The organism is Nonomuraea aurantiaca, assembly GCF_020215705.1.
In the GTDB taxonomy this organism is placed as follows: Bacteria; Actinomycetota; Actinomycetes; order Streptosporangiales; family Streptosporangiaceae; genus Nonomuraea; species Nonomuraea aurantiaca.
The window spans coordinates 167712-225382 of sequence record NZ_JAIWNB010000013.1 but is presented as its reverse complement, the minus strand read 5'-3'; the positions used below and the strand labels follow the sequence as shown (position 1 = coordinate 225382).

The 57671-nt window shown below is 70.7% G+C and carries 38 protein-coding genes and 1 pseudogene (2 of these 39 cut by a window edge); 21 read left to right on the top strand and 18 right to left on the bottom strand.

The features are described 5' to 3' along the window. On the top strand, positions 1–14136 hold the 3' portion of the coding sequence (locus LDL49_RS29435; protein WP_225295549.1) for a non-ribosomal peptide synthase/polyketide synthase. It extends 9603 nt beyond the left edge of the window; 14136 of the gene's 23739 nt are visible here — the last part of the coding sequence; the start codon falls outside the window, past its left edge; the stop codon is at positions 14134–14136. Between the two features lie 48 nt (positions 14137–14184). On the opposite strand, the gene LDL49_RS29430 is transcribed toward LDL49_RS29435, so the two are convergent. Further along, positions 14185–15195, bottom strand: coding sequence for an ABC transporter substrate-binding protein (locus LDL49_RS29430; protein ID WP_225295547.1), 1011 nt, complete (start codon positions 15193–15195; stop codon positions 14185–14187). A gap of 130 nt (positions 15196–15325) precedes the next feature. On the opposite strand from LDL49_RS29430, the pseudogene LDL49_RS29425 reads away from it, so the two are divergent. Then, positions 15326–15454 (top strand): annotated as a pseudogene (locus LDL49_RS29425) (aspartate 1-decarboxylase); the annotation flags it as partial. Between the two features lie 4 nt (positions 15455–15458). Here LDL49_RS29425 and LDL49_RS29420 read toward each other — a convergent pair. The 9 genes from LDL49_RS29420 to LDL49_RS29380 all read right to left on the bottom strand — a co-directional run bounded on the left by LDL49_RS29420 (position 15459) and on the right by LDL49_RS29380 (position 25935). Beyond that, on the bottom strand, positions 15459–16568 hold the full coding sequence (locus LDL49_RS29420; protein WP_225295545.1) for an ABC transporter ATP-binding protein: 1110 nt from the start codon (positions 16566–16568) through the stop codon (positions 15459–15461). Between the two features lie 14 nt (positions 16569–16582). Continuing rightward, positions 16583–17596: an NAD(P)-dependent alcohol dehydrogenase gene (locus tag LDL49_RS29415; protein WP_225295543.1), complete on the bottom strand. Its 1014-nt coding sequence runs from the start codon at positions 17594–17596 to the stop codon at positions 16583–16585. Between the two features lie 8 nt (positions 17597–17604). Continuing rightward, entirely contained in the window at positions 17605–18549 is a 945-nt protein-coding gene (locus LDL49_RS29410) for a carbohydrate ABC transporter permease (RefSeq protein WP_225295542.1), read from the bottom strand. Further along, positions 18546–19481 (bottom strand): carbohydrate ABC transporter permease, encoded by a 936-nt coding sequence (locus tag LDL49_RS29405; protein ID WP_225295540.1) that lies wholly within the window; start codon positions 19479–19481, stop codon positions 18546–18548. Before LDL49_RS29405 ends, LDL49_RS29410 begins: the two co-directional genes overlap by 4 nt. Further along, positions 19482–20894 (bottom strand): extracellular solute-binding protein, encoded by a 1413-nt coding sequence (locus tag LDL49_RS29400; protein ID WP_372470456.1) that lies wholly within the window; start codon positions 20892–20894, stop codon positions 19482–19484. It abuts the gene before it with no gap. Between the two features lie 189 nt (positions 20895–21083). Next, a complete protein-coding gene (locus LDL49_RS29395; RefSeq protein WP_225295536.1) occupies positions 21084–22571 on the bottom strand; it encodes a mannitol dehydrogenase family protein in 1488 nt (495 codons plus the stop codon). 405 nt (positions 22572–22976) lie between these two features. Then, on the bottom strand, positions 22977–23207 hold the full coding sequence (locus LDL49_RS29390; protein WP_225295534.1) for a hypothetical protein: 231 nt from the start codon (positions 23205–23207) through the stop codon (positions 22977–22979). Between the two features lie 10 nt (positions 23208–23217). Continuing rightward, positions 23218–24345, bottom strand: coding sequence for an inorganic phosphate transporter (locus LDL49_RS29385; RefSeq protein WP_308016204.1), 1128 nt, complete (start codon positions 24343–24345; stop codon positions 23218–23220). Between the two features lie 120 nt (positions 24346–24465). Then, positions 24466–25935 (bottom strand): alkaline phosphatase PhoX, encoded by a 1470-nt coding sequence (locus LDL49_RS29380; protein WP_225295532.1) that lies wholly within the window; start codon positions 25933–25935, stop codon positions 24466–24468. A gap of 202 nt (positions 25936–26137) precedes the next feature. On the opposite strand from LDL49_RS29380, the gene LDL49_RS29375 reads away from it, so the two are divergent. Further along, the gene (locus LDL49_RS29375; protein WP_225295530.1) at positions 26138–27340 is read left to right on the top strand and encodes an esterase-like activity of phytase family protein; all 1203 of its coding nucleotides are present in this window, start codon (positions 26138–26140) and stop codon (positions 27338–27340) included. Here the strand turns inward: LDL49_RS29375 and LDL49_RS29370 are convergent. From LDL49_RS29370 to LDL49_RS29350, 5 genes are read right to left on the bottom strand one after another with little or no spacing between them, the layout of a single operon-like run. Beyond that, on the bottom strand, positions 27337–29166 hold the full coding sequence (locus tag LDL49_RS29370; RefSeq protein ID WP_225295528.1) for a glycoside hydrolase family 15 protein: 1830 nt from the start codon (positions 29164–29166) through the stop codon (positions 27337–27339). The genes LDL49_RS29375 and LDL49_RS29370 overlap by 4 nt on opposite strands. 54 nt (positions 29167–29220) lie before the next feature. Continuing rightward, the gene (locus tag LDL49_RS29365; RefSeq protein WP_225295526.1) at positions 29221–30447 is read right to left on the bottom strand and encodes a hypothetical protein; all 1227 of its coding nucleotides are present in this window, start codon (positions 30445–30447) and stop codon (positions 29221–29223) included. Positions 30448–30476: 29 nt separating this feature from the next. Next, positions 30477–31739, bottom strand: coding sequence for an ABC transporter substrate-binding protein (locus LDL49_RS29360; RefSeq protein ID WP_225295524.1), 1263 nt, complete (start codon positions 31737–31739; stop codon positions 30477–30479). A gap of 44 nt (positions 31740–31783) precedes the next feature. Beyond that, positions 31784–32608, bottom strand: coding sequence for a carbohydrate ABC transporter permease (locus LDL49_RS29355; RefSeq protein WP_225295522.1), 825 nt, complete (start codon positions 32606–32608; stop codon positions 31784–31786). Beyond that, positions 32608–33561, bottom strand: a complete 954-nt coding sequence (locus tag LDL49_RS29350; protein WP_225295520.1) for a carbohydrate ABC transporter permease — start codon at positions 33559–33561, stop codon at positions 32608–32610. Before LDL49_RS29350 ends, LDL49_RS29355 begins: the two co-directional genes overlap by 1 nt. Positions 33562–33752: 191 nt before the next feature. Here LDL49_RS29350 and LDL49_RS29345 point away from each other — a divergent pair, with 191 nt between their 5' ends. Further along, positions 33753–34844, top strand: a complete 1092-nt coding sequence (locus LDL49_RS29345; RefSeq protein WP_225295519.1) for a LacI family DNA-binding transcriptional regulator — start codon at positions 33753–33755, stop codon at positions 34842–34844. Beyond that, positions 34832–35311, top strand: a complete 480-nt coding sequence (locus tag LDL49_RS29340; RefSeq protein ID WP_225295517.1) for a glycoside hydrolase family 71 protein — start codon at positions 34832–34834, stop codon at positions 35309–35311. The genes LDL49_RS29345 and LDL49_RS29340 overlap by 13 nt, the downstream gene beginning before the upstream one ends. A gap of 82 nt (positions 35312–35393) precedes the next feature. Here LDL49_RS29340 and LDL49_RS29335 read toward each other — a convergent pair whose 3' ends face one another. Continuing rightward, the gene (locus LDL49_RS29335; RefSeq protein ID WP_225295515.1) at positions 35394–37124 is read right to left on the bottom strand and encodes a DUF1996 domain-containing protein; all 1731 of its coding nucleotides are present in this window, start codon (positions 37122–37124) and stop codon (positions 35394–35396) included. A gap of 608 nt (positions 37125–37732) precedes the next feature. On the opposite strand from LDL49_RS29335, the gene LDL49_RS29330 reads away from it, so the two are divergent. From LDL49_RS29330 to LDL49_RS29320, 3 genes are all read left to right on the top strand, one after another. After that, positions 37733–38812 (top strand): NAD(P)H-dependent amine dehydrogenase family protein, encoded by a 1080-nt coding sequence (locus LDL49_RS29330; protein ID WP_225295513.1) that lies wholly within the window; start codon positions 37733–37735, stop codon positions 38810–38812. Then, the gene (locus LDL49_RS29325; protein WP_225295510.1) at positions 38809–39315 is read left to right on the top strand and encodes a carboxymuconolactone decarboxylase family protein; all 507 of its coding nucleotides are present in this window, start codon (positions 38809–38811) and stop codon (positions 39313–39315) included. Before LDL49_RS29330 ends, LDL49_RS29325 begins: the two co-directional genes overlap by 4 nt. 106 nt (positions 39316–39421) lie before the next feature. Continuing rightward, positions 39422–41044 (top strand): GMC oxidoreductase, encoded by a 1623-nt coding sequence (locus LDL49_RS29320; protein WP_225295508.1) that lies wholly within the window; start codon positions 39422–39424, stop codon positions 41042–41044. A 268-nt stretch (positions 41045–41312) separates the two neighbouring features. On the opposite strand, the gene LDL49_RS29315 is transcribed toward LDL49_RS29320, so the two are convergent. Next, on the bottom strand, positions 41313–42377 hold the full coding sequence (locus tag LDL49_RS29315) for a trypsin-like serine peptidase (protein WP_225295506.1): 1065 nt from the start codon (positions 42375–42377) through the stop codon (positions 41313–41315). A 148-nt stretch (positions 42378–42525) separates the two neighbouring features. Between LDL49_RS29315 and LDL49_RS29310 the strand changes: the two genes are divergently transcribed. The 6 genes from LDL49_RS29310 (at position 42526) to LDL49_RS29285 (ending at position 47697) form a co-directional block, all read left to right on the top strand. Next, positions 42526–43725 (top strand): DUF1266 domain-containing protein, encoded by a 1200-nt coding sequence (locus tag LDL49_RS29310; RefSeq protein WP_225295504.1) that lies wholly within the window; start codon positions 42526–42528, stop codon positions 43723–43725. A gap of 155 nt (positions 43726–43880) precedes the next feature. Further along, positions 43881–44387 carry a hypothetical protein gene (locus LDL49_RS29305; protein ID WP_225295502.1) on the top strand — a complete coding sequence of 169 codons (507 nt, stop codon included), beginning with the start codon at positions 43881–43883 and terminating at the stop codon, positions 44385–44387. A gap of 74 nt (positions 44388–44461) precedes the next feature. After that, complete coding sequence (locus LDL49_RS29300) at positions 44462–45367, top strand: DUF4097 family beta strand repeat-containing protein (RefSeq protein ID WP_225295500.1); 906 nt, start codon at positions 44462–44464, stop codon at positions 45365–45367. A 25-nt stretch (positions 45368–45392) separates the two neighbouring features. Then, positions 45393–46361, top strand: a complete 969-nt coding sequence (locus tag LDL49_RS29295; RefSeq protein WP_225295498.1) for an ATP-binding cassette domain-containing protein — start codon at positions 45393–45395, stop codon at positions 46359–46361. Next, positions 46358–47161 carry an ABC transporter permease gene (locus tag LDL49_RS29290; RefSeq protein WP_225295496.1) on the top strand — a complete coding sequence of 268 codons (804 nt, stop codon included), beginning with the start codon at positions 46358–46360 and terminating at the stop codon, positions 47159–47161. The genes LDL49_RS29295 and LDL49_RS29290 overlap by 4 nt, the downstream gene beginning before the upstream one ends. After that, positions 47158–47697 carry a DUF1707 SHOCT-like domain-containing protein gene (locus tag LDL49_RS29285; protein ID WP_225295495.1) on the top strand — a complete coding sequence of 180 codons (540 nt, stop codon included), beginning with the start codon at positions 47158–47160 and terminating at the stop codon, positions 47695–47697. The genes LDL49_RS29290 and LDL49_RS29285 overlap by 4 nt, the downstream gene beginning before the upstream one ends. Here the strand turns inward: LDL49_RS29285 and LDL49_RS29280 are convergent. Then, on the bottom strand, positions 47690–49564 hold the full coding sequence (locus tag LDL49_RS29280) for an AfsR/SARP family transcriptional regulator (RefSeq protein ID WP_225295493.1): 1875 nt from the start codon (positions 49562–49564) through the stop codon (positions 47690–47692). The genes LDL49_RS29285 and LDL49_RS29280 overlap by 8 nt on opposite strands. Before the next feature lie 204 nt (positions 49565–49768). Here LDL49_RS29280 and LDL49_RS29275 point away from each other — a divergent pair, with 204 nt between their 5' ends. The 7 genes in view from LDL49_RS29275 to LDL49_RS29245 are tightly spaced (at most 13 nt apart) and all read left to right on the top strand, a layout consistent with a single transcriptional unit that may run on beyond the window. After that, entirely contained in the window at positions 49769–51343 is a 1575-nt protein-coding gene (locus tag LDL49_RS29275) for an amino acid adenylation domain-containing protein (protein ID WP_225295491.1), read from the top strand. A 13-nt stretch (positions 51344–51356) separates the two neighbouring features. Further along, on the top strand, positions 51357–51593 hold the full coding sequence (locus tag LDL49_RS29270; protein ID WP_225295489.1) for a phosphopantetheine-binding protein: 237 nt from the start codon (positions 51357–51359) through the stop codon (positions 51591–51593). Next, positions 51590–52930: a flavin monoamine oxidase family protein gene (locus LDL49_RS29265; RefSeq protein WP_225295487.1), complete on the top strand. Its 1341-nt coding sequence runs from the start codon at positions 51590–51592 to the stop codon at positions 52928–52930. The genes LDL49_RS29270 and LDL49_RS29265 overlap by 4 nt, the downstream gene beginning before the upstream one ends. Next, the gene (locus tag LDL49_RS29260) at positions 52923–54626 is read left to right on the top strand and encodes a class I adenylate-forming enzyme family protein (protein WP_225295484.1); all 1704 of its coding nucleotides are present in this window, start codon (positions 52923–52925) and stop codon (positions 54624–54626) included. The genes LDL49_RS29265 and LDL49_RS29260 overlap by 8 nt, the downstream gene beginning before the upstream one ends. An 8-nt stretch (positions 54627–54634) precedes the next feature. Then, positions 54635–55993: a KamA family radical SAM protein gene (locus LDL49_RS29255; RefSeq protein ID WP_225295482.1), complete on the top strand. Its 1359-nt coding sequence runs from the start codon at positions 54635–54637 to the stop codon at positions 55991–55993. Then, entirely contained in the window at positions 55990–56982 is a 993-nt protein-coding gene (locus LDL49_RS29250) for an ATP-grasp domain-containing protein (protein WP_225295480.1), read from the top strand. Before LDL49_RS29255 ends, LDL49_RS29250 begins: the two co-directional genes overlap by 4 nt. Next, positions 56979–57671: the 5' portion of an AMP-binding protein gene (locus tag LDL49_RS29245; protein ID WP_225295479.1), read on the top strand. Its footprint extends 537 nt past the window's final position; 693 of the gene's 1230 nt are visible here — the first part of the coding sequence; its start codon is at positions 56979–56981; the stop codon falls past the right edge of the window. Before LDL49_RS29250 ends, LDL49_RS29245 begins: the two co-directional genes overlap by 4 nt.

Genomic DNA, 57671 nt, shown 5'->3' with positions numbered 1-57671 from the left:
ACCCCGCGCGACGTCTTCCGCCGCCGCACCGTGCGGGCGCTCGCCGCGGCCGCGCCCCAGGCCGCTCCGAGCGGGCCACGGGACAACGGCGAAGGTACGGTCGCGCTCACCCCGATGCTCGTCGAGACCATGCGGGCGGGGACGCCGCTGGAGCACTTCTACCAGTCGATGGTCTTCCGCACCCCGTCCGGCATGACCCGCGCGCAGTTGGAACGCGTACTCCAGGCCGTCGGCGAGCGCCACGACCTGCTGCGCGCCCGGCTCGACCGCCACGGCGACGCCGAATGGGTGCTGTCGGTGCCGCCACCGGAGGCGTTCCGCGCGGCGGACGCGCTGCTCACTCAGTCCGCCCTAGGGGATGTGGAGGCGGCCACCCGGCTGGCCGCCGACCAGCTCGATCCGGATCGCGGGATCATGCTGCGGGCGGTCTGGTTCGACTCCGGGTCCGGGCCGGGTCGCCTGCTGCTGGTCATCCACCACCTGGTGATCGACGGCGTCTCCTGGCGGGTGCTCGCCGACGATCTCGCGCGGGTCTGGGCGGAGGTACGGGCGGGCCGCGCGCCCGTGCCCGACGAGGTGCCGACCTCCTTCCGTACCTGGTCGAAGCTGGTCGAGGAGGCGAGCGCGCGAGGCACGTTCCGCGACGAGCTCGACCACTGGCGGGCCGTCCTGGCCACCGAGGACCCCCGGCTCGGTACGCGCCCGCTCGACCCCGCGACCGACACGGCCGCCACCGTGGAGTCGCTGACGGTCTCGCTGCCCGGCGAGGTGAGCGCCGCCCTGCTGTCGGCCGTGCCCGCCGCGATGCACGGCGGCGTCAACGATGTCCTGCTGACCGGCTTCGCCGCCGCACTCGCCCATTGGCGCGGCGAGAGGGCCGGCTCGGCCGTGGTCCTCAGCCTGGAGAGCCACGGCCGCGACGCCCTCGACGGCGTGGACCTGTCCCGTACGGTCGGCTGGTTCACCGCCATCCACCCCGTACGCCTCGACCCAGGACCGCTGCACTGGACGGAGGTCACCGAGGCGGGGCCCGCCCTGGCGGCGGCGGCGAAGCGGATCAAGGAGCAGCTCCGCGCCGTACCCCGGCAGGGCCTGGGCTACGGGGTCCTGCACTACCTGGACGGCGAGGTGGACCTGCGGGGCGAGCCACCGCAGATCCTGTTCAACTACCTGGGACGGTTCGCCGCCGACGAGGGCGCCGACTGGGCGGCGACAGGTGCGCTGCGCGAAGGCGTCCACCCGAGCAATCCCGCGATGGGACTGGAGATCAACGCGCTGGCCCGGGACGGGCGGGCGGGCACCGTGTTCTCGGCCACGCTGTCCTGGCCGTCCGGCGTCATGACGGCCGCTGACGTGGGCGAGCTGGCGGAGCTGTGGATGGCCGCGCTGACCGCCCTGACCCGGTGCGCCGAGCTCGCCGGGCGTACTCCCTCCGACTTCCCGCTGGTCGAGCTGACCCAGGGCGACTTGGACCGGCTCGCGCCGGACGGCGTGCGGGACATCCTCCCGCTGCTGCCGTTGCAGGAGGGCATGTACTTCCACGCGTCCTTCGCCGAGGACCAGACCGACACGTACATCGTGCAGCAGGTGGCCGAGCTGTCCGGCCCGGTCGACCGGACGGCGTTGCGCCACGCCGTGGAGGCGGTGGTCCACCGCCACGACGCCCTGCGCGCCTGCTTCCGGGAGGTGGCCGACGGCCGGGTGGTCCAGGTGATCGCCGGCGCCGTGGACGTGCCGTGGCGGGAGGTGGACCTGACCGGTCTGGACGCGGCGGTGGCGAGCGAGCGGCTGGCCGAGGTCACGGCCGCCGAGCTGGCCGAGCCGTTCGACCTGTCGGCCGCGCCCCTGCTGCGTTACGCGCTGGTCTCGCTCGGTCCCGCCGACCATCGGCTCGTGGAGACCATGCACCACATCCTCGCCGACGGCTGGTCGTACCCGCTGGTGTTCGGCGACCTGCTGGAGTCCTACGAGCGCGGCCGGTCCGGAAGCGGGTACGACCTGCCCGCCCCGGCGGTGACGTTCCGCGACCATGTCGAGGCGGTGACCGCCCTGGACCGTGGACGGGCCCGCGAGGTGTGGGCCCGCGCGCTGTCCGGCATCGACTCCGCCACCCGCCTGGTCGGCGCGCAGGGGGAGAGGGTGTCCCGGCACGAAAGCGTCCACGTGGCGCTGCCCGCCGACCGCACGGGCGCCCTCGTCGAGGCCGCCCGCGAGCAGGGGGTGACCCTCAGTACGTTCGTGCACGGCGCCTGGGGGCTGCTGCTCGGCGGGCTGCTCGGGCGGGAGCAGGTGGTCTTCGGCTCCACGGTGTCGGGGCGGGGCGGAGAGCTGCCCGGCGTCGAGTCGATCGTCGGCCTCCTGATCAACACCGTTCCGGTTCCGATGTCCTGGCGCCCCGGCGACACGCTGCGCGAGGTGCTCGCCCGGCTTCAGGAGCAGCAGACGGACCTGCTGGACGTGCAGCAGGTGGGGCTCGGGGAGCTCGCCGCCCTGGCTGGGGTCCGGGAGTTCTTCGACACGATGGTGGTGGTGGAGAACTTCCCCGCCGTGCGGGGTGGTGCGCGGGACGGGCTGAGCGTGCTGGGCTTCACCGGCACCGACGCACCGCACTATCCGGTCTCTCTGGTGGCCTTTCCGGGGGAGCGGCTGACGCTGGAGATCAAGTACGACGTCGAGCTGGTCGGGGAACGGGCGGCCCGCCGGCTGCTCGACCATGTAGGACGCGTCCTCGACCAGCTGGCCACCGCTCCGGGCACGCCGGTCTCGCGGCTGGACGTGCCGGATGTACTTGACGTGCTTGGGGCGCGGTCCGAGCCGCTGTCCGGGTCGTCTGTTTCCCGGGGCTTTGGGATGGCGGACGGATTGACGCTCGCCGACGCGTACGCCGCCGCACCGGTCCGGCCGGGCTCCATCGCCGTCACCTCGGGCGACACCGCGCTCACGCACGCCGAGCTGGACGCGGCCGCCAATCGGCTGGCCCGCGCGCTGACCGCCGGGGGCGTACGGCCGGAGTCGCGGGTCGCCGTCGCGCTGCCCCGCTCGGCGGACCTCGTCGTCGCCCTGCTCGCGGTCGTGAAGGCGGGCGGCTGCTACGTACCGCTGGACATCGGCGCCCCGGCCGGACGGCTCGGCCACATCCTCGCCGACTCGGCCCCCGTATGCCTGCTGACCGACCGCGCGACGCTGGACTCGCTGCCTCCGGTCACGGTGCCGGTCATGCTGCTGGACGACCCGAACGTCCTCGCCGGCCACTCCACCGCCGCGCCGCCCCGGCTCCCGCTGTCGGCGGACAACGCGGCGTACGTCATCTACACCTCGGGTTCGACGGGGCTGCCCAAGGGGGTGGCGGTGACCCATCGCAACGTGCTGTCGCTGTTCGCGGCGGCCGGGGAGCTGTTCGACTTCGGTCCCTCTGACGTGTGGACGATGTTCCACTCGTACGCGTTCGACTTCTCGGTGTGGGAGCTGTGGGGCGCGCTGCTGCACGGGGGGCGCCTGGTCGTCGTCGGCCGCGACGTGGCCCGCGACCCGCGCCGCTTCCTGGCGCTGCTGGAACGCGAACGCGTGACCGTGCTGAACCAGACCCCGTCCGCGTTCTACCCGCTGATGGAGGCCGAAAGGGAGCGGCCGGTCGAGCTCGCGCTGCGGTACGTGGTCTTCGGCGGCGAGGCGCTGGACCTCGCGCGTCTGGCGCCCTGGTACCAGGGCCATGTGGACGGAGCGCCGCGCCTGGTGAACATGTACGGGATCACCGAGACCTGCGTACACGTATCGTTCCATGCGCTGACCTCGGCCGACGCGGGCGGCGACAGTGTCGTCGGCGGGCCGCTGCCCGGCCTCGGCGTACACCTGCTCGACGGCCGTCTCCAGCCGGTCCCGCCGGGCGTCACCGGCGAGATCTACGTCTCGGGCGATCAGCTGGCCCGCGGCTACCTCGACTGCCCCGGCTTGACCGCCGAGCGGTTCGTGGCGCACGCTGGCGGCGCCCGGCTCTACCGCAGCGGCGACCTCGCGCGGTGGACTCCCGACGGTGACCTGGTCTACGTAGGCCGCTCCGACCAGCAGGTCAAGGTACGGGGGTACCGCGTCGAACCCGGCGAGATCGAGTCCGCGCTGCTGACGCTGGACGGAGTCGTGAACGCCGCCGTCACCGTACGGGAGGACGAGCCGGGGCGGCGGCGGCTGGTGGCGTACCTGGTCGTGCGGGGCGGGGTGCGTCTCGGCGCCGCCGAGGCCCATGCCCACCTGGCCGAGAGGCTGCCCGGTTACCTGATCCCTTCGGCGTTCGTCCTGCTCGACGCGCTGCCCCTCACGGTGAACGGCAAGCTCGACCGCACCGCCCTGCCCGCCCCTTCGCCCGCTCGGGCCGCCGTCGTTGGCGACACCGGGGGGTCGCCCGTGGCTGTGTTGCGGGCGTTGTACGCAGAGGTTCTGCGGCTGGACGGTGTCGGTCCCGACGACGACTTCTTCGTGCTCGGGGGTGACAGCATCATCGCCATTCAGCTGGTCAACCTGGCCCGGCGCCGGTCATTGCGGCTGTCCCCCCGGGACGTGTTCGTCCACCGCACTCCGGCCGCGCTCGCTGAAGCGATCGGCCAGGGTGCGCGGGGTGCGGTTGCCGGGGTGCCCGGTCACGGTGAGCGGGGTGCGGTCGTTGGGGTGCGCGGCGAGGGTGTGCGCGGCGCGCTTGCTGGGGTGCTCGGCCACGGCAGCGCGGATGCCGCGGTCAGCGGCCCGGACATCGGACCCGGTCGGGCACCGGAGGAGGTCGTGTCCGGGTCTGGCCGTGCTCCGGACGGGGCCTCTGGGTCTGGCCGGGCGCCGGAGGAGGTCGTGTCCGACGGGTTGGGCGAGGTCATGCTGATGCCGATCGTGCATCGGCTGGCTGAGCTGGGTGGGCGGATCTCCCGGCTGAACCAGTCCGAGCTGGTGCTCACCCCACCGGGCGCGACCCACGAGCAGATCGTGGCGCTGATCCGCGCGCTCGTCGGGCATCACGACGCGCTCCGGATGCGGCTGCACCGACCGTCTCCGCTGCTGTGGTCCCTGGAGGTCCGCCCGGCCGCCGACATTCCCGGTACCGCCGACATCCCCGGTCCCGGTGCTGTCCCCGCTCCCGGTGGTGTCTCCAGCCCGGCAGGCGTCTCCGGTCCCGGTGGCAGTCCGGCAGGCGTCTCCGGTCTCGCTGGTATCTCCGATCCGGCCGGTGCCTCGGATCTCGTTGGTGTCTCCGATCCCGCGGGTGTCTCCGATCCCGTCGTGATCTCAGTCGACGCGGTGGGGCTCGACGAGGACGCCCTGCGTGCCCTGGTCGCCACCGAGTCCGACGCCGCCGCCGATCGGCTGGACCCCGACGGCGGTCACGTACTGCGGGCGGTGTGGTTCGATCGGGGGCCCGAGCACCAGGGCAGGCTGCTGCTCGTCGCGCACCACCTGGTGGTCGACGGGGTCTCGTGGCGGATCCTGACCGACGATCTGCGGCAGGGCTGGGACGCCGTGAGCACCGGCCGGCGCGTCCGGCTGGAACCGGTCGGCACGTCGTTGCGCGCCTTCGCGCGGTCCATCACCGAGAACGCCACCCAGGCCGCCCGGCTCGCCGAGTTCGAGCACTGGACGACGACCCTGGCGCCGGGCGGCGAACTCGACCCGTCAACTCCGGCCGTTGGTCTGACGGCAGGTCAAACCCGCGACCACGTCGTGCGCCTACCTCCCGAGGTAACCGCACCACTGCTGACCACCGTGTCGTCCGCCCCCGTGACCGACATGACCACACCGCCGTTGACTACCGCGTCGTTCGTCCCCGAGGCCGGGGTGACCGCACCGCTGCTGACCACCGCATCGGCCGCCCCCGTCGCCGATGTGACCGCCGTGCTCGTTGCCGCGCTGCACCTCGCGGTGTCGCGCTGGCGTGCGGCGCGTGGTGGTGATCCTGGGGCGCCGCTGGTGATCGACCTGGAGCGCCACGGGCGCGAGCAGATCGCAGACGGAGACGACCTGTCCAGAACCGTGGGTTGGTTCACCGCCATCGCCCCTGTACGCCTGCCCGCGGTCACCGGTGACCCCCGAGACGTACTCGGCGACGTGGGCCAGGCACTGCGAGCCGCCCCGGACAGAGGGCTGGGGTACGGGCAGCTGCGTTACTGCAACGCACGCACCGCGCCCGCGCTCGCCCGCCTGGGAACACCCCAACTGCTCTTCAACTACCTCGGCCGATTCCCCACCGGAGGATCCGCCGACTGGGACTCCGCGCCCGAGGCGACGGCACTGCGGGCCCACCCGGACCCCGACCTGGGCACCCCGTACCTGCTGGAGATCAACGTCGCCTGCCACGACACGGCGGCGGGGCCGGAGCTGCACGCCGTGTTCACATACGCGGATGGCGGGCTCGGCGAGGCTGACGTGGACGCGCTCGCCGACGGCTGGACGACGGCCGCCCGCGAGCTGGCCGCTGTGTCACCCGGTCTCGTATCACCCAGTCCTGCGTCACCTGGCTCTGCGTCACCTGGCCCTGTGTCACCTGACTCGGTGACTTCCGGGTCTGTGTCTTCCGGCTTGGATGGGCCGGACCGGTCCGCCCAAGCCACCCCGGTCACCCACCCCACCCTCACCCCCGATGAGGTCGACCGGGTGCTCGCCGCGGCTTCGGTCGACGTACAGGACATCTGGCCTCTGTCGCCGCTCCAGGAGGGCCTGTACTTCCAGGCGGGCTACGCGGGTGACGCCGACGTGTACGTGGCGCAGAACGCGTTCGACTTCGCCGGGCGGCTCGACGTCGCGGCCCTCCGCCGCGCCTACGCCGCCGTGCTCGACCGGCACGCGGCCATGCGGCTCGGCTTCACCGCCGAAGGCACGACGCGGCCCGTGGCCCTGGTCGGGACCGCCCTGGACAGTCCGATCGACGTGGTTGACCTGTCTGACGTGGCCGACGACAGCTCAGGCGCGGTCGAAGACGGCTCGGACGCGGTCGACGACGACCGGCTCCAAGTGCTGATGGAGGAGGATCGTCGGCGGCCGTTCGACCTGGCCAGGCCGCCGCTGTGTCGCCTGACCGTGGTCCGGCTGCCCGGCGGGCGCGACCGGCTGCTGCTCACGTACCACCTGCTGCTGTGGGACGGATGGTCGCGGGAGCTGGTGCTGCGCGAGTTGTTCGGCCAGTACGCCCTCGCCCGCGACGACCGCCCAACCCCGGAGACCGTCGAACAGCCGGAGACCGTCGAACAGCCGGCGACGTTCACCGACTACCTCGCCTGGCTGGGGCGGCAGGACACGGACGTGTCCGCGCGGGCGTGGGCGCGGGCGCTTGCCGGGGTCGAGGAGCCGACCATCCTGTTCCCGGCGGCCGTGGGGACCGCGCCGGTGCTGGCCACCAGCCTGTCGTTCCGGCTGAGCCGGGAGCAGACCGGGCGGGTCACCGATCGGGCGCGCCGCGCCGGCGTGACGCTCAACGCGCTGCTCAGCACGGCGCTGGCGATGGTGTTGAGTCATGCCTCGGGCCGCCAGGAGGCCGTGTTCGGGACGACCGTCGCCGGACGGCCGACCGAGCTGGACGGCATCGACTCGGTGATCGGGGTCTTCCTCAACACCGTTCCGGTCCACGTCCGGCTGGCTCCGGGCGAGCCCGCGCTGGAGGTCATGCGGCGGGTGCAGGCCGACCGCGTGGAGATGATGCCGCACGAGTACCTCGGCTTGGGCGACATCCAGCGCGCGGCCGGCCGTGACCAGCTCTTCGACAGCCTGTACGTCCTGCAGAACTTCCTCGACGACGACACCTTCACCGACCTGGAGCAGGAGCACGGCATCGTCGGCGTGCGGAGCGTGGACGCCACGCACTACCCGCTCACCTGGGTGGCCACACCGGGGGCACGGCTGGCGGTGCGGCTGGAGTTCCGCGCCGACGTGGTCGCGCCGGAGCGGGCGCGGGCCCTGCTGTCCCGGCTGGAACAGGTCCTGCTCCACCTCTCCGAGCACCCGGCCACGACCGTGGCCGACGTACCCGTCCTTCTCCCGTACGAGCGCGCGGCGCTGGAGGCCGAATGGGACGCCGTCACCCATCCCATCGGCGCCCAGACCATCGCGGAGCTGATGGGAGCCCAGGCCAGGCGGACACCGGACGCCGCCGCGCTCACCTCAGGCGCGCGGACACTGACCTACGCCGAGTTCGACGCGCGGGTGAACCAGCTCGCGCGCCTGCTGCTCGACCGGGGAGCGGGCCCTGAGCGGATCATCGCGCTGGCCGTGCCCCGGTCCATCGACATGGTGGCCGCGTTGTTCGCCGTCCTCCGTACCGGGGCCGCCTACCTTCCCCTCGAACTGGACCATCCCGACGACCACCTGCTGGCGATGCTGGCCGACGCCGGGCCGGTCCTGCTGCTCAGCACCGAAGCCGTGGCGCCCCGGCTCGCCTCCCACCCCGTGCCGGTGCTGTGCCTGGACGGCGCCGACGGGCGTACCGGATCGGCGGACCCGATCGAAGCCCGGGCGCTGGGCGACTTCGCACCCGGCAGTCCGGGACGGCTCGACCACCCGGCGTACGTCATCTACACCTCCGGCTCCACCGGACGGCCCAAGGGCGTGGTCACGCCGTACCGGGGACTGACGAACATGCAGCTCAACCACCGCGAGGCCATCTTCGCCCCCACGATCGCCGCCGCCGGGAACCGGATCCTCACGATCGCGCACACGGTCTCGTTCTCCTTCGACATGTCGTGGGAGGAACTGCTGTGGCTGGTCGAGGGCCATCACGTGCACATCTGTGACGAAGAGCTGCGCCGCGACGCCCGCGCGCTCGTCGCGTACTGCGACCGGCACCGCGTCGACGTCGTCAACGTGACCCCGACGTACGCCCAGCACCTGCTCGACCAGGGCCTGCTCGACGGCGCACGGTATGGGGGGCCGCCCGGTTCGTACCGTCCGGCCCTGGTGCTGCTCGGCGGCGAAGCGGTGCCGCAGACGTTGTGGACCGCGCTGCGCGAGGCCGAGGGGGTGGCGGGCTACAACCTGTACGGCCCGACCGAGTACACGATCAACACCCTCGGCGCGGGCACCGAGGACAGCGCGAGCACCACGGTCGGCCGGCCCATCTGGAACACCCGCGGCTACGTGCTGGACGCCGCCCTGCGCCCGGTGCCCGTGGGCGTGCCGGGCGAGCTCTACATCAGCGGGGCAGGGCTGGCCCGCGGATACCTCGACCGCGCCGGGCTGACCGCCTCGCGGTTCGTGGCGGATCCGCATCGGCGCGGTGGGCGGATGTACCGTACCGGCGACCTGGTGCGTGTCCGTGCCGACGGGAACCTCGACTTCCTGGGCCGTACAGACGATCAGGTCAAGATCCGCGGCTATCGGGTGGAACCGGCGGAGGTCGAGGCGGCCGTGACGGCACGGCCGGGCGTGCACCAGAGCGCGGTGCTCGCGGTTCCCGGTCCGTCGGGTGGCAAACGGTTGGTTGCCTATGTCGTTCCTGACGAGCCCGGTGACGAGGACTCGCTGCTTGTGGCCGTCCATCGCGAGCTGAAGTCGGTGCTGCCCGGGTACATGGTGCCGTCGGCCTTCGCGGTCGTGGAGGCGCTGCCGCTGACGATCAACGGCAAGTTGGACACCGCCGCGCTGCCTGCGCCGCGTTCGCTGCCGTCGAGTTCGAGGGCACCGGCGGGTGAGCTGGAACGGCGGCTGTGCGAACTGTTCGGCGAGGTCCTCGGTGTCGGGGGCCTTGGCGGGTTCGGCGCTGAGGACGACTTCTTCGACCGGGGTGGGCACTCCCTGCTCGCCATCCAGCTGTTCGGGCTGGTGCGTGCGGCTTTGGGCGTCGAGCTGTCGTTGCGCGACCTGTTCGACACGCGAACGCCCGCGCGCCTGGCCGCCCGTCTCGCCGGCCGAGCCGGGACCACACCCCCCGAGCTCACCTCCCGCCCGCGGCAGGAGCGCCCGCCGCTGTCGGCGGCCCAGGAACGGCTCTGGCTGCTCCAGCAACTGGACCCCACCTCGACGGCGTACAACTACCCGCTGCTCGTCCGTCTCCGCGGATCCGTCGACCACGACGCCCTCCGGGCCGCGCTCGGAGACGTCGTGGCGCGGCACGAGGTGCTGCGGACGCTGGTCACGGTCATAGACGACCAGCCGTTCCAGGACGTACTGGACCCGTTCCCGATCGAAGTCGAGGTCGTGGACTGCCCGGCCGCCGAGACCGGGAGCGTGGTGTCGGCAGCCGTGGCCCGACCCTTCGACCTGGCCGCGGACCCGCCGTTGCGGGTCACCCTGATCCAAGAGCAGGACACCGGGGACAGCGTCCTGGCCCTGATCCTGCACCACATCGCCATGGACGAGTGGTCCGACCGGCCGCTGCTGCGCGACCTCGACACCGCCTACGCCGCACGGCGGTCTGGTCATGCCCCAGACTGGGAGCCGCTGCCGGTGCAGTACGCGGACTACACCCTGTGGCAGCGCGACCTGCTCGGCGACTCCGGGAACCCGGCCAGCAGGCACGCCGCCGAGCGGACCTACTGGCAGGAGCGCCTGCACGGCCTACCGGACGAGATCCCCCTCCCCGCCGACCGCCCCCGGCAGGCACGCGCCGCCCGCCGGGTCGATCAGACCCGCGATCGCCGGGCCGGCCAGGCTCCCGACGCCCGCCCAGCTGATCGGGCTCATGACGCCCGGCGGGCCGGTCAAGTGTCCGTGCCGCTCTCGCCGGGGCTGATCGACCCGCTGCGGGAACTCGGCAGGGCTGAATCGGCGAGCCTGTTCATGGTGCTGCACGCCGCACTCGCCACCTTGCTGCACCGCCTCGGGGCGGGCACCGACGTCCCGATCGGCAGCCCGACCTCGGGCCGCGCCGACGCGGTGCTGAACGATCTGGTCGGCTTCTTCGTCAACACCGTCGTACTGCGCGCCGACCTTTCCGGCTCGCCGTCCTTCACCGAGCTGTTGCGCCGGGTGCGCGAGGCCGACCTGGCCGCGTTCGAGCACGCCAACGTGCCCTTCCAGCAGGTCGTCGAGGTGGTCAATCCGGTACGCGAACAGGGTCGCAACCCGCTCTTCCAGGTGATGATCGGCTTCCTGCACCGGCCGACCGGCCACGACGCAGTCCTCGGCCTGCCCACGGGCGACACGCCCTCGTACCTCTCCGATCCGAAAGTCGACCTGAACTTCACCTTCGTCGACGCCGGCCCGCGACAGCCGGTCGAACTCACTCTGGAGTACGACGCCGCACGCTTCCACGACGGCACCGCGCGGCGCCTGCTCGACCGCCTGCTGGTGCTGCTCGGCGCACTCGCGGCCAGGCCGGACCAGCCGGTCGGCACGGCCCCGATCCTCGCCGCGGCCGACCTCGACGACCTCGCCAGATGGCGATCAGGCGGGCCGGTGGAACCGGATGACCTGCTGGGGTACGCGTCGGTTTCCACGCAGGCTGGACCTGCTGACCTGCCCGACTATGCGCCGGTTTCTAGCCAAGCCGAACTCGCCGAACCGCCCTGGTACATGCGGTTCTCCGCGCGCGCGAAGGCGGTGCCCGACGCGGACGCCTGCGTGTCGGGTGGCCGGACGATGAGCTACGCCGAGCTCGACGCGGCCTCGAACGCGTTCGCCGCCAGGCTCGCCGAGCTCGGCGTCGGCCCGGAGAGCCTGGTCGGGCTGGCCCTGCCGCGCTCGGGCGACCTGCTGGCGGCCGTCTTGGGCGTCGCCAAGGCGGGGGCCGCGTACCTGCCGCTCGACCCCGCGTTCCCCGCCGAGCGGCTGGGATTCATGATCGACGACGCCCGGCCCGCCGTCATCGTCGCCGACGAGCGATCGCGCGAACTGTTCCCAGCCGTACTCGACGGCACGACCCTGATCGATACGGCCCGCATCGACTCCGACGGCACGGCCCTTATCGACACGACCCGCGTCGACTCCCACGGCGCACCCCCGCGCCCCTTCCACCCCGTCCCGCCCGACCCGGACACCGCCGCCTACGTCATCTACACCTCGGGATCCACCGGCAGGCCGAAGGGCGTGGTGGTCACCCATCGGGACCTGGAGACGTTCCTCGCCGCCGTGGCCGCCGCCGCACCGATCGGCGAGTCCGATCGCCTGCTCGCCGTGACCACCCTGTCCTTCGACATCTCCGTACTCGAGCTGATGGCGCCGCTACGCGCCGGCGGATGCGTCGTGATGGCCACGGAGGAGCAGGTACGCGACCCGCAACTGCTCGCCGCGCTGGCCGAGGACGAACGGGTCACGGTCATGCAGGCGACCCCGTCCCTGTGGTCGGCGCTGGCGCTGTCGCCGGGCGTCGACCTCGGCGGCGTGCGGGCGCTGGTCGGCGGCGAGGCGCTCCCGCCCCCGCTGGCCCGCGAGCTGGCGGGCAGAGCCCGGAGCGTGACGAACCTGTACGGGCCCACGGAGGCGACCGTCTGGGCGACGTTCGCCCCCGTGGACACCGGCTGGTGCGACCGTCCCACGATCGGCCGCCCCCTGCCGGGCACCACGGTCCACCTCCTCGACGCGGCCCTGTGCCCGGTGCCTCCCGGCGCCGTCGGTGAGCTGTATCTCGGCGGGGCCCAGGTCAGCAGGGGTTACCTGGGTCGCCCCGGTCTCACCGCGTCCCGGTTCGTCGCCGATCCGTACACGCGCGGCGCCCGCCTCTACCGCACCGGCGACCTCGCCCGCTGGACCCGGGACGGCTCGCTGGAGTTCCTCGGCCGCTCGGACCAGCAGGTCAAGGTCCGTGGCTTCCGCATCGAGCCGGGCGAGATCGAGTCGGTCGCGGCCGAGCATCCCGCCGTCCGGCAGGTCGCGGTGACCGTCCGCCAGGACGCGCAGGGCGAAACCCGCATCCTTGCGTATGTCACCACCGGCGACGGCTCATCGGCACCGCCGCCGCGGGAGTACCCCACCATCAGCGACGCCTCATTGACGCCACCGCTGCGGGAGTATCTCGCCGGGCGCCTGCCGTCGTACATGGTCCCCTCGGTCGTGACGGTACTCGACGAGCTGCCGCTCACCCCGAACGGCAAGGTGGACCGCGCGGCCCTGCCGGACATCGACTTCGCCCGGCTGACCACCCCCGAGGCGCCGCGCTCGCGCACCGAGGCGGCCGTTTGCGCCGTCATCGCGGAGGTGCTGGGACTCGACTCGGTCGGCGTGGACGACGACTTCTTCGTCCTCGGCGGCCACTCCCTGCTGCTGGTACGGCTGGCCACGGCCCTGCGACGGGAACTCGGCCTGGACATCCCGATCGCGGAGCTGTTCACGATGCCCACGGCCGCCACCCTCGCCCAGCGGATCGCCGACGCGCCCCCCGCCCGGACCACCGGTGAGGCCGTGCCGACCGATGGCCCCCTGCCGACCGATGGCCCCGTGCCCACCGGTGACGCGATGGCTCCGTTGCTGGTCCTGCGGGCGGGCGGGACCCGGCCGCCGCTGTTCTGCCTGCCGCCCGCCAGCGGCCTGAGCTGGCAGTTCGCCGGGCTCAAGCGCTACTTGCCCGAGGACGTCCCCCTCTATGGGCTGCAGTCGCCCCTGCTGAGCCGTACCACCGACCTGCCCGCGACGATGTCCGAGCTGGTCGAGGAGTACGCGGGGCTGATCGTCCGGACCGTCCCCGAGGGCCCCGTCGGCCTGCTCGGCTGGTCGTTCGGCGGCGCGGTGGCGCATCAGGTGGCGGTACGCCTGGCGGCCGGCGGGCGCGAAATCACGTTCCTCGGCATGCTCGATACGCGAAAGGACTTCGCCGAGAGGCCCGCGGGCGCATGGGACCGGCCGGCGGCGATCGCCGACCTGCTGACCGAGCTGGGCTGCCAGGTGCCGGAAGGGCGGCGGGCCACGATGTCGATCGCCGACGCGGTCGGCTTCGTCCGGGATCTGGGCGGCGGCGTGGCCGCGCTGGAGGACGCGCAGATCGCCCGGGTGGTGGAGAACTACCTGGCCGGCGATCGCCTGATGGAGCGGGCCGAGTACGGCGTCTTCCCCGGAGACGTCGTCTTCGTCGACGCGACCGTACCGGAGCGGGGGTTCGCGGGGACGGCCTCCGAGCAGTGGAGCCGGTACGTCGGGGGACAGCTACGGACGTTCGCCATCGAGTGCGGGCATTCCGAACTGCTGGACACCCGCACCCTGGAGGCCCTGGGCCCGCTGATCGCCCGCCACCTCCCCCAGTGAGAGCCGTGTGAGGGCCAGGCGAGGGCCAGGCGAGGGCCGTTCAGCCGGTCAGGTGACGTTGGACAGGTCGGTGATCGCGGTCGACGGCTTCATGTCGGCCGCGTTCGCCAGCTGGGGCACGAGCACGTCGAGCGCGTAGAGCAGCGCGTCCGGCCCGCTGTACGACAACGCGCCCCCGAGCGGAGTGGAGAAGTCCGTATAAATGGTGCGATCGGTCTTGACCACGTTCAGCCGGGAGAAGACCGGCGAGGAGGCCATCTTCGCCTTGGTCGAGCCGTTGACGAACAGCACGTCCTTGTCGAGCAGGTCCAGCCGCTCCTCGCTGACGTCGCCGCTCTGGCTCTGGGCGGCGAAGCCGAGCGCGTCGAACAGCGCCCGCCGCGGGTCGCGGCCCGGGACCAGGTAGTGCTGGCCGTTCTCGGGACCGTAGTCCACCACCAGAACCTTGCCGGTGAACTCGGGATGCGCCTGCTTCGCCGCGGCGATCTTGCCGTTGACCTTGTCGACGAGAGCCTGCGCCTGCGCGGACTTGCCCAGTGCCTTGCCCGTGGTGAGCGTCTGGACGTCCCACGGGGTCTGCTCATCCGGGTAGGCACTGGACTGGACCACCGTCGGGGCGATCTGCGAGAGCTTGTCGTACGTCTGCTTGTTGACCGTCTCGTAGATCGCGATGATCAGGTCGGGCCGCTGCTTGACGATGGCCTCGAAGTTGATCTCCGCCGAGAACGTGGGCAGGGGCTTGCCACCCAGCGCCGTCTTGACCCACGGATAGGTGAGGTATTCCTCGAACCACTCCCGCGTGCTCACCGGCACGACGCCGAGGGCGAGGGCGAAGTCCTGGTCGTTCCACCCGACGGTGACCACCCGGGTCGGCCGCGACGTGATCGTGGTGGAGCCGAACTTGTGGTCGATGGAGACGGGAAAGGCCGGATCGGCCGCCTCCGTGGCCTTCGGAGCCTGCGCGGAGCTCGAACACGAGATCAGCGAACCCACCATGAGGACGCAGGCCACGGCGATAGCCGCGGCGCGCCAGGGACGGATGGTGCCGGGAGGAGTCATCTGAGTTCCTTGTCTCTGTGCCCTCCGGCGTCTCGGTGACCGCTGGCCGGGGGGTTGCGCAGGCGGGAGTCGATGGGTGAACTTAGGATAGCATTACCTAACTTTTACCGACTCCTCGGAGGGCATGGACATGCAGCGCACCCTGCTCGGCGGAAAGATCCACAGGGCCACCGTGACCCGGGCCGACCTGCACTACGTCGGCTCGATCACGATCGACAGGGTCCTCATGGACGCGGCCGACCTCGTCGAGGGCGAGAAGCCGGTCAGGCGGGCAGCCGCCGGCCGCTGACCACCGAGAAGAGGCGTTCCTTGCCCGGCAGGATGCGCAGCCGGACCCGTTCGCCCTTGGCCGGGGGCATGTTGGGGTCGACGCGGGCGATGACGGTCTGTCCGAGGCGGACCGGATCGGTCGTGTCGGCGTACTGGCCGTAGAGGAAGGCGTCCGAGCCGAGTTCCTCCACGACCGTGACGGTGACCGGGAAGCTGCCCGGCGTGCCCTCGCCCACCACCTCGACGCCCTCCGGCCGGAAGCCCAGGATGACCCGGTCGCCGCCCTCCTCCTTGAGCGCCTGGATCGTCTCGCGGCTCAGTCGCACCCGCGTGTCGTCGAGGACCGCCTCGTCGCCCTCGACCGGGTACTCGGCGAGGTTCATCGACGGCGAGCCGATGAAGCCGGCGACGAAGACGTTGGCCGGGTGCTGATACAGCCGCAACGGCGTGTCGACCTGCTGGAGCACCCCGTCCTTGAGTACGGCCACCCGGTCGCCCATCGTCATGGCCTCGACCTGGTCGTGGGTGACGTAGACGGTCGTCACGCCGAGCCTGCGCTGCAGGGCGGCGATCTGGGTGCGGGTCTGCACCCGGAGCTTGGCGTCCAGGTTGGACAGCGGCTCGTCCATGAGGAACACCTTCGGCTCGCGGACGATCGCCCGGCCCATGGCCACGCGTTGCCGCTGCCCGCCGGAGAGCGCCTTGGGCTTCCGGTCGAGGAACTCGGTCAGGTCCAGCAGGCCCGCGGCCTCCTTGACCCGGCGGTCGATCTCCTCCTTGGGCGCCTTCATCACCCGCAGGGCGAAACCCATGTTGTCGGCCACCGACATGTGCGGATAAAGCGCGTAGTTCTGGAACACCATCGCGATGTCCCGGTCACGGGGCGCCAGGTGGGTGACGTCACGGTCACCGATGGCGATGCGTCCGCCGTCGACCCGTTCCAGCCCGGCGAGCATGCGCAGGGAGGTGGACTTCCCGCACCCCGACGGGCCGACGAGGACCAGGAACTCACCGTCATGGATGTCGAGGTCGAGCGCGTCGACCGCGGGCCGCTCGGTTCCGGGATAGACCCTGGTCGCCTCGTCGTAAAGAACTCTGGACATGATCTCCCCTAAACTCACTCCTGCGGCCGGACGACGGCCTTGACCAGCTCGGGGTCACGGGCGCCGGCCGTCAGCGCCTGCTCGACCTCGGCCAGGCCGTAATGGCCGGTCACCAGCGCGTCCAGCTGGACGCGGCCCGCGGCGGCCAGGGCGATGGCCGCCGGCCAGGTGCCGGCGTAGCGGAAGGTGCCCGTCACCTCGAGTTCGCGGGTCTGTACGTGGGCCAGCGGCAGCGGGATCTCATCGCCGCCCATGCCGACGAGGACGACCCGCCCGGCCCGGCCGACAGCGCGGATGGCCGGCCCGATCGCGGCCGGCTGACCCGAGCATTCGAGCAGCACGTCGGGCTCGAACCCGGCGTCGGACAGGGGGTTCTCGCGCACGTCGAGGGTCTCGCTCGCGCCCAGGTCGCGGGCCACCCGGAGCCGGACGGGGTTCACGTCGGTGACCAGGACGTCGGTGGCGCCGAAGGCCAGGGCGGTCTGCATGCACAGCAGCCCGACCGGGCCGGCGCCGGTGACCAGCACGCGGGCGCCCGGCTCGACCCGGGCCTTGCGGCAGGCCCACACGCCCACTGACAGCGGCTCGATCAGCGCGGCGGCGTCATCGGACAGGCTGTCGGGGACGGGGTGGGCGAACTCCTCGCGTACGACGACGTACTCACAGAAGGCGCCGTCGATCGGCGGGGTGCCGAAGAACCGCATGCGCGGGCAGAGGTTGTAGCGGCCGGCCCGGCATTGCCGGCAGGTGAAGTCGGGCGTGCCCGGCTCCACCGAGACGCGCCGCCCCACGAGCTCAGGGCCGACGCCCGGCCCGCTGACGACCACGGTGCCGGACGGCTCATGGCCCAGCACCAGCGGCGACTCCACCACGAAGTCGCCGATGCGGCCGTGCTCGTAGTAGTGCACGTCCGAGCCGCACGTACCGACCGACGCGACCCGCACCAGCACCTCCCGGGGACCGGGCTCGGGCCGGGGGCGCTCCTCCAGGAGGATCTTGCCGATGCCGTGCAGTACGGCCGCGCGCATGGCCTCACCTACTCCCCGGTGATGGCGCCGAGGGTGAGTCCGGTGACCAGCCAGCGGCGCACGGCGAGCCCGGCGAGCATCATCGGCACGACCACGATCGTGCCGATCGCGGTGAGCTGCCCCCAGTCGATGCCCGTCTGCGTGACCAGCTGGGAGGCGGCGATGGGCAGCGTCTGGGAGCTCGGCCCGGAGAAGACCACGGCGAAGGCGTAGTCGTTCCAGGCGAAGACCAGGCACAGGATGAACGTGGTGACCAGCCCCGACTTGGTCAGCGGCAGGATGACCATCCAGAAGGCCTGCCAGCGGGAGCAGCCCGCGACCAGCGCCGACTCCTCCAGCGACGAGGGCACCTCGGCGAAGAACGCGCTCATCAGCCAGATGGCGAAGGGTAGGTTGAAGGTCAGGTAGGCCAGGATCAGGCCGGGAATCGAGTCGATCAGGCCGAGCCCGCGGAAGATGAGGAACAGCGGCACCACGACCGCCGCGATGGGCGCCATACGCGTGGAGATGATCCAGAAGGCCAGGTGTTTCTTCCCGCGCATGTGGGTGCGCGCCAGGCCGTACCCGGCCAGCGCGCCCAGGCCGACCGCGAGCAGCGCGGAGATCCCGGCGGCGAGCACGCTGTGCACGATGTACGGCCCGAGGTTGTTGGCCCCGCTGAACAGGTTGCGGTAGTTGTCCAGGGTCGGCGAGAAGAAGAACTGCGGCGTGGCCGCCGTCACGGCCTCGGCGTTCTTGAACGACGACATCAGCATCCAGACCAGGGGCACCAGCGTCCAGAGCAGCGCCACCACGATGAGCAGCGTCACCAGCCACCGCGTACGCCGGCTGCTGTCCTCCAGCGGCGACTGGGCCTCGCCGCGCGGGGCGGCGGTGACCGGTGGCCGGGTGGCCTCGCCGGGAAGGGTCTCCGGAGGCATGGGCGACGCCGGCGGTGTCATCGAGGTGCTCATCGGGTCAACCCCCTCACGTCCAGCAGCCGGACGAAGGTACGGGCGATGAAGATGGAGAAGGCCAGCATCGCCAGGCCGATGGCGGCGGCGTAGCCCAGGTCGAAGAAGCGGAACGCGGTCTCGTACAGCCGGACCGGCACGATCTTGGTCGCGTCGGCGGGGCCGCCGTTGGTGGTGACCCAGATGATGTCGAAGTAGCGGATGGCGTCCATGGAGCGGATCAGCAGCGCGACGAGCAGCACGTTGGAGATCGCCGGGAAGAGGATGTAGCGCAGCGTCATCCATCCTCGGGCGCCGTCGACGGCGGCGGCCTCCCGCACCGACTGCGGCACGCTGGACAGCCCGGCCAGGGTGATCAGGGCGATCAGCGGGGTCCACTCCCACACGTCCATGAGCACGACGGCGGCGAAGGCGCTGACCGGGGCGCCGAGGATGTCGCCGCTGTAACCGAGTCCGCGCAGCACCCACGCGTAGAGTCCGAAGGTGGAGTCGGTGAGGTAGCGGCCCAGCAGGCCGACGATCGACGGCGCGGCGAACATCGGCAGCAGCAGCAGGCCGAGCAGGATGTTACGGCCGCGCAGCACGCGGAACAGGCACAGGGCGATGCCGATCCCCAGGACCATCTCCAGCCCCACGGTGAGCACGAAGAAGATGATCGTCCGCAGCCAGGACAGCCACATGTCCGCGTCGGTGAAGAAGCGCGCCCAGTTGCCGAGGCCCACCAGGTCGAGCTTCACCCCGCCCAGCAGCCGGACGCGGGAGAAGCTCATCGCGATCAGGGCGATGAAGGGCACGATCGACAGCGCGGCCAGCAGCAGCAGACCGGGGGCCATCATCCAGCCTTCGAAGCCGACCCGCGGCTCCTTGCGGCCGGTGCTCTTCAGTTGGGCCGAGCCGCGTACCGCCGCTGAGGTCTCCGCCGCATGCGCCATCTAGGCCACCCACCCTCGCGCCACGATCCGGTCCACCCGGGACTTGATCGAACGCATCGCGTTCGCCGGTGTCTCCGCCCCGCTGAGCATCGTGGACAGCTGGGTGAAGATCGCGGTGTTGCACTCGTTCCACATGGGGATCTTGGGCCGCAGACCGATCCGCTCGGGCGTCCAGGCCTGCCGTACCGCGGCGGCCGTGAGCATGTTGGGCATCGACGACGGCCGCTTCTCGGCCGCGCGCACTTCCGGCAGCTCGTAGACGGACGTACGCGTGGGGGTGCCGCCACCGGCCTTGCTCTTGAGGTTGGCCAGCTGCGTCTCGGGGGAGGTGGCCCAGACGAGGAACAGCCAGGCGGCGCCGCGCTCGTTGGGCATCGTGTTCGCGCTGATGCCGACCCCCGTGCCGCCGTACATGTTGGCCGTGGCGACCGGGCCCTTGGGCAGCACCGCGTAGCCGACCTTGCCGGGCAGCACCTGCTCGTTGCTGGCCGCGAACTCATGCCAGTTCGGGCACATCGCCAGCCGGCCCGCGCGGAAGGCGGCGCCGACGCCGTCCCAGTCCCACGTCTTGGAGGCAGGGTCGGCGATGGACAGCAGCCGGTTGTAGAACTCCGCGCCCGCGATGGCGGCCTCGGAGTCGAGCCGGCACGGTCCCGGATCCCGTGCCCCCAGACGGCCCACTTCCTTGCCGTGGTCGAAGTAGGCGCCGCCGTAGGACCACAGGACGTTGCTGAAGTCGTTCATGAGGGAGTCGTGCTGCCTGGCCTGGTGCCCGGTGCCGTACTTGACGTCCGAGGTGGCGTTCTTGTTGAACCACTGGGCGATCCGGAAGTACTCCTCCCAGGTCCGCTCTCCACCCGGAGTGGGGTCGAACCCGAGGTCGTGGGCCATGCGGTCGTGGTACTTGGCGAACAGGTCCTGCCGGTACTGCCAGATCATCGTCGGCGCGTCATAGGGCAGCGCGTAGTACGCCGCGGGATCGACGAACCGGCCGGCGGCGTCCATCTGGACGGGGATGAAGTCGCCGATGCCGCCGGGCAGGCGGGGCAGGTTCGGGTCCGCCTCCAGCGTCCGCAGATCCACCAGCCCTCGCTGGTACGGAGCGAGCACCTGGTAGGGGTCGGCGTAGATCACCTGGTATTGGGCCCGGCCCGAGGCCAGGTCCAGGGCGACCCGCTGGACCAGGGCGGTCAGCTCCAGCGTGACGATGTTGACGTTGATCCCGGTCAGATCGGTGAACGGCTTGGTGTTGGCGGCGATGGCCGCGGTGGGGGCGGTGTTCTCCGAGATGAAGTTCAGGGTGGCGCCCTGGAACTGGCGCCACTGGTCGGTCGTGCCGGCTCGCGCCACGTCGCCGCGGGATCCACAAGCACTCAGCCCGCCGCCGAGAGTCACCGCCGCCCCGGCGGCCATGGCTCCACGAAGAATGTCGCGCCTGCTCGGTTGAGGTGGATAGTTCACCGCCTCTTCACCCCCCGATACCGCTTAAGAAAAGGGCGATGAGACTAGGTTTATCCCTTATCGACATTGTTTGAAAACTCATATGTGAGATTTTCGCGGAAATAAGGGGATATTTTGGCTTTCATGAGTTAAGTAAAATTGTCAGGTTCGGTGCTCCGCGAGCTCCCGAACCGTGGCTCGGGCGCCTTTGGCGTGCAGCGACTCCAGCGCGCTGAGATACGGCCGGACGAACCGCTCGTCATCGAAGAGATCACCGAAGAGCTCCCGATTCGCGATGAACGCCGTAGGGTCCTGACGCTGTGTTCGCGCGATGGCCGTCAACCGGTCCTTCAGCCGGTCGACGACCGCCATGGGCGCCCCCGATTCGTCGACGCCTTCGGCATACCGTGCCCAGCTGGCCACCACGGCGGCCGCACGGGTCACCGTGCCGCCCTTGGCCAGTTGCTCGCGGACGACGGGAAGCAGCCACTTCGGGATCCGGTCCGACGACTCGGCGCACAGCCGCGCGAGCGTGTCGCGTACCTCGGAGTTGGAGAACCGCTCGATCAAGGTCCGCTTGTACACGTCCAGATCCACGCCCGGCACCGGCCGCAGCGTGGGCGTGGCCTCGATGTCCATGTAGTCGAGCAGGAACGCGGCGATCGCCGGGTCGGCCGCCGCCTCGTGGACGTAGTGGTAGCCGCTGAGGAAGCCGAAGTAGGCCAGCGCCTGGTGGCCGGCGTTGAGCAGGCGCAGCTTCATCAGCTCGTACGGCTCGACATCCGCGACGACCTGCACCCCCACCTCCTCGAACGGCGGCCGGCCACCGGGGAAGCGCTCCTCCAGCACCCATTGCGTGAACGGCTCGCAGACGACCGGCCACTCGTCCCGGACCCCGAACCGCCGGGCCACATCCTCGCGATCCTCGTCGGTGGTGGCCGGGGTGATGCGATCGACCATGGAGTTGGGGAAGGCGACCTCGCGCTCCATCCAGGCGGCGAGCTGGGGGTCGGCGAGCCGGGCGAAAGCCGTGAAGGTGCGGCGGGCCACGTCGCCGTTTCCCTGGATGTTGTCGCACGACATGACCGTGAACGGTGTCACGCCCCGAGCGCGCCGCCGTCGCAGCGCCTCGGTGACCAGGCCGAACACCGTGGCCGGGAGCGCGCCGGGTGCCAGGTCCGCGCGGATCGCCGGCGACTCCGGGTCGAACTCGCCGGTGACGGGATGGATGTTGTAGCCGCCCTCGGTGACGGTGAGCGACACGACGCGTACGGCCGGGTCGGCCATCCTCTCGATGACCGCCTCCGGATCGTCGGGCGCGAAGAGATACTCGATGATCGAGCCGATGACGCGGGCTTCGCGCGTTCCGTCAGGGTGCTTCAGCACGAGCGTGTAGAGGCCGTCCTGCGCGGTCAACACCTCGCGCATCCGCGCGTCACCGGGCAGGACCCCGACCCCGCAGATCGCCCAGTCGAACGCTTTGCCCTCGTTCATCAGCCGGTCGAGGTACATCGCCTGATGCGCGCGGTGGAATCCCCCGACCCCGAAGTGCACGATGCCGCTCGTGAGCCGCGACCGGTCGTAGGAGGGGACCGCCACCTGCTCCGACAGGCTCGTCACTGTCTCCCGCGTCAGCGTCGTCACCGCCATGAGTCCCCCTTCGGCCCTACGCTCAGCATGGCCAGCTCCACCGGCTTCAAACTCCTGACCTGCGTGTATGCCCATGAGCACCAGCCGCCGAGGGCCGGGCGGCACGCTCGCCGGTGATGTCGGAACAGGCCGATCGGCCTCGACGTCCCCACCAAAGGCAGGGCGAGCGGGACCGCTTCCACCTCTCCCCAGGCGTGGGAGATAGCCGCTCAGTTCGGCAGGAACGTCATCGAGATGCTGGTGCTCGCCACGCTCATGAGGTGGCTCCGGACACGTCGGTGACGCGCTGATGACGACGCTGATCGCGGTGTGCATCCTCGTCCGCTGGTCCCGCCCTCGGGCGTAGGGGTCCTCGGGAGGGGGGAAGGCGCCACGGGATCGCCGTGGCGCCGGTCGGGGCGGAGGTCAGTGGAACTGCGGGACGATCAGGTAGATGCCGTAGCCGACCACCGCCGCGCAGGCGGCGAAGCAGAGGACGGCGGCGGCCAGGGGGCCGGTGCCCGTGGCGTGCCGCTCCTCGGCCACCTGGCGGGCCGATATCGCCAGCACGCCGAGGGAGAAGACGACCACGACGACGACGCTGACGGCCAGGCTGACGACGAGGACCTGGCCGAGAGCGGCCCATTTGATGTCCATGACGATCCCCTCAGGCGGCGACGCGCTGTGGCTGGGCGGGCAGTTCGTTGACGTTGCCCGCGTGCACGGGCTCGCGGCGGCTGGCCGCGTACAGGCCGGCTGACACGGCGATCGCGACCACGGCGGCGATGGCGACGCCGAGCGTGCCGGTGGTGGCCACGGCGGCGGCCACCCCGCCCACCGCGGCCGCCGCGGGCAGGGTGAGCAGCCAGGCCAGCGCCATCCGGCCGGCCAGGCCCCAGCGGATCTGGGCCAGGCGGCGGCCCAGCCCGGTGCCGAGGATGGCGCCGGAGACCACCTGTGTGGTGGACAGCGCGAAGCCCAGGTGGGAGGAGGCCAGGATGACCGTGGTCGCGCTCGCCTCGGCGGCGAAGCCCTGCGGCGACTCGATCTCGGTGATGCCCTTGCCCATGGTACGGATGATGCGCCAGCCACCCAGGTAGGTGCCCAGGCCGATGGTCAGCCCGGCGGCGGCGATCACCCAGATGGGCGGGGCTGAGCCGGAGGCGAGCGCGCCGGTCGAGATCAGCGTCAGCGTGATGACGCCCATGGTCTTCTGCGCGTCGTTGGTGCCATGAGCCAGCGACACCAGCGACGCGGAGACGATCTGACCGAAGCGGAAGGTGCTGGTCACCGACTCGTGCCGGGCGCGGGCGGTGATCGTGTACGCCAGATAGGTGGCCGTCATGGCGACGAACCCGGCGATCAGCGGCGAGGCCAGCGCCGGGATGAGGATCTTCTGCAGCACCGTGTCGAAGTGGACGCCGCGCATCCCGGCCCCGACCCAGACCGCGCCGATCAACCCCCCGAACAGCGCGTGCGAGGAGCTGGACGGCAGCCCGAACAGCCAGGTGAGCAGGTTCCACAGGATCGCGCCGATCAGCCCGGCGAACACCATCGGAGGCGTCACCAGCTTGTCGTCCACGATCCCGCCAGAGATCGTCTTGGCCACCTCCACTGACAGGAAGGCGCCCACGATGTTCAGTACGCCCGAGATCGCCACCGCCACCTTGGGCCGTAGCGCGCCGGTCGCGATGGAGGTGGCCATCGCGTTGGCCGTGTCGTGGAATCCGTTGGTGAAGTCGAAGGCCAGCGCCGTGATGATCACCACGACGACCAGGAACGTCACGTGCTCCATGTCGTTGTCCCCATCGTCTCGCCGTACCGTGGACGTTAGGCGCGCGTGGTGAACCGGCCGTGAACTCCGCGCGGAGACCGGATAACGAAGTCCGGTCTCCGCGCTACGGTTCAGCGAGCGTCAGCCGGCGTTGGAGGGGCGGCGCCACGGGCCGGTGATCGCCAGGACGTGGCCGGGGGTCTGGATGTTGGCGAACAGGATCCGGCCGTCCGCGCTGAAGGTGGGGCCGGTGAACTCGCTGTCGTTGAGGTCGTTGCGCGCCATCGGGTACGCCTTGCCCTGCGCGGTGACGCCCACCAGGTGCTGGATGCCCTCTCCGTCCTCGGCGAGGATCACTCCGCCGTACGGCGAGACGGTGATGTTGTCCGGCCCGTCGTAGTTCGTGTCCTGGGTGGGGTCGGGGTTGACGCCGAAAATGGTCTTTAGCGTGACCGTCTGGTGGCGCGGGTCGTAGAACCACACCTGGCCGTCGTGCTCGTTGACGCTGCCGTCGGTATGGCGGGCGTAGCTGGCGACGAAGTAGGCGCCGCCGTCCGCCCACCAGGCGCCCTCCAGCTTGCGGCTGCGGGTGATCTGGTCGTTGGGGAGCTGGGTGCGTACGGACTGGACGCGCGCGTCGCGTTCGGGCACCTCCACCCACCGGACCTGGTAGCGGGTGCCGGGGGAGGTGGCCTCCGACAGGTCGGCGACGTGCGTGCCGTCGCGATAGCAGCTCAACGCCTCCAGCTTGCCCGCCGTCGCACCGCCGTCGGACAGGGCCAGCTCCCGCAGCGCGCCCTTGCCGCCGTGGAACCCTCTCGGCGGCGTCCAGCGGTAGTAGAGCCCGTTCGGGCCGGAGGCGTCCTCGGTCAGGTAGATCGCCGACGTCCGCGGGTCGACGGCGACGGCCTCGTGCGAGTAACGGCCGAGGAACTTCAGCGGCACCGGGTCCTGGTTGGCCTTCCGGTCGAACGGGTCGACCTCGAAGACGTACCCGTGGTCCTTCTGGAAGGCGCCACCGGCCCGCTGCTCGGTCTCCTCGCAGGTCAGCCAGGTGTTCCAGGGGGTCTTGCCGCCCGCGCAGTTGTTGTGCGTGCCGGCCAGGCTGACGTATTCGCGGATCCGTACGCCGTGCGCGTCCACGTCGATGTTGGTGGTGCCACCGCCCGCGCCCGGATCGTAGGTGAGGCCGGGCAGCGCGGGCACCCGGTACGGCTCGCTGCCGCCGATCTCGTGGTTGTTGACCAGCGTGGCGCCACCTCTGCCACGCCCGACCTCTGCGTCCACCCCTTCGCTGTCCGCTCCCTCATCTTCGAACCCGGCGCCCTTGCCACGGGTGAAGCTCGCCGTCCCGTCCGCGTCGCTCGGCGTCGGCTCGCCGCTCTCCAGCAGCGTCACCCCCGCCTCCGCGACGATCTTGTACGAGAATCCGGCGGGCAGGGCCAGCACCCCGGCCGGATCGGCGACCAGTGGGCCGTAGCCGAGCGGGGGCCGCGTGGCCGCGAACGCGGCGGGCCCGGCGATCGCCTCGATGCTGCCGGCGAACACTATGCCGAGGCCACCGGCGGCGCTGCGGCCGAGGAAGGAACGGCGAGAGACAGGTGCGGACATGGGACATCGCCTCCAACGTTGACGTCTGCAGGAGCCGACCCAATTGCGTCGCGGGAACGGGCGGCACCCCGCACTCCGTCCTTATGGTGAACGCTCAAGGAAGAACCGGCATCCCGATCGATCGGGTTGATCGCCCGAAAGTGAATGATGCGTACGCACTGCGTTTGGGACCGCGTCATGTGGCGCTCCTAGCGTGCCGGTCATGAAACGCATCTCCCTCGCGGTGGGCGCGGCCCTGCTGGCCGCGAGCCTCGCCCCCTTGACCGGTCCCGCGTCCTACGCCGCCGCACGGGACGACGCGCGGGACGGCGCGGGCCGCGCCACGCTGACCGGGTTCGCCGCGCTCCCGGCGCAGACGTTCGTGCCCGGCAGCGAGCCCTCCGGTTCCCTGATCGGCACCACCCCGATCAACGGCGTCACCCCGCCCTTCGCCGGTCAGCCGGTCCAGGGGTTCAGCGGCATCGTCTGGCGCGGCGACGGGACCTTCGACGTGCTGTCCGACAACGGGTACGGCGGCAAGAACAACAGCGCCGACTTCCTGCTGCGCGTGCACCGAATCAGGCCGGACGTCAAGGCGGGCACCGTACGGGTGCTGGGCGGCTTCAACCTGTCAGACCCGCGTGGCCGGGTCTCGTGGCCGCTGACCAGGGCCGACCGGGTGCTCACCGGTGCCGACTTCGACGTGGAGTCGATCGTCCGGGCGGCGGACGGCACGTACTGGATCGGCGATGAGTTCGGCCCGTTCCTGCTGCACTTCTCCGCCACCGGCACGCTGCTGGAGGCGCCGATCGAGCTGCCCGGCGTCAAGGCGCCGGAGAACCCGACCCTCAACGGGGCGACGCCGAATCTGGCCGGCAGCAAGGGCTTCGAGGGCATGGCGCGTTCCGCCGACGGCCGGTGGCTCTACCCGCTGCTGGAGGGCACGGTCAGCGGAGATCCGGCGGGCACGCTGCGGCTGAACGAGTTCGACGTCCGCAGGCGGGCGTACACCGGCAAGCGCTGGACGTACGAGCTGGACAGCCCCTCCAACGCGATCGGCGACGCCATCGCGGTGGACGAGCACCGCTTCCTCATCATCGAGCGGGACAACGAGCAGGGCGACGCGGCCAAGCTCAAGCGCGTCTACCTGGCCGACACCCGCGACCGCGACCACGACGGCGCGCTGGACAAGACGCTCGCCGCCGACCTGCTGGACCTGGCCAACCCCAAGGGCCTGGGCGGGTTCGGGGAGACCTTCCACTTCCCGTTCCAGACCATCGAGGACGTCGTGATCCTCGACGACCGTACGCTCGGCATCCTCAACGACAACAACTTCCCGTTCTCGTCCGGACGGACGGCGGGGCAGCCGGACAACGACGAGTTCATCACCGTCCGCCTGCCCTTCCGCCTGCACGAAAGGAACTAGCCGAGGGCGTGGTCGAGGTTGAAGGCGGCGCTGATGAGGGCCAGGTGGGTGATGGCCTGCGGGAAGTTGCCGAGTTGCTCGCCGGTGTGTCCGATCTCTTCCGCGTACAGCCCCAGGTGGTTGGCGTAGGTGAGCATCTTCTCGAAGGCCAGGCGGGCCTCGTCGACGCGGCCGGCGCGGGCCAGGGCTTCGACGTACCAGAACGAGCAGATCGAGAACGTGCCCTCCGGTCCCACCAGACCGTCCGGGCTGGCTTCGGGGTCGTAGCGGTAGACCAGCGAGTCGGAGACCAGCCCGGTGCCGAGGGCGTCGAGGGTGGACAGCCACTTGGGGTCCGTGGGGGAGACGAACTTGGCCAGCGGCATCATCAGGATGGACGCGTCCAGGACATCGTCGTCGAAGTGCTGGACGAACGCCTGCAGCGAGGTCGACCAGCCGTGCTTCATGATCTGGTGGTAGATCGTGTCGCGGGCCCGCCGCCAGCGCGGTATGTCGGCGGGGAGCCCCCGATGGGCGGCCATGCGCATGGCGCGTTCGATGGCCACCCAGCACATCAGCCGTGAGTAGACGAAGTCCTTGCGCCCGCCGCGGGTCTCCCAGATGCCTTCGTCGGGCTGGTCCCAGTTCTCGCAGACCCAGTTCACCAGCGTGCAGACCTGTTCCCAGCGGTCGCTGGAGATGGGGTTGCCCCATTTGTTGTAGAGGTAGATGGAGTCGAGGAGTGCTCCATAGATGTCCAGCTGGAGTTGGTTGGCGGCGGCGTTGCCCACGCGTACCGGCGCGGACCCCCGGTAGCCCTCCAGGTGGCTCAACTCGGATTCGGGCAGGTCGCTGCGTCCGTCGATGCCGTACATGATCTGCAGCGGGCCCGTACTGCTGACGCCGGTGAGCGGGACGTGGGTGGACAGGAAGCCCATGAAGGCTTCGGCCTCCTCGGTGAAGCCGAGCCTGAGCAGCGCGTACACGCAGAACGCGGCGTCGCGTACCCATACATAGCGGTAGTCCCAGTTGCGCCCGCCCTTGACCTGCTCGGGCAGGCTGGTCGTGGGCGCGGCGACGATGCCGCCGGTCGGCGCGTAGGTGAGCAGCTTCAGCGTGAGGGCCGAACGGTGGACGACCTCCCGCCACCTGCCTCGGTAGCGGGAGGCGGACAGCCACTTCCGCCAGAACCGTACCGTGGCGGCGAACTGATCCTCGGCCTCCGCGATCGGGCAGGGTCGCGGGGTGATCCCGTCGCCGACCCGGTCGAGGGCGAACACCGCGTGCTCGCCCTCCTTGAGCTCGAAGCGCGCCCAGGCGTCCCGTCCGTCGGTGTCGATGGGCACGCTGGCGGACAGCGCGAGGGACAGGGACTCCGACTCGAACGTCGTCCGTGACCCCTGCTGATGGACCGTGTGGGGCACCCTGGCGTAGTCGAACCGGGGCGCCACCCGGGCGCGGAACGGCAGGGCGCCGCGTACGCAGGCCACCCGGCGGATCAGCCGGTGCCGGTCCGCCTCGTCGGAGCCTTCCTCGATCGGCATGAAGTCCTGGATCTCGCCCACCCCGTCGACGGCGAAGAAACGGGTGATCAGCACATTGGTGTCGGGGAAGTAGAACTGCTTGGTCTTCGCCAGGGTGTCGGCGAACAGCTCGAACGACCCGCCCTTGTCGGCGTCCAGGATCGAGGCGAACACGCTAGGGGCGTCGAAGCTCGGGCAGCAGTACCAGTCGATCGTGCCGTTGGTGCCCACGAGCGCGACCGTGCGCAGGTCACCGATCAACCCGTGCTCTCCGATCGGCAGGTACCGCGAGTCCTCGGGGTAGCCGCCTGGCCCAGCCGTCATATCCGTTCTCTGCCACGATTGCGGAAAAGTATGCAGATCAGGGCACTGACGCGCCTATGGAGTGGAAAGTCCGTTTTCCCCCTTCCTGATCACCTCAAGGGTGGCCGTCAGTTCGGATTCTGGGATGAAATGCCCGAACGTGTCGTTGGCGAAGAAGGAGACGCCGGCCACTGACGCGGCGTGCGCGGCCAGGACCTCCCGCTGGTAGAGGTAGGTGCGCCGGTCGTCGAGATAGGTGCGATACCAGTACCAAGGGTCGACGAAGTCCAGGCCGAGCAGCGGGCGCGGCCCGCCCAGCGCGGCCTTGCTCAGCAGATTGGGCACGATCTCGGTCCGCTCGACCAGCACGGCGAACGTGCTGACCAGGATCGCGTCGAGAGACCGGTAGGCGGCGTCGGTCATGCCCCACGCCGCCCGCTCCACCTCGGCCCGCCAGTACGTGTCCATCCAATAGACGAGGCGCTCGCCCATGGCCTCGCGCATCCGCAGGAAGAACCGCTCGATGCCGGCCGACCGCTCGGGGGTGAGCGGTGGCGCTTGATCCGGGTGCCAGAAGCCGAGCAGCCCGAACTGGTTGCCGAGCATGACCCCGTCCAGCCCGAAGTCGGTCACGAACGCGGCCGTCTGGGCGGCGACGAAGTCTCCGGCGGGCAGCCCGTGAGGGATGCCACCGGCGAAGGCGGCGTACGGGCGCGAGTCGGCCGAGAGCGGCGCCGTCACGTCGATCACGCCCGGGACCAGGTGGCCGCCGGCGTCCGCGGTGCCGCCCGCCGCCTCCGGGTGCCGGATGGTCTTCCACTCGCTGCGACAGAATTCCGGGCCCGGCTCCAGGTATTCCAGCAGGTTCACCCGCAGCCCGCGCCGCCCGGCCTCGGCCCGTACGGCCGCGTAGATCCCGGCCAGCGTCCGGTAGTCCATCGGCTGCTCGGAGAGGACGAACATCGGCCCCGCCGAGTACGGGTTGGCCGAGCGTTCGCCGCCGTCGCGTACCCGGGCCAGCCAGTCCCGGTTGTGCGTCCTGGTCATGGCGGCCGGTCCGTCAGGGCCGAGCGCGAAGCAGTTGTACCGGGCCCAGTCGAAGCGGTCGTCCCATGCCTGCCGGCCCGCGTAGTCGAGCACGTGATCGCCGTTGCCCGCGCAGAACACGACCGTGACCGGCCGGTCCACCAGCCAGTCGGCATGGTGGTCGAAGAACGCCGCTATCCCGGGCACCGGGTCGCGGAGGTCGTCGAAGATCTTGGGCGTGATCCACAGGCACGCCTCCGTCTGGTCGAGCGTCATGGGTTCCTTCACAGGTGGGGGAGGGGAAGTCACTTGGCGGCGGCGAACGCCTTGTCCATGCGGGTCAGCACCGTGGGCACGTCCACCGTCCCGTTGAACAGCTCCTGGATCGACGTCAGGTGCTCCTGCTGGACCTTCGGGTTGGGCCAGCCCTGGTCCGGATAGGCAGTGGACCGGCCGGCCTTGACCGCGTCGAGCACCGGCTGCTGGAGCGCGTCGGCCTTGAAGCTCGCGGCCGACAGCGCGGGGCTGCTGCCCGAGACGGTGGCGTACAACGCCTGACCCTCCGGGGAGGCGAGGAACTCCATGAACTTCCTGGCCAGCGCCGGGTTCTTGGCCTTGGCGTTGACGCCGTAGACGATGCCCACCGACACCGGCAGGTAGGTGCCGTCGGCGCTGTCGGTGGCGGGGAACGGCGTCATCGAGAACGTGGTGCCCTGGGCGCCGTACTTGAGCGCGGACTGCACCGCCGACAGGACGTGCACCACGCCCAGGGCCTTGCCCTGGCCGAACATCTGCATCTGCTCGTCGTAGCCGACGCCGTTGGGGCTGTCGTTGAAGCAGCCCTCCTCGCGCATCCGCAGGTACTTCTCCAGCGCCTGCTTCCACTCGGAGGCGGCGAAGGTGGCCTTGCCCTCCTTCTGCTGCTGGGTGAAGCCGGGGTTGGGGCCGTAGACGAGGGAGGCGGTCAGCGCGTACGGCACGAGCTGCGTCACCCAGGCCGACTTCAGGCCGAGCCCGAACGCCACCACGCTCTTGGCCTTCGCGTCCTTGCAGAACTTCAGCACCTCGGGCCACGTCGTCGGCTTGGCCAGCCCGCTGGCCCGCAGCGCCTGGTCGTTCCACACCGCGCCGATGGCCCCGATCGTCACCGGGACGGCCACCACCTTGCCGGCCGGGTCGCTGGTGACGGCCTTGAGGTCCGCGCTCAGACCGCCCGCCCAGCCCTCGCCGGACAGGTCCATCAGCATGCCGTCCTTGCCCAGGTCGCGAACGGCCATCGTGTTGCCGCCGCCGGGCCACATGCGGAACACGTCGGGTGCGGTCCCCGAGGCGAGCTGGGTACGGATCTGCTGCTGGTAGGCCGCGTCGTCCTCGGTGTAGATCGTCTTCACGGTGACGCCGGGGTTGGCCTTCTCGAACGCCGCCACCGCGGCCTTGGCCGGTCCCTGGCCCGCGGCGGCCAGCGTCAGCACCTTGTCCGCGGCGGCGGCGCTGGTGGAGCCGCCCCCCGAGGTCGAGCAGGCGGCGACTGCGGTGGCCAGGCAGCAGAGGGATGCGAACGTTTTCATCGACTTCATGACAGACTCCAGGATTCGGAAGGGGGGTGGACTGACTAGCCTTTGAGGCCGCCGGCGAAGCCCTTGATGATGTGCTTCTGCAGCGCGAAGTAGACGACCAGGATCGGGATGACACTGATCACCAGGCCGGCGAAGATGAGCGGCCACTGGGAGACGTACTGGCTGACGAAGCCGTAGATGGCCACCGGAGACGTGGTGTTGTCGCTGCCGCCCAGGTAGAGCAGCGGCGTGAAGAACTCGTTCCAGATGCCGACGGCGTTGAGGATCACCACGGTGCCGGTGACCGGCCGCAGCAGCGGGAAGACCACGGTGACGAACGAGCGCACCGGGCCGCACCCGTCGAGCAGCGCCGCCTCTTCGTAGTCGAGCGGCAGCTCGCGCAGGAACATCGTGTAGAGGAACACCGAGAACGGCATCTGCTGCCCGACGTTGATCAGGATCACCGACCAGAGCGAGCCGAGCAGGCCCAGGTCCCGCATGGTCGCGTACAGCGGGAGCAGCGCCAGTTGGCCCGGGATGAGCAGGCCGCCGATGACGAAGTAGAAGGCGTACCGCGACCAGCCGCGGGTCACGCGGGCCAGCGGGTAGGCGGCCAGTGCCGAGAAGGCGATGATCAGGACGACGCTGACGGCCGTGATGGCGAAGCTGTTGACCAGGGCCGCGCCGAGGTCGGCCTGCGTCCAGGCCTGCGCGTAGTTGTCGAGCGTGGGCGGGAACTCCAGGGCCAGCGCGCTGGTCTGGCTGTCCTGCGGCTTCAGCGAGACGTTGAGCAGGCCGACGAGCGGGACGAGGAACAGCAGGGCGAGCAGGATCAGCATCGTCTCGCGGCTGAGGGTCCGCCAGGTGTAGCGCGCGTGCATCAGGAGGTCTTCCTCTGCGTCAGGCGGAACTGGACGGCGGCGAGGACCGCGATGACCACGGTCATGACGACGGCCAGCGCGATCGAGAACGGGAAGTCGCCCAGCAGGAAGGCGCTCTTGTAGATCGCCGTGGAGATGGTCTCCGTCGCGGTGCCCGGCCCGCCGCCGGTCATGGCCATCACCTGGTCGAACTGCTTGAGCCCGCCGATCAGGCAGAGCATCACGTTGATCACGACCGCGCCGTTGAGCAGGGGGAGTACGACGCGGCGGAACTTGCTCCACGCGCCCGCCCCGTCGATCGTCGCCGCCTCCAGCACCTCGGCCGGAATCGCCTGCAGTCCCGCCAGATAGATCACCATGGAGTAGCCGGAGAACTGCCAGACGATCTCGGCGACGATCGCGTACAGCGCCGTGTCCGGGTCGCCGAGCCAGTCGTGCGCCAGCGCGCCGAGGCCGACGGTCCGCAGCGCGTCGTTGACGGCGCCGCTGGGTGACAGCAGGAAGCTCCATACGTAGCCGGCGACCAGCGGCGTGAGCACCACGGGCGCGAAGAAGATCACGCGGAGCACGTACCGGCTCCTGACCACACTGTTCACGCCCAAGGCCAGCAGCAGCCCCACGAGGTTCTGCGCCACGGTCGCCGCCGCGGCCAGGAGCAGGGTGTTGACCAGGGCGTCGCGGGCGGTCCGGTCGGAGAAGACCGCGGCGTAGTTGTCCAGTCCGACGAACGACCAGACGGGCCGCAGTCCGTTCCAGTCGGTGAAGGAGGACAGCGCGCCGTTGGCGCTGGGGACGACGACGATGAAGAGGTACACCGCGAGCGCGGGGATGACGAACCACCAGGGAGCGCGCACGCCCGCCCCGCGCCGGGTCTTTCCGGTCGGACCGGGAGGCGCCTGCGCGGTGGGCTCCCTCACGGCCGGCGGTGTCGTCGTCGCATGGGGCAAAGCCACGTGTGACTCCTCTCGCAGATGTTCGTGTCCGCTGCTCGGCTGCTCATCGCTGTGAATCGATTCACAGTAGTTCGGGGACACTACGCGGCGCCCAGACCTGTGTCAACGGTCGAGCGGCACGCTGCGTGAATCGATTCACGGCTGCGCTAGGCTGGCGGGCGTGCCCGACCGACCTGACAGTGAGGAGTCCGATGTCCGCTGGCTCGGTGCCGAAGCGGTCGAAGGCTGAGGATTCCGTCGCCACGGTCGCCGATGTCGCGGCGCGCGCCGGGGTCTCGCGAGCGACCGTCTCCTACACCTTCACCCAGCCGAACCGCGTCTCGCCGGAGCGGCGGCAGCGGGTTCTCGCGGCCGCCGACGAACTCGGCTACGTCGGCAACGACGCGGCACGGCGGCTCCGGGTCGGCCACAGCCTCGCGCTCGGGTTGCTCCTGTCCAGCACGAGCAACCCCGTCTACGCGGAGATCGCGGCGGGCGCCGAGGCGGAGGCCGCCGCGCACGGCCGCTTCATCCTGGTCGCCAACAGTGATGAGAGCCTCGATCGGGAGCGCGCGTACATCAACTTCCTGGAGTCTCAGCAGGTGAGCGGGGTGCTGGCCGTTCCGGTCGGCGATGTTCCCGAGGAGCTGCTCGGGCTGAGGAGGCGGGGGACGCCGTTCGTCCTCGTCGGCGTCGCCGAGGGGCCGCACAGCTATCCGGCGATCTCCGGCGACAACGAGCGGGGCGGCTACCTCGCCGCCTCGCACCTGCTCGCCCAGGGCCGACGTCGCCTGACCTTCGTGGGCGGTACGCATCCGCACGTTGACCTGCGGCTGGCGGGAGCCAGGCGGGCGATCGCCGAGTCCGCGGAGCCGGCCACGCTCGAGGTCGTCCGCGTGCCGGTCCAGACCGCGAAGACCGGTGAGGAGGTCGCGCGGACACTGCTCGAACGCCCGAAGTCCCCCCTCTCTGAGGGAACGTCCCGCTTTCCCGACGGCATCGTCGCGGGCAATGACCTGCTCGCGCTGGGCCTCCTGCACGGGCTCATCGTGGCGGGGGTGCGCGTGCCGGAGGAGCTGTCCCTCGTGGGCTATGACGACATAGAGTTCGCCGATTTCGCGATCGTGCCGCTCACGAGCATTCGGCACCCCTCCGCGGCGCTCGGCGCCAGTGCCGTCCGGATCCTGCTCGGTATCGAGGACGAGGAGGACACGAGGGGGCGTTTCGAGCCCGAGCTCGTGGTCCGCGCGACCTCCCTACCTCTGGCGACACCGGCTTCACCATCGTCCCGATGCCCGACATGACGTCGTTGACCGCCGACGCCCCGACGCTGGCCGCCTCCCTCGCCGAGCTGGCCGCGTCGAAGTCGATCTACCGCCTGGCCGACGGCCGCGTCGTCGTGTCGCCGTTGATCGTCCGGGACACGGTCTACCTGACGCACCGCACCCAGCCGGCCGCGGCCAAGCCCATGGGCGGCCAGACGAAGCTGATGGCGCCCCGCTCGGGCACCAGCACGCCCAGGGACAGCGTCGAGATCCTGTCGTTCCTCACCGGCGCCGCGACCGTGAACGCCATCGTCGGCGGCACGGCCAAGACCTACCAAGTCAGGGCGGGCCTGCAGGCCCAGCTCTATCCGCTGGCCAACGGCACCAACAAGGTCTCGGTGGTCCGCTCCGGGACGACGACGGCCACCGTCACCTCCCCGTGGACCGTGGTGGCCGCTCCCGTGGTGCAGGACCTGCAGTACCACGCGGTCAGTAGCGGCCGCTGACCGCGGAAGGGCCGCCCGCGGGAGTCCTCGGGCGGCCCTTTCGCGTTCCTCCTTCCGGCCGGTCAGCGATTCCTGCCGGTCGTCAGCACCTCCTGCCGCTGTTGATGCATCGGACGACGTTGTTCATGAGCTGCTTCGACATCACCTCGATGGCACCCGCGTGGTCGGTGTTCGGGCTGTTCCCTTCGCTGGGGGCGCTGTCCACCATGAAGGGGACGTTCGTACCGTCGGGCTGGGTGTTGGACACGTCGTCGTAGACGAGCGTGACGCGCAGCTGCGGCACCGCCTGGGTGTCGGCCGGGCAGGCTCCGTTCTCGTCGGGGAAGACGACGTGGGTACGGTGGTCCGCGCTGTCGAGGTTCTGGCCGTCCCAGCAGCTGGGCATGTCGAAGACACGCATGAGCTTGCTGCCGGACGGGCAGAGCGGATACTTGTCGGTCAGCCTGTTGGCGAAGCCGGTGCAGCTCCACGTGGGCCGGGCGTTGGCCGCGTCACCAGGCGCGTCACTGGGTGCGGCACTGGCGGTGTCACTGGCCATGTGACTGGCCGTGTCAGTGGGCAGGTCAGTGGGCACGTCGCCGGCAGTGTCGCTGGGCGCGTCACTGGCCGTGTCACTGGGCCCGCCGCCGCTCACCGCCTGCGCGTCGCCGGTGATCAGCCTCAGGAACTGAGGCGCCGCCGTGACCTTCGACATGGCGTTGCCACGGAACTGCAACTGCACCAGTGACGGCCGCACGGCGTTGCCGTCCGCCCCGCCTACCCGCAGGACCGGCCAGAAGTAGGTCGACCTGTCGGCGCGGATGCGGCAGGTGGTGTCCGAGGCGGCCAGGCTCTCGTTCGTGGAGAAGGCGTCAGTGGACACATTGCCCACGTAGTCGTTCTGCTGCCGGCCACCCTTGGCCACACCTGGAGCGGTGATGACGTTGTCGCTGTTGGCGTGACCCTCCTGGGGCGTGCCGCACCTGGAGACGAAGGTGCCGCTGGAAGCGGTCCTATGCTGCTGCTGCACGGGGTCGACCGACTGGATGTCGACGAAGTCGTCGGCCGTCGGCCCGGACGCCGCCGTCGAGCTCGCGCTCGCGCTCGGCTTCGAGGTCGCCGCGCTGCCGCCGTTGCCGAGTTTGCAGGTGGCCAGGCCGTCCAGTCCGGTGGGGCGGTCGGCGACTCGTCCGATGGCGGTGGCGATGCGGTTGATGGTGGCTGTTCGTTTGTCGGCCAGGGGGCCGAGGATGGCGTTCTGTACGAAGTTGGGGCCGCCTTCGCCTGCTGAGGTGATGAGCCGCTTGTTGGCTTCGTCGATCTGTGTTTGCAGGAGTTTGAGGTTACGGTCGACTTCGGCTTGGGCCTGGGCGGGAATGTCGGGCAGCTTGCCCGCTACGTCCGGGCAGGTGATCTTGTTCCCGCCGGTGGCGGGGGGTGTGGTCGCGTTGTCGGACGGCGGCGATGTGGGGGGCTCTGAGGCCTCAGGGTCCTGCGTGGCGGGGGCGGTCGCGCTGCCGCCGTTGCCGAGTTTGCAGGTGGCCAGGCCGTCCAGTCCGGTGGGGCGGTCGGCGACTCGTCCGATGGCTGTGGCGATGCGGTTGATGGTGGCTGTTCGTTTGTCGGCCAGGGGGCCGAGGATGGCGTTCTGTACGAAGTTGGGGCCGCCTTCGCCTGCTGAGGTGATGAGCCGCTTGTTGGCTTCGTCGATCTGTGTTTGCAGGAGTTTGAGGTTACGGTCGACTTCGGCTTGGGCCTGGGCGGGAATGTCCGGCAGTTTGTCGGCCACGTTCGGGCAGGTGATCGTGTCCGCGCTGGCGGACAGGTTCACCATGTTCCGCGACTGCCCGGATAACGGGCCACCCGCCAGAACGAGGGCGACACCTCCGACCAGGGAAACCACTCCCAGCCATGGCCTGAATGGCTTGCTCCCCGAGGCATTCGCCATACGGAACTCCTCCCGGATTGATGACGTGGGCGGGAAAGCCCGCTTTTCACCAGATACGGGGGCACCGGCGGCATGGTTCACCCGAGAGGAGAAATTGCAGGTCAGAGCGGCGATTCGGGCTTGACGGCGAAGACTTCGCCGGGAGTTCGACCGGCTCGATGAGGTCTCCATGAGCCCATCAGTTATAGGGGACTGCCGTAGGTGAGGGAGTCGTAGTGCTCTTTGTGCGCGTCGGGGACGCTGAAACTCGAGCCGACTTATTGGAAGGACGCGTTCGAGCTCGATCGCGGTATTCCGGGCGGTCGCCGAACAGTGCTCAGGCGCCTACTCCGGAGAATGTCCCGTGATATCGCCGGACCTTTTACCTGCCCATTCCGAGCGCCGGTCGGCCGATGAAACGTTGCATTTCGGCGTGGCGGGGGCCGGGGCGGTGCCGGGCGGCCGGTGTCGCGATGGCTCTATGCACCTAACCAAGCGCTTGCTACGCTCCGCTCATGCTGTCCACGATCGTCTGGGGCACCGGCAATGTCGGCCGTGCGGCCATCCGTGCCGTCGAGGCTCATCCGGCGCTGAGACTCGCGGCCGTACTCGTCCACGATCCCGGCAAGGTCGGCCGCGACGCGGGCGCGCTCGCCCGGCTCGGCCACGATCTGGGGGTCGCGGCGACCGACGACGTCGACGCGGTGCTGGCCGCCGGTCCCCGCGCCGTCGTCTACGCGGCGTCCGGCGACATCCGCCCCGACGAGGCGCTCGCCGACATCATCAGGGCGATCCGCGCCGGCGCCGTGGTCGTCACCCCCTCCTTGTACGCGCTCTATGACCAGCGCAACGCCCCGCCGGAGCTGCGGGAGCCGGTGCTGGCCGCCATCGCGGACGGCGGCGGCTCGCTGTTCGTCTCCGGCATCGACCCGGGCTGGGGCAACGACGTGCTGCCCCTGTTGATCAGCGGACTCGGCGGCACCGTCGACGTGATCCGCTGCCAGGAGATCTTCGACTACTCCACCTACGACCAGCCCGACTCGGTCCGGTACCTGGTCGGCATGGGCCAGCCGATGGACTACGAGCCGCCGATGATCGCGCCGACGGTCCCGACCATGGTGTGGGGCGGGCAGGTACGGCTGATGGCCAGAGCCCTCGGCGTCGAACTCGACGAGATCCGCGAGAGCCGCGACCGGCGCCCGCTCGAGTCCACGGTGCGTACGGAGACGATGGGCGAGTTCGACGCCGGCACCCAGGGCGCGGTGCGCTTCGAGGTGCAGGGCATCGTCGAGGGCGAGCCCCGCATCGTCATCGAGCACGTCACCCGCATCCACCCGTCCTGCGCGCCGGACTGGCCGACGCCGCCCGACGGCCACGCGGCGCACCGGGTGATCATCGAGGGCCGCCCGCGCATCGAGGTCACCATCGAGGCCACCGACGAGGACGGCAACCGCGCCGCGGGCGGGAACGCCACCGCGGTCGGCCGGCTGGTGAGCGCCATCGACTGGCTCGTGGAGGCCGGACCCGGACTCTACGACGCGCTCGACGTTCCGCTGCGCCCCGCGATCGGCAAACTCGGGAGGAAACAGCCATGAACCTCGACATCCCCGAGGGAAAGGACGCGATCGAGTACGTCTGGGGTGAGATGGTGCCCGGCATCGGGACCGCCGCCTCGCACTTCTCCCTGTCGGTGTACGCCCACACGACCCTCGGGCTCCGCGAGTTCGAGGCGGCACGGCTGCGGATCGCGCAGATCAACGGGTGCGCCTTCTGCCTGGACTGGCGTACCGAGCGGGACGGGCAGAAGGTCGAGGAGGAGTTCGCCGACGCGGTGACTCAGTGGCGCACCACCGACGCCTTCGACGACCGCACCCGGCTCGCCGCCGAGTACGCCGAGCGGTACGCCCTGGACCACCATGGCCTCGACGACGAGTTCTGGACCCGGATGACCGCGCACTACAGCCAGCTCGAGATCGTCGAGCTGAGCATGAGCATCGGCTCCTGGTTGGCCTTCGGGCGGCTCAACCACGTACTGGGCCTCGACACCGTGTGCCGGCTGCCCAGTGGGCCCTCACCCGCCACCCGGCGGACCCGCTAGCCCTTCTCCAGGCTTCACCAGGTTTTTTCGGGCTTCACCAGGCTTTTCCAGGCGCGAGCTGCAGCAAGAACCCTGTTCTCATCCCGTCGAGAGTAAGGAACATCGGATGAGTGACAACACCCCGGGCGAGGCCGGTTCCAGAGGTGTCTCGCGTCGTGGATTCATCGCCGGAAGCGTGGGCGCTCTGGCCCTCGCGGCCCACCCCACCGCAGCTCAGGCGGCGGCCGGTCCGATCGCCAACGGGGCCCATGTCCAGGCCCTGGTGATCGGCACCGGGTACGGCGGCTCCGTGGCGGCACTGCGTCTCGCCAAGGCGGGCGTCGACGTACACATGATCGAGATGGGTATGGCCTGGGACACCCCCGGCTCCGACGGCAAGATCTTCTGCAGCACGCTCGCCCCGGACAACCGCTCCTACTGGTTACGTACCAAGACCAAGGCGCCCCTCAACTACTTCCTCGGCTTCCCGATCGACCGGGACATCTCCCGCTACACCGGGGTCCTGGACGCCGAGGAGTTCAGCGGCATCACCGTCTACCAGGGCCGCGGCGTCGGCGGCGGCTCGCTGGTCAACGGCGGCATGGCGGTCACCCCCAAGCGGGAGAACTTCGCCGCCATCCTCCCCTCGGTCAACGCCGACGAGATGTACAACACCTACTACCCGCGGGCCAACGCCGGTCTCGGGGTCGGCACCATCCGTTCTGCCTGGTTCGACTCCACCGACTGGTACCAGTTCGCCCGCGTCGGCCGTAAGCACGCCCAGCGGTCCGGCTTCCCGTTCGTCTTCGTACCCGACGTGTACGACTGGAACTACATGGAGCAGGAAGCAGCCGGAACCGCCACCAAGTCCGCCCTGGCCGGCGAGATCCTCTACGGCAACAACTACGGCAAGAAGTCACTCCAGAAGACCTACCTCGCCCAGGCCAAGGCCACCGGCCGGGTCACCATCTCACCGCTGCACAAGGTCACCTCGGTCACCCCGGCGGCCGGTGGCGGCTACACGGTCGTCATCCAGCAGATCAACACCACCGGTGACACCACGGCCACCAAGACCGTGACCGCGGACCGGGTGTTCTTCGCCGCCGGCAGCGTCGGTACCAGCAAGCTGCTGGTCAAGCTGAAGGCCACCGGCGCGCTGCCCAACCTGAACAGCGAGGTCGGCAACGGCTGGGGCGACAACGGCAACGTCATGTGCGGCCGCGCCAACCACCTGTGGGACCCGACCGGCGCCTCCCAGTCGACCATCCCCTGCGCCGGCATCGACAACTGGGCGACCGGTGGGGCGTTCGCCGAGGTAGCGCCGCTGCCCACCGGGATCGAGACCTTCGCCTCGTTCTACCTGTCGATCACCAAGAACCCGAACCGGGCCCGCTTCTCCTGGAACGCCACGACCGGTCAGGTCGATCTGAACTGGCAGACCGCCTGGAAGCAGCCGGCCATCGACATGGCCAAAACGATCTTCGACAAGATCAACGACAAGGAGGGGACGATCTACCGGACCGACCTCTTCGGCATCTACAAGGTCTGGGGCGACCACCTCACGTACCACCCGCTCGGGGGCGCGGTCCTGAACAAGGCCACCGACAACTACGGCCGGCTGACCGGCTACGCGGGGCTGTACGTCATCGACGGCTCGCTGATCCCCGGCAACACCAGCGTCAATCCGTTCGTCACCATCACGGCGCTCGCGGAACGGAACATCGAGAAGATCATCGCCACTGACTTGTAGTGAGCGGCGAGTGATCGAGTGTCGGGGGATCGGGATCGGGTGATCGGATGATCGTTCCGTCTATCGGTCGGTCGGTCTATCGGTCTGTGGGCCGGTCGGTCGAAAAGGGGCTGCGGTCTGCCCGCCGCGGCCCCTTCCCCGCTCGCTGGCCCTCGCCGCCTTTACGCGATTGAGGGGTCGTTCGTTTGAGCGAGCGGTTGACCGGACCGCATGCCGACCCCGCCGTCCGGTGATGTACGGGCGGGGCCGGGAGTCCGGTTTCGGGGGATCAGGTGGCGTTGGTGTTCTGCGCGGCCTGGTAGACGGCCATCGCCTCGTTCCCGAAGAAGGGACCGAACATGAAGTCCGGGGCGAAGTCGTACTTGAAGCTGTTGACGGAGTTCAGCCAGCCGAGCCCGGTCGACTCGTTGAACCCCTGGAACCACGGGCCGCCGCTCGCCCCGCCGGTCATGTTGCAGCGCAGCCCCTGGTCCCTGGTCATGACGGTGTCGTTGAACGCGCGCCCACTGCAGTAGATCAGCCTGGAGCCGTCGAACGGCGGCGCCGCCGGGTAGCCGAAGGAGAACATCTGCCGCTGCCTCGGCTGGTTGAACGCCACCCCCTGCCCGCCCACGACGTCGGTCAACGTCCGTCCCTGCAGCGGCGCGACCACGACCGCGGCGATGTCGAAGTTGATGTCCTCGTTGGCGTTCCACTGCTGCGTGGTGAGCATCCTGGTGGCCACCCACGTGCCGAACGGCCGCCGCCCGTTGTCGAAGCCCGGGATGAACACCCAGTTGCGGTGGGCCGCACCGTCGATCTTCACGCAGTGCCCGGCGGTCATCACGACGCTCTCGTTGGCGCTGGTCACCGCCGTACCGGAGCAGGAGGCGTTGCCGCCTTCGGCGGTGGTGAAGAAGACACGTCCGGTGGTACGCACGACGGCGCCGCCGTCCGTCCACCGGAGGCCGGGGCTGTTGGGCACCCGGGCCCCCTTCTGCGCGGTGGAGGCCGAGGCGGTCTGGACGCGCGCCGCGCCGCCGCTCGTCCACGGGGTGCGCTGGGTGATGGTGGCCGAGGCGCCGCGGGTCGCCCACGGCGTCCCCTGGGTCGGGCCGCCCGACCGATTACCACGTCGCGGCGTGGGCGTATCCAGTGGCCGCGCCGCCAGCGTGCGCTGCTGCGTCCAGTACTGCAGGACGTTCCTGCGTTCCGACGAGGAGTCCGTGGCGGACCACCTGACGGGCCTGGGGTCGAGGCCGGTCCCGCTCCTGGCCTGGGCGGCGCCCGCTGGGACCAAGGCGCCTGCCACGGTGAGCGCGACAGCGGAGAGCAGGGCGACTCTGCGGTGCATACATACCTCCCGAAACCGGAATCTGCCGTCAGGAGGTACGTATGGCAGCCGCCATCTTCCTCAAGCTATGCGCATTCGGGTATGGCGGCATTTGCCGCATAGGAGGCGGATCAATGCCTCCTGAGGCCGTGCTTCACAATGTGATGCCATGGATCTCGCCGCCCCCGAGGCTGTATGGCAGGCGCCCACCGACGTCGAACGTGCCCTGTACGAGGCCAAGACGCGCGGCGACTGGGCCGCGTACTTCGACGTCCTCGCGGGCACGGATCTGTATCACGCGATGTCGCGCGCCCAGGCCGACGCCAAGCCGGGCTGGCTTCACTACAACGCCGCATACTGGGGCCCGAAGCCGGGAAGTCCGCTGAGTCTCGCGTTCGTCACCGAGGGGATGCTTCCGGCGCCCGTGCCCGACCCGGTCTTCTTCGAGGTGGACCTGGGGAAGCTTGTCCAGGATTGGCCCCGGGACGACGAGTGGCTGGCCATCAACCCCGGCACCCCGTGCGAGGCGTTCTTCCCCGCGACGGCCGTCCACCGGCAGACGTGGCGTCGGCATGCCGACCGGATATCCAGCACGCGCCGCAATCAACTGCGCACGCTGTGGGTCGGGGGCGCGCTGCACGGCGACGTCGCTCACGGCCTCGCCTGCGGGGCGCTGCTCTGTGTGAACAACGCCTCCCTCTGGAACGCGATGGGCTGGCACGGCACCGGCTACGTCCGTGAGCGCAGACGGCTGGAGGAGTGGTGGGAGATCACCAGCCGGGAAGGGTGGCGGCATGCCCAGGAGACGCTGCTCAAGGGCCGGATGAGCAGTTCGGTCTGGGGATTCGTGCTGGGGATACGAAGCACCCTCGCCCGCGACTTCGGCGGCGCGGTCGAGGTGGACCACTGGCGTCAGGTGACGTCACGGGTCATACGGCACCGCGCCGCGGAGGACGCGACCACCTCTGACTCCGAGACGGAGGCCGAGGTCGCCGGAGCCCAGCGGCTCATCGGGCGGATCCTCCGCTACGAGGCCCGATTCCGTGCGGACGGGCTGCTTCCCGCAGGCGGGTTCGTCCGCACGGTGGAGGCGTGGGACTACGGGCGGGCTTCGAAGATGGCCCGCTGGGGGCTCGGCGCCCGCTACTGCGACCTGGCGGAGGCCGAAACGGCGGTCCGCCACGCCGGCGCGGTCAGCCGGATCAACTACCGCTCGTGGGAAGAGTTCTCGGCCGCCTACATCCTGGGCCGCTGCCTCCACTTCGACGAGGAGGAGTTCGGCGACTGGTACGGAGAGATGCTCAACGCCCACCGAATTCTGACGACCGACCCGAACAGTCCCTGGCTCAACATCCCCTTCAGACGATGAAAGCGATCTGACCCCAAAACCGCTGGTCACCGAGCGCCGAGCAGACGGCTTTAGAGCCCGTCCGCTCGGCGCTCGGCGTTTTGACGCCTCGATGACATCACAGTGGGCGACTCAAGGCACTTGAAATGACGTCATCATGGCGTCATAGTTGCGTCATGGATCTGGCGCCGTACGTAGACCACCTCCGCCGCGAACTCGCGACCACCGCCCGAGCGGGCGGCGATGACGCCCGCGCGATCGCCGAGCGTCTCGCCGCGGCACTCGAACCGGCCACCCGGCTCGCCCTCCTGGAGGCGCTCTCCGCCGCCGCGGACGAGATCACCCGCGATCTCGCGCCGGGCTCGGTGGAGGTGCGCCTGCGCGGCCGCGAGCCCGGCTTCATCGTGACGCCACCGCCCGGCGGCCAGCCGCTCGGGGACACGGGCGAGGCCGGGCCCGCCAGGGCGAGCGACCCAGGTGCCAGAGCGGACGAGGGCGGGACGTCGCGGATCTCGCTCCGCGTCCCCGACCACCTCAAGCCGCGCATCGAGGAGGCCGCCGCCGGAGAGGGGCTCTCGGTCAACACCTGGCTGGTCCGCGCGGTCTCCGCCGCGCTCGAACGCGACGGGAGCCGGCATCGGGGCTCCCAGACCGTTCGGAGCCACACCGGCTGGGTGCGCTAGCCGGGCTCACGACCACACGTTCCGGTAAGCGGAACACCGCCGAATCCAGCCGCCGAATCCATGAGGGAAACGCCATGCCAACGTTCGACACCCCCGAGCCCATCGTGGCCATCATCGACCTGGCGACCGCCGAAGTCCGGATCAACGCGAGCGACCGCACCGACACCGTCGTCGACGTACGCCCGAGTGACGAGTCCAGCGACGTCGACCGGCAGGCCGCCGATCAGGCCCAGATCGAGTACGCCGGCGGCAGGCTGCTGGTGAAGGCGGGCAAGCCCCGGGCCGCGTCGCTGTCCGGGTGGAGCGGCTCGATCGACATGCTGGTCGAGTCGCCCAAGAACTGGGCCCGTTCGCTGCTCGGATGGGACGGTTCGGTCGACGTGACGATCGACCTGCCGGCCGGCTCCCGCGTCGAAGCGAACGGCGCGGCGGACTTCCGCTGCAGGGGCCGCCTCGGCGACGTGAAGTGCATCGCCTCCTACGGCGACATCCGGCTGGAGCGGGCGGCCCGGCTGCAGCTGAAGACCGGCTCCGGCGACATCTCGGTGACCCGGTCGGTCGGGCACGCCGACATCACCAGCTCCAACGGCACCATCCGGATCGGCGAGATCGACGGCACGGCGGTGGTCAAGACCTCCAACGGCGACCTCGTCCTCGGCGCGGTGACCGGCGAGCTGCGGCTGAACACCGCCTACGGCGACATCACCGTCGACCACGCCCTGGCCGGGGTCGCCGCCAAGACCGCCTACGGCAGTGTCCGGATCGGCGAGGTGGTGTCCGGCGCGGTCGTCCTGGAGACCGCCGGCGGCCGGCTCGAACTCGGCGTCCGGGAGGGCAGCGCCGCCTGGCTGGATGTGAGCTCCCAGTACGGCGCCGTGGACGTCGACCTGGACCCCTGCGACGGCCCGGCACAGACCGACAAGACCGTCGAGGTGCGCGCCCACACCGCCTACGGCGACATCGTGATCCGCCGTTCATGACACAAAAAACCAAAGGAGAGATCTCATGCCCCCCGCGATCGTGGCCGAGGGTCTGGTCAAGAAGTACGGCACCGTCACCGCCCTGGACGGCATCGACCTGTCGGTCCCCGAAGGCACAGTTCTCGGATTACTCGGCCCCAACGGCGCCGGCAAGACGACGACCGTGCGGATCCTGACCACCCTGCTGCGGCCGGACGCCGGACACGCCACCGTCGCCGGACTCGACGTCGTCGCCGACGCCCAGCGCCTGCGCTCCCGCATCGGGGCATCGGGCCAGTACGCCGCGGTCGACGAGCACCTCACCGGTGCCGAGAACCTGGAGATGGTCGGCCGCCTCTACCACCTGGGCACCAGGCGCAGCAGGCAGCGCGCCCGCGAGCTGCTGGAGCGCTTCGACCTGACCGACGCCGGTGACCGCCCGGTCAAGGGCTACTCCGGCGGCATGCGGCGCCGGCTCGACCTGGCGGGCGCGCTGGTGGCCGATCCGCCGGTGCTGTTCCTCGATGAGCCCTCGACCGGCCTGGACCCCCGCGCCAGAGCGGGCCTGTGGGAGGTCATCTCCGAGCTGGTCGCGGGCGGCACGACCGTCCTGCTCACCACCCAATACCTGGAGGAGGCCGACCGGCTCGCCGACCGGATCGCGGTGGTCGACCACGGGCGGGTGATCGCGCTCGGCACCGCCGACCAGCTGAAGGACCAGGTCGGCGGCGACCGGATCGAGCTGACGGTGAGCGACAGCGCCGAGCTGGAGACCGTACGCCGGGTCCTGGCGCCGCTGGCCGTCGCCGACGTCCAGACCGACCCCACCGCCCTGAGCGTCACCATCCCCGTGGCGGGCGGCGCCGCCTCGCTCACCACCGCCCTGGGTCACCTGGCCGCCGAGCGCGTCACCGTACGCGACGCCGGGCTGCGGCGACCGACCCTGGACGAGGTCTTCCTCAGCCTCACCGGCCACCAGGCCGCCACCGACGACACCAAGGAGCCGGTCCGATGAGCCCCCTTCAGATGGCGATCGCCGACGGCATGACGATCAGCAAGCGCAACGCGCTCAAGATCAGGCGAGCCCCCGACCTGCTCGGCGGCGTGATCATCCTGCCGGTCGTGTTCGTGCTGCTGTTCGTGTACGTGTTCGGCAGCATGATCGACCTGCCCGGCATCTCCTACACGGAGTATCTGCTCCCGGGGATCTTCGTCCAGACGATCGTCACCAGCGCGCAGATCACCGGCTACACGCTCACCCAGGACCTGCAGAAGGGCATCTTCGACCGGTTCCGCACGCTGCCGATGGCGCCGTCGGCGGTGCTGGTCGGGCAGACGCTCTGCGACATGCTCATGAACATCACCAGCATCGCCACGATGGCGCTGGTGGGACTCCTGGTCGGCTGGCGCGTCCGCTCCTCGCCGCTCGAGGCCGTCGGGGGGTTCCTGCTGCTGCTGTTCTTCGCCTACGCCTTCTCGTGGGTGACGGCGACGATCGCGCTGGCCCTGCGTACGCCGGAGGTGTTCAACAACATCGCCACCCTCGTGTCGTTCCCGCTGGTCTTCCTGTCCAACGTCTTCGTCGACAGCTCCCGGCTGCCCGGCCCGCTCAAGCCCGTCGCCGAATGGAACCCGGTCTCCACCTTCGTCCAGGCGGCGCGCGAACTGTTCGGCAACACCACCGCCCTCCGGCCGGTGCCCGACGCGTGGCCGCTCCAGCACGCGGTGGCGGTGTCGGTGGGCTGGTGCGTGCTGATCCTGGCGGTGTTCGTCCCGCTGGCCACGCGGCTGTACAAGAGGGCGGTCTCCCAATGAACCTCCCCGCGGGACGGCACGACGACGCCGAGCGCGACCGGATCGTTCACCGCGTCCAGCAGGCGTACGCCGACGGACGCCTCGGCTTCGCCGAGATGGAGGAGCGGGTCGAACGGGCTCTCACCGCCGTGACCCAGGGCGATCTGGCGCAGGCGGTCGTCGACCTGCCCGATCCTCCTGAGGAGGAGGTGGTCCTGCTGAGGTCCACCGGCGGGCGCATCAGACGGTCGGGCGACTGGCAGGTCCCGCGCGTGCTGCGGATCGAGTCCGACTACGGCGGTGTGCACCTCGACCTGTCGGCAGCCGTCATCGAGTACGCCGAGATCGGGATCGAGCTCCGCCTCGCGTACGGCTCAGCGACGATTGTCCTGCCGGCCGGCGCGACGGCGAACGTCGACCAGGCGCGGACCGAGTGGGGAAGGGTGGTCTGCAAGGCGCCCGGCCGCCCCCGCCCGGGACGGCCGCACGTCCAGATCGCCGGCGAGCTCGCCTACGGTCATCTGCGGGTCCGCCACCCGCGCGGCCTGGTCAGATAGGCGCCTCCCGCGACGACAGCGCGCGGGTACGGTCGAGCTCGCTCTCCTCGGCTCGGGCACGTTCGCGGGCGTACTCCCGCATCAGGTCGTGGAAGGTGTAGCGGCCCGGCTCACTCTCCTCGATGAGGTGCGCGGCGGCGAGCCGGCACAACAGGTGCTCGGTCTCGGCCAGAGACGCGCCGGAGAGCGCGGCGGCGGCCTCGGCCGTGAACGCCGGCCCGGGGATGAGGCCGAGCAGCCGGAACAGCCTCCGTGACGGCGGGTCCAGGCGGCGATAGGACAGGTCGAACGCCCCGCGCACCGCCGCGTGCGGATCACCGTTGACCGCCAGCGAGGACAGCCGGGTCCCGGTGAGCCGGCGCACCTGGCCGGCGATGCCCCCGGCGGGCCGGCCGAGGACGCCGGCCGCCGCGACGCGCAGCGCCAGCGGCAGGTAGCCGCAGGCCCTGGCCAGCTCACGGGCGGCGTCCCGCTCGGCCGCCAGGCGCTCGTCGCCGAGGAGCCTGCCGACCAGGGCGCCGGCCTCCTCCGGGGCCAGCATGCCGAGCGGAACGGGGAGCGCGCCGTCCCGGGCGACCAGGCCGGTCAGCCGGTCCCGGCTGGTGATCACGGTGGCGCAGCGCCGGCCGCCCGGCAGGAGTGGACGGACCTGCTCCTCGCTGCCGGCGTCGTCCAGGATCACCAGGACCCTCCTGTCGGCGAGCAGGCTGCGGTAGGCGGCGCTGGCCTCCTCCTCCGCGTGCGGCACCCGTTCGGCGGGCACGCCGAGCCCGCGCAGGAACTGCCCGAGCGCCTCGATCGGGCGCAGCGGCCGCTCCGGCGAGTGGCCGCGCAGGTTGACGTAGAGCTGGCCGTCCGGGAACAGGGAGCGCATCCGGTGCCCCCAGTGGACGGCCAGCGCCGTCTTCCCGACCCCGCCCGTGCCCGTGACCATGGAGATCGCCGCCGCGTCGTCGCCGGTCGCGGCCGAGTCCAGGAGACGGAGCTCGGCGGCCCGCCCGGTGAACTGCCCCGGCTCCGGCGGCAGCTGCGCGGGCGTCGCCGAAGCCTCCCAGCTCTCCGTCTCGTCCAGCGCGGACAGGTCAGGCGATCTGATGGTGGAGACCTTCCCCCGGAGGATCCGCTGGCGAAGCTGCCGCAGCTCGGGACTGGGATCCAGGCCCAACTCCTCGGTGAGGCGGCGGCGAGTGCGTTCGTAGCGCTCCAGCGCGTCCACCCGCCGGCCCGCCCGGTACAGCGCCAGCATGAGCAATCCGACCAGGCCCTCCCGGAAGGGGTTCTCCGCGACGAGCGCGATCAGCTCGGGGACCAGCCCGGCGTGCCGGCCGGCCCGCGTCTCGGCGTTCAGGCATTCCTCGGTGACCGACAGTCGTTCTTCGACGAGGGCGTCGCGCAGCAGGTCCAGCAGCCCTCCGCCGGAGACGCCGCTCAGGGGCTCGCCCCGCCACAGCGTCAGCGCGCGTCTCAGCCCGGTGGCCCGCGCCTCGGCGGACTCCATCGTCCGCGCGCGGGCGACCGCGTTCCTGAACTCGTGCACGTCGACCTGGTCAGCGGCGAGCCTGAGCAGGTAACCCTGCGAGTAGTAGGCGATCGTGACGTTGGCTCTGGCCAGGGCGGGCCGCAGCCGCGAGACGTACCCCTGCACCATGCCCCTGGCACCCGTGGGGGCCCGCTCTCCCCACAGCCCTTCGATCAGCCGTTCGACCGACACGGTCCGGCCCGCCTCCAGCGCCAGCAAGGCCAGCACCGCCCGCTGCCGGGGCGGTCCGAGCAAGATCTCCTGATGTCCGTGCCAGGCCCGCACCGCTCCCAGCAGCCCGATCTTCAGCGCTTGGTCGAGGCCCGGCAGTTCTAATCCGTCTGGCATATCGCTCCCCGTCTGGCACGTCGTGGTTACAGGCCGCCATACGAAAGACACGAGACGCAGTCCAGTAGAAATCCTTCCGGTTTCAAGCCCCCCTGCAGCGCCCTGCGGCACTCTGAACGCGTTCTCCGGGGTGCATTCGAAGTCGAATGACCGTGGGATGAAAATACGCGGTGCTCCCCGGGGTCAGCTCGGAAAGAGGCAACTTTGTTTTATCCGCACGACCTGATGAACGACTTCGCCGGGGCGGTCGGCCGCCATCCCGACCGCCCGGCGATCGCGTACAACGGCCGGACCCTCACCTACTCCCAACTCCACGCGTGGGCGCGCGCGACCGGCCGGCGGCTGGGCCCGCGTCCCGGGGTGGTCGGTGTGCTGGCGTCCCGGTCGCCGGCGACGGTGGCCGCGCTGCTCGGCATCCTGGCGGCGGGCGGAACGTACGTACCGATCGATCCGGCGTACCCGTGGCCGCGGCGGCGGGCGCTGATGTCGGCGAGCGGCTGCGCGACGCTGATTCCCCCTACCGATTCCACCGAGCCCACCGAGCCCGGCGTGCGCCTGGTGGATCTCCCCTCCCATGCCGCCGAAGCGGGCCGGGTCACGGCGGAGACGGACGCGGTCGTCGTCGCCGGGGACGATCCGGCGTACATCCTGTTCACGTCCGGCTCCACCGGCGCGCCCAAACCCGTGGTGACCCCGAGGCGGGCCATCGCCGTCGTGACCGGCGCGCTGCGGGAGCTGTTCGGGCTCGCCCCCGAGGACCGTGTCCTGCAGTTCGCGTCCCTGAACTGGGACACCTGCTTCGAGGAGATCCTGCCCACCCTCACCACGGGGGCGACGCTGGTCTTCCATGACCACGCCCACTCGGGATCGTTCCACCGCATGCTGCGCATGATCGCCGCCGAGCGGATCACCGTCCTTGACCTGCCGTCGGCGTTCTGGCACGAGCTGGTGCGCCACCTGGTGGACGAGGGGGCCACCCTGCCCGCCTGCGTCCGGCTGGTCGTCATCGGCGGAGAGGCCGTGAGCGCGGCGCGGCTGGCCGACTGGCGCGCGCTCGACACCGGCGGGATCCGCCTGGTCAACACCTACGGGTGTACGGAGACGACGCTCATCACCCACGCCATAGACCTGCACGGCCCGCTGGCGGCCCGGGGAGCGGGGGAGCGGGTGCCGACCGAACCGGCCGCCGGGGGCGTACGGGAGCGGGTGCCGATGGGGCGCCCTCTGCCGCACGTCCGGCAGCACCTCGGCGAGGACGGCGAGTTGCTGGTCGGCGGCCCGTCGCTGGCGCTGGGCTACCGGGGCCTGCCGGAGGCGACGGCCGAGCGGTTCGTCGAGGTCGGCTCCGAGCGATACTTCCGCACCGGCGACCGGGTCGGCCTGGCCGCCGACGGCACGCTCACGCACGAAGGCCGGCTCGACCACGAGCTCAAGATCCGCGGCATCCGGGTCGACCCGGGCGAGGTCGAGGCGCAGATCTCCGGTCATCCGCGGGTGGGCGCCGTGGCGGTGGCGGGCGTCACCGTCGCCGACCACACGACGCTCGCGGCCTACATCGTCGCCGGCCGACCCGCTGACGGCGACACGACCACCGTCCCCGGCCGATCCGCCGACGACGATGCGACGCTGGCCGCCGACGTCCGGGACTACCTGCGCGACCGCGTCCCCTGCCACCTCGTGCCCAGCCGGATCACCGTCGTCCCCGAACTCGTCTACACGGCGAGCGGAAAAGTCGACCGGGCCGGTTCGCATCGGCGATACGCGTCCGCCACCGTTTGAGGGAGACCATTCCGTGAATGTCAACGCCGTCTCGGCGGTATTTCAGCGTGTCCTGGAGAACCCGGAAGTCAGGGCGGACTCAGACTTTTTCGTCATGGGCGGGGATTCGCTGCTCGCCACCCGTGTCCTGAGCGCGATCGCCCGTACCAGCGGCGTTGAACTGGATTTCGACGACTTCCTCGACGCGCCGACCCCGAGCGCCCTGGCGAAAAAGATCGCGAGCGCCGGGCAGGACGTGAACCGCGCATGAGTGTCGTCGTCGTGGGAGCCGGCCTGGCCGGGCTCACCGCAGCCACCGACCTCGCGGCAAGCGGCGTCGAGGTCACCGTCCTCGAGGCACGCGAGCGGGTCGGCGGCCGTACGCACGGCATCGAGGTCGCCCCGGGCGTCTGGGTGGACGCGGGCGCCGCGTACCTGGGAGACCGGCACACCGCCCTGACCGCCCTGCTGGCCGAGCTGGACCTGAAGACCACCCCGACCACCATGACCGGCGCGAGCCGGTTCGCGCTCGGCGGCGCGGGCCAGACCCGGGCCGGCCGGTTCCCGCCGCTGTCCGCCGTCGCGCTCGGCGAGCTGTTCGACGCGCTGGACGAGCTGGACCGCGGGGTGCGCGCGGACGCCCCCTGGCTGTCCGCGGGCGCCGCCCAGTTGGACGCGCTGACCGCGGCCGAGTGGGCGCGCGAGCATCTGCGGCACCCGGACGCGCGGCTGTTCTTCCCGCTGTTCCTCGGCGAGATGATGGCCGCCGACCCGGCGGACGTGTCCGTCCTGCACATGGCCTTCTACCTCCGCTCGGGCGGCGGGATCCGCTACCTGAACGCCTTCGCGGGCGGCGCGCAGGAGGACCGGATCGACGGCGGCGCGCACCAGGTGTGCCGTCGGCTGGCCGCCGCACTGGGCGACCGGGTGCGGCTCGGCGAGCCGGTGCGCGCGATCCACCAGGACGGCGACGGCGTGACCGTCGTCGCCGCGACCGGATCGGTACGGGCCCAGGCCGCGGTCGTCGCGGTGCCGCCGACACTCGCCGACGCGATCGACCACCGGCCAGTGCTGCCCGCGCCCCGCTCCGGCGAGCGTACGGCGCCCGGCTGCGCGGTGAAGGTCCACCTGGTGTACCCGACGCCGGCCTGGCGGGAGCAGGGGCTGTCCGGCTGGTCGGTCAACGCGCGCCGCCCCTTGCTGTCCACCGTGGACGACTCGCCTGCGGATGGCGAAGTGGGCGTGCTGACCGGGTTCGTGACCGGCAGGGAGGCGCACAGGTACGCGGCCCTGCCCGCCGCCGAGCAGCGCGAGCAGGCGGTCGCCCAGGCCGCGCGGCTGTTCCCCGGGCTGCCGGAGCCGATCGGCTGCCACGTCACCGACTGGGTCCACGAGCGCTACAGCCGGGGCTGTTACGCGGCGCTGTTCGGGCCGGGCGACTGGCCGCGGCTCGGCCCGCGGCTGACGGCCCCCCACCGGCGGGTGCACTGGGCCGGCACCGAGACGAGCACGGAGTTCTTCGGACTGATGGAAGGCGCCATCCGATCAGGGCACCGGGTGGCCGCGGAGATAAGCGCGACGTACCGATGGAGGGACATCCATGACTGACAGCACGTCCATCGCCCCCCTGGCCGTCCGGCAGGGATTCATGACCGAGCCCGGACTGGGCGCGGGCAACTTCCTCGACCACGCCCTGGCGGCCAACCCGAACCGGGCGGTGCCGTTCGTCTACAGCCACCACAACGACCACCGCGGCCGGGTGGTGCTGCGCGGCCACAGCCTGGTCGACCTCGCGGCGCTGCGCGACCGGTACGCCAAGTGGTACTGGGCCAACGGGGTGCGCCCCGGCGAGCCGGTGGGCATCGTGGTGGCCGAAGGGCTCGAACCGCTGCTCCACTTCCTGGCGCTCACGGCGCTCGGCGCCATCCCGACGATGATCAACGACGCGATGCGGGCCGACGTCATGGTCCGCTACCTCGACCACGTGGGCGTCGTCGGCATCGTCGCCGACGACACGACCAGGCTGCTGATGGCCTACCGCAACGCCCCGCAGACCAGGCCGCGGTTCATCGCCCTGGCCGCCGAGGTGCGGGCCTACGACGCCGACTCCGGCCGGTTACCCGAGGAGTACCCCTACCAGCACGCCCCCGACGACATCGTGGCGTTGATCCACTCCTCCGGCACCACCGGCACCCCGAAGTCGACGACGCTCGGGCATCGCAGCTTCTGGGACGGCAAGCAGCCGAGGATGCTGCGCTTCCCCGCCGAGCCGTACGACCGGCTGATGTCGCTCATGCCGCACACCCACGCCGGCGGGCTCAGCTACTTCCTCACGGCGGTGCTGCTCGGGCTGCCGACCGTGGTCATGGCGGACTGGCGGCGCACGGCCGTCGAGCCGGTGATGGAGGCGTTCCAGCCGACCATGGTGGCCTCCTTCCCCCGGACGTTCGTGGAGCTGGCCACCGGCGAGCTCCCGGTCAAGGGGGCGGCGAAGGTCCACTCCTGGTTCAATACCGGAGACAGCGCCCACTACGGGCACATCAGGCGCCTGGTCCAGCTCGGCGAGCGGCCCGCCGGCCTGATCAGGTCGTGGCTGCTTCCGGAGGGCGCCGCCGCCGGCGAGCCGCTGCCCGGCTCCCAGTTCGTCGACGGGCTCGGCTCCTCAGAGATGGGGATGGCGCTCTTCGGCCAGGTGACCGCGCCGGAGACCCCGCGCGACGACCGGTGCGTGGGCAAGGCGCAGGGCGCGGTGATCAAGGCCGCGGTGCTGGACGAGAACGGCGAGGAGGTGCCCGACGGCACCGTCGGCCTGCTGGCCGTGATCACTCCCTCACGCACGCCGGGCTACTGGAACGACCCGAGGCTGACCAGCAGCTTCGAGCTCAACGGCTACTGGCTGACCGGGGATGTGGCGCGCCGGGACAGCGAGGGCAATTTCTACCATCTCGACCGCACCGTGGATGTCATCGACACCGCGGCGGGGCCGGTCTACAGCCTGCCCATCGAGGAGGTCCTCATCGCCGACTGCGCCGACCTCGTCCAGGACTGCTCGGTCGTCGGCGTGCCCGGCAAGGCGGGGGAGGGGCAGCGCCCGATCGCCGTGGTGCGGCTGCAGGCCGGCGCCGCCGACACCACCGCCGAGGAGGTCATGGACAAGGCGAACAAGGCGCTCGCCGACGCCGGTCTCGCCACGCTCGCCACCGTGATCATCGCGCGGACCGACGAGGACTATCCGCTCGGCCCCACGGGCAAGGTGCTCAAGCGCGAGCTCCGTACCCGCCACGCGGTGCTGTTCACCGGATGAGCCATCAGATGAACGCCGACGTCGCCCGCGGCCCGTACACCTATGTGCGCCGTCCGCTCGTCGAGCCGGACTGGCGACGGCTACCGGGCTGGCGCGGCGTCACCGACGCGCAGTGGCGCGATGCCCAGTGGCAGCGCGCCCACTGCGTGAAGAACGCCGGGCAGCTGCGCGCGGTGGTGGGCGACCTGCTCCAGGGGTCCTTCTACGCCGACCTGGCGGCCGACGTGGCCCGGTTCGCGACCATGTCCATGCTCATCACGCCGCAGTTGCTCAACGTGATGACGCCGGACCCCGTGAGCGATCCGGCCGCGTTCACCCGGGAGTTCCTGGCGGACCCGGTCCGCCGCTACCTGCTGCCGGTCCGCTCCGACCGGCATCCGGTCTGGCCCAGCCATCCGCGCGCCCGCCGTGACTCGCTGCACGAGGCCGAGATGTGGGTGGTGGAGGGGCTGACCCACCGCTACCCGACGAAGGTGCTGGCCGAGCTGCTGTCCACCTGCCCGCAGTACTGCGGGCACTGCACCCGGATGGACCTGGTCGGCACCTCGACGCCCCAGGTGGTCAAGGCCCGGCTCGCGCTCAAGCCCGTGGACCGGCAGGAGCTGATGCTGGACTACCTCAAGCGCACACCCGGCGTACGCGACGTGGTGGTCTCCGGCGGCGACGTGGCCAACCTGCCGTGGCCGCGGCTGGAGGCGTTCCTGCTGCGGCTGCTCGAACTGGAGTCCGTCCGGGACATCCGCCTGGCCAGCAAGGCGCTGATCGGCCTGCCCCAGCACTGGCTCCAGCCCCGCGTGGTCGAGGGGATGGGCCGGGTGGCCGCCGTCGCCCGCGGCCGCGGCGTGAACCTGGCCCTGCACACCCACGCCAACCACGCGCGATCGGTGACGCCGCTGGTCGCCGAGGCGGCCAGGGCCATGTTCGAGGCGGGCGTGCGGGACGTGCGCAACCAGGGCGTGCTCCTGCGGGGCGTGAACACGACCACGGAAGACCTGCTGGACCTCTGTTTCGCGCTGCAGGGCGAAGCCGGAATCCTGCCCTACTACTTCTACCTCTGCGACCTGATCCCCAACGCCGAACACTGGCGGATCCCGGTCCATCAGGCCCAGCGGCTGCAGGAAGCCATCATGGGCTACCTCCCCGGCTACGCGACGCCGCGGCTGGTGTGCGACGTGCCGTACGTCGGCAAGCGCTGGGTGCACCAGGTGGTGGAGTACGACCGGGAACGCGGCATCTCGTACTGGGCCCAGAACCACGGAATCGGGCTCCAGCCGGTCGAGGACCGCCTGTTCCCCTTCTACGACCCGATCGACACCTTGCCCGAGCCGGGCCGCCGCTGGTGGGCCGACGGAGAGGGACGACCATGACCCCGAGCACGCTGCGCCGCATGTGCTGGATCTTCCCCGATCGCGAGTCCACCCGGGCCACCGCGTTCTGGCACCACTTCTTCTGGGACCTCTACGCCGAGGTGGCCGCCGAGCTCGGCCTGAGCTGGAGCCGGCATTCCCCGGACGCGGTGACGGTCGACAGTCTGGAGGTGGGCAAACCGCGCGTCTACGTGGACGACGAACTCGTCACCCCGGAGGACACGCTCTTCATCACCGCGTTGTACTCGCTGCCCTACCAGTCCATGGACGTCTTCAACCAGTACGCCCTGTACGCCGTGCTGGAGCAGGCCGGCTTCTACCTGTCCTTCCCGCCGAGCCTGTCGCCCATCGCCAACGACAAGCTGGCCACGGTCCTCTACCTGCACGATTCGCCCATCCCGCCGGTGCCCACCCTCCGCATCGGAACCGGGCGGGACACCAGCAAGCACCTGTACGAGGTGGCACTGGCGAACCTGACCTACCCGGCCATCGTCAAGCCGTCCGGCTGGTGCGGCGGCGGCGGGGTGAACCTGGCCCGCGACGCCGAGGAGATCCGCGGCCTGGCCAGCCTCGCGCAGGGCGGCGACACCACGCTCGTCATCCAGCCCTATCTGGGCGACGGCACGGTCGACTACCGGGTCTACGTCGTCGACGGGGAGCCGTACGCCGTGATGAAGCGGATCCCCGAGCCCGGCTCGCCGGTCGCCAACGCCAGCCGGGGCGGGGCGATGGAGTTCCCGCCGGTCCCGCCCGAGCTGGCCGAGGCGACGGCGTACTTCTACGAGAAGCTGCCCATCCCCTTCTTCTGCGTCGACTTCCTGTTCGACGGCGAGCGGTACTGGTTCTCCGAGCTCGAACCCGACGGTGTGATCGCCCCGGACTTCGGCGACCCCCATCGCACGCTCCAGCGCGAGGTCACCCGGGCCCGCTGGACGGCCTACCGCGACGCCCACGCCCGCTGGCTGACCGAAGGTCAGGTGAAGAAATGACCGGATCGTTCTCACTGCCGCCCGAGGCGGCCGAGCCGCATCTGCGTGTCCCGCGCCGAGCCCTGGAGCGGCTGAAGACCGTGCCCGCGCTCGCGCCGCGCTACGCCGGCTGCGACAAGGTGCTCACGCTGGAGGACGTGGCCGCGCTTCCCCCGCTGGTGAAGGACGACCTGAACGTGGCGCTGGCGCACCTGGCGCCCAAGGCCGAGCGGGGCGCCACCTGGCTCTTCCAGAGCGGCGGCAGCACCGGCGCGCCCAAGGTCGGCTACGCCCCCACCGGCTTCTACATGGCCGGCGTGTACGAGCAGTGGCGGCCGCTGGAGCCGGACGACGTCTTCGTCAACGGCTGGGGCGCCGGCCGCATGTGGGGCGCCCACTTCCTGGCCGGGGCCTTCGCCGACCTGTCCGGCTGCCGGGTCATCGCGCTGGGCTCGGTGACGAAGGAGGAGTACGGCGACTGGCTGTCGTTCATCGCCGCCCAGGGCGTGACCGCGTTCGGCGGCACCCCCAGCGTGCTGCGGCTGTGGTTCGCGCACGCGCGGGCCACCGGCGTGCGCCTGCCCGCGCTGCGCAAGGTGCTCTGGCTCGGGGAGGCGTGGCACCCCCAGCTCGACGAGGACATGGCCGTGGTGGCGCCGGACGCGCGCCGCTGGGGCATGTTCGGCAGCACGGAGACCTGGGTGATCGGC

Excerpts from the sequence above, each read along its gene's own strand:
- LDL49_RS29430 (WP_225295547.1), bottom strand. The coding sequence starts at position 15,195 with ATGACTCCTCCCGGCACCATCCGTCCCTGGCGCGCCGCGGCTATCGCC.
- LDL49_RS29420 (WP_225295545.1), bottom strand. The coding sequence starts at position 16,568 with ATGTCCAGAGTTCTTTACGACGAGGCGACCAGGGTCTATCCCGGAACC.
- LDL49_RS29415 (WP_225295543.1), bottom strand. The coding sequence starts at position 17,596 with ATGCGCGCGGCCGTACTGCACGGCATCGGCAAGATCCTCCTGGAGGAG.
- LDL49_RS29410 (WP_225295542.1), bottom strand. The coding sequence starts at position 18,549 with ATGAGCACCTCGATGACACCGCCGGCGTCGCCCATGCCTCCGGAGACC.
- LDL49_RS29405 (WP_225295540.1), bottom strand. The coding sequence starts at position 19,481 with ATGGCGCATGCGGCGGAGACCTCAGCGGCGGTACGCGGCTCGGCCCAA.
- LDL49_RS29400 (WP_372470456.1), bottom strand. The coding sequence starts at position 20,894 with ATGGCCGCCGGGGCGGCGGTGACTCTCGGCGGCGGGCTGAGTGCTTGT.
- LDL49_RS29395 (WP_225295536.1), bottom strand. The coding sequence starts at position 22,571 with ATGGCGGTGACGACGCTGACGCGGGAGACAGTGACGAGCCTGTCGGAG.
- LDL49_RS29390 (WP_225295534.1), bottom strand. The coding sequence starts at position 23,207 with ATGGACATCAAATGGGCCGCTCTCGGCCAGGTCCTCGTCGTCAGCCTG.
- LDL49_RS29385 (WP_308016204.1), bottom strand. The coding sequence starts at position 24,345 with ATGGAGCACGTGACGTTCCTGGTCGTCGTGGTGATCATCACGGCGCTG.
- LDL49_RS29380 (WP_225295532.1), bottom strand. The coding sequence starts at position 25,935 with ATGTCCGCACCTGTCTCTCGCCGTTCCTTCCTCGGCCGCAGCGCCGCC.
- LDL49_RS29375 (WP_225295530.1), top strand. The coding sequence starts at position 26,138 with ATGAAACGCATCTCCCTCGCGGTGGGCGCGGCCCTGCTGGCCGCGAGC.
- LDL49_RS29370 (WP_225295528.1), bottom strand. The coding sequence starts at position 29,166 with ATGACGGCTGGGCCAGGCGGCTACCCCGAGGACTCGCGGTACCTGCCG.
- LDL49_RS29365 (WP_225295526.1), bottom strand. The coding sequence starts at position 30,447 with ATGACGCTCGACCAGACGGAGGCGTGCCTGTGGATCACGCCCAAGATC.
- LDL49_RS29360 (WP_225295524.1), bottom strand. The coding sequence starts at position 31,739 with ATGAAAACGTTCGCATCCCTCTGCTGCCTGGCCACCGCAGTCGCCGCC.
- LDL49_RS29355 (WP_225295522.1), bottom strand. The coding sequence starts at position 32,608 with ATGCACGCGCGCTACACCTGGCGGACCCTCAGCCGCGAGACGATGCTG.
- LDL49_RS29345 (WP_225295519.1), top strand. The coding sequence starts at position 33,753 with ATGTCCGCTGGCTCGGTGCCGAAGCGGTCGAAGGCTGAGGATTCCGTC.
- LDL49_RS29340 (WP_225295517.1), top strand. The coding sequence starts at position 34,832 with ATGCCCGACATGACGTCGTTGACCGCCGACGCCCCGACGCTGGCCGCC.
- LDL49_RS29335 (WP_225295515.1), bottom strand. The coding sequence starts at position 37,124 with ATGGTGAACCTGTCCGCCAGCGCGGACACGATCACCTGCCCGAACGTG.
- LDL49_RS29330 (WP_225295513.1), top strand. The coding sequence starts at position 37,733 with ATGCTGTCCACGATCGTCTGGGGCACCGGCAATGTCGGCCGTGCGGCC.
- LDL49_RS29325 (WP_225295510.1), top strand. The coding sequence starts at position 38,809 with ATGAACCTCGACATCCCCGAGGGAAAGGACGCGATCGAGTACGTCTGG.
- LDL49_RS29320 (WP_225295508.1), top strand. The coding sequence starts at position 39,422 with ATGAGTGACAACACCCCGGGCGAGGCCGGTTCCAGAGGTGTCTCGCGT.
- LDL49_RS29315 (WP_225295506.1), bottom strand. The coding sequence starts at position 42,377 with ATGCACCGCAGAGTCGCCCTGCTCTCCGCTGTCGCGCTCACCGTGGCA.
- LDL49_RS29310 (WP_225295504.1), top strand. The coding sequence starts at position 42,526 with ATGGATCTCGCCGCCCCCGAGGCTGTATGGCAGGCGCCCACCGACGTC.
- LDL49_RS29305 (WP_225295502.1), top strand. The coding sequence starts at position 43,881 with ATGGATCTGGCGCCGTACGTAGACCACCTCCGCCGCGAACTCGCGACC.
- LDL49_RS29300 (WP_225295500.1), top strand. The coding sequence starts at position 44,462 with ATGCCAACGTTCGACACCCCCGAGCCCATCGTGGCCATCATCGACCTG.
- LDL49_RS29295 (WP_225295498.1), top strand. The coding sequence starts at position 45,393 with ATGCCCCCCGCGATCGTGGCCGAGGGTCTGGTCAAGAAGTACGGCACC.
- LDL49_RS29290 (WP_225295496.1), top strand. The coding sequence starts at position 46,358 with ATGAGCCCCCTTCAGATGGCGATCGCCGACGGCATGACGATCAGCAAG.
- LDL49_RS29285 (WP_225295495.1), top strand. The coding sequence starts at position 47,158 with ATGAACCTCCCCGCGGGACGGCACGACGACGCCGAGCGCGACCGGATC.
- LDL49_RS29280 (WP_225295493.1), bottom strand. The coding sequence starts at position 49,564 with ATGCCAGACGGATTAGAACTGCCGGGCCTCGACCAAGCGCTGAAGATC.
- LDL49_RS29265 (WP_225295487.1), top strand. The coding sequence starts at position 51,590 with ATGAGTGTCGTCGTCGTGGGAGCCGGCCTGGCCGGGCTCACCGCAGCC.
- LDL49_RS29260 (WP_225295484.1), top strand. The coding sequence starts at position 52,923 with ATGACTGACAGCACGTCCATCGCCCCCCTGGCCGTCCGGCAGGGATTC.
- LDL49_RS29255 (WP_225295482.1), top strand. The coding sequence starts at position 54,635 with ATGAACGCCGACGTCGCCCGCGGCCCGTACACCTATGTGCGCCGTCCG.
- LDL49_RS29250 (WP_225295480.1), top strand. The coding sequence starts at position 55,990 with ATGACCCCGAGCACGCTGCGCCGCATGTGCTGGATCTTCCCCGATCGC.